Annotated in this window: 48 protein-coding genes, 2 tRNA genes and 2 pseudogenes (2 of these 52 only partly in view); 22 read left to right on the top strand and 30 right to left on the bottom strand. The window is 60.0% G+C overall.

Annotation, left to right across the window (positions count from 1 at the left end; translation table 11 throughout):
* Positions 1-318 carry the 3' end of an amidohydrolase gene (locus AC1RTQ_RS18695; RefSeq protein ID WP_492877904.1) on the top strand. Its footprint begins 1,059 nt before the window's first position, so the window shows 318 of its 1,377 coding nt (coding positions 1,060-1,377); its start codon lies off the left edge, out of view; the stop codon is at positions 316-318.
* 420 nt (positions 319-738) lie between these two features.
* Positions 739-815 (top strand) — tRNA-Gln (locus tag AC1RTQ_RS18690).
* A gap of 236 nt (positions 816-1,051) precedes the next feature.
* Here the strand turns inward: AC1RTQ_RS18690 and AC1RTQ_RS18685 are convergent.
* From AC1RTQ_RS18685 to AC1RTQ_RS18675, 3 genes and pseudogenes are all read right to left on the bottom strand, one after another.
* Positions 1,052-1,174, bottom strand: coding sequence for a hypothetical protein (locus AC1RTQ_RS18685; protein WP_492877902.1), 123 nt, complete (start codon positions 1,172-1,174; stop codon positions 1,052-1,054).
* A 20-nt stretch (positions 1,175-1,194) separates the two neighbouring features.
* Positions 1,195-1,656, bottom strand: a pseudogene (rdgC, locus tag AC1RTQ_RS18680) (recombination-associated protein RdgC); the annotation flags it as partial.
* 232 nt (positions 1,657-1,888) lie between these two features.
* A complete protein-coding gene (locus tag AC1RTQ_RS18675) occupies positions 1,889-2,071 on the bottom strand; it encodes a hypothetical protein (protein WP_291603094.1) in 183 nt (60 codons plus the stop codon).
* 389 nt (positions 2,072-2,460) lie between these two features.
* Here AC1RTQ_RS18675 and AC1RTQ_RS18670 point away from each other — a divergent pair, with 389 nt between their 5' ends.
* The 5 genes from AC1RTQ_RS18670 (at position 2,461) to AC1RTQ_RS18650 (ending at position 7,166) form a co-directional block, all read left to right on the top strand.
* The gene (locus tag AC1RTQ_RS18670; protein ID WP_080554076.1) at positions 2,461-2,679 is read left to right on the top strand and encodes a hypothetical protein; all 219 of its coding nucleotides are present in this window, start codon (positions 2,461-2,463) and stop codon (positions 2,677-2,679) included.
* A 132-nt stretch (positions 2,680-2,811) separates the two neighbouring features.
* A complete protein-coding gene (locus AC1RTQ_RS18665; protein WP_291603097.1) occupies positions 2,812-3,063 on the top strand; it encodes an RNA recognition motif domain-containing protein in 252 nt (83 codons plus the stop codon).
* A 1,774-nt stretch (positions 3,064-4,837) separates the two neighbouring features.
* A complete protein-coding gene (locus tag AC1RTQ_RS18660; RefSeq protein WP_492877899.1) occupies positions 4,838-5,446 on the top strand; it encodes a TetR/AcrR family transcriptional regulator in 609 nt (202 codons plus the stop codon).
* Positions 5,447-5,495: 49 nt separating this feature from the next.
* Positions 5,496-6,185: a type 1 glutamine amidotransferase domain-containing protein gene (locus AC1RTQ_RS18655; RefSeq protein ID WP_492877897.1), complete on the top strand. Its 690-nt coding sequence runs from the start codon at positions 5,496-5,498 to the stop codon at positions 6,183-6,185.
* Between the two features lie 3 nt (positions 6,186-6,188).
* Positions 6,189-7,166: a zinc-binding dehydrogenase gene (locus tag AC1RTQ_RS18650; protein WP_492877895.1), complete on the top strand. Its 978-nt coding sequence runs from the start codon at positions 6,189-6,191 to the stop codon at positions 7,164-7,166.
* 209 nt (positions 7,167-7,375) lie between these two features.
* Here AC1RTQ_RS18650 and AC1RTQ_RS18645 read toward each other — a convergent pair whose 3' ends face one another.
* The 6 genes from AC1RTQ_RS18645 to AC1RTQ_RS18620 form a co-directional block, all read right to left on the bottom strand.
* Positions 7,376-7,930: a VOC family protein gene (locus tag AC1RTQ_RS18645; protein WP_302089462.1), complete on the bottom strand. Its 555-nt coding sequence runs from the start codon at positions 7,928-7,930 to the stop codon at positions 7,376-7,378.
* A 19-nt stretch (positions 7,931-7,949) separates the two neighbouring features.
* On the bottom strand, positions 7,950-8,945 hold the full coding sequence (locus tag AC1RTQ_RS18640) for a zinc-dependent alcohol dehydrogenase family protein (protein ID WP_492877893.1): 996 nt from the start codon (positions 8,943-8,945) through the stop codon (positions 7,950-7,952).
* A 17-nt stretch (positions 8,946-8,962) separates the two neighbouring features.
* Positions 8,963-9,541 (bottom strand): amino acid synthesis family protein, encoded by a 579-nt coding sequence (locus tag AC1RTQ_RS18635; protein ID WP_275052802.1) that lies wholly within the window; start codon positions 9,539-9,541, stop codon positions 8,963-8,965.
* 23 nt (positions 9,542-9,564) lie between these two features.
* Positions 9,565-10,536 carry a Bug family tripartite tricarboxylate transporter substrate binding protein gene (locus tag AC1RTQ_RS18630; protein WP_492877891.1) on the bottom strand — a complete coding sequence of 324 codons (972 nt, stop codon included), beginning with the start codon at positions 10,534-10,536 and terminating at the stop codon, positions 9,565-9,567.
* Between the two features lie 75 nt (positions 10,537-10,611).
* Positions 10,612-11,472, bottom strand: coding sequence for a fumarylacetoacetate hydrolase family protein (locus tag AC1RTQ_RS18625; RefSeq protein ID WP_492877889.1), 861 nt, complete (start codon positions 11,470-11,472; stop codon positions 10,612-10,614).
* Positions 11,473-11,856: 384 nt separating this feature from the next.
* Positions 11,857-12,573, bottom strand: a complete 717-nt coding sequence (locus tag AC1RTQ_RS18620; protein WP_291603156.1) for a GntR family transcriptional regulator — start codon at positions 12,571-12,573, stop codon at positions 11,857-11,859.
* A 34-nt stretch (positions 12,574-12,607) separates the two neighbouring features.
* Between AC1RTQ_RS18620 and AC1RTQ_RS18615 the strand changes: the two genes are divergently transcribed.
* The 5 genes and pseudogenes from AC1RTQ_RS18615 to AC1RTQ_RS18595 all read left to right on the top strand — a co-directional run bounded on the left by AC1RTQ_RS18615 (position 12,608) and on the right by AC1RTQ_RS18595 (position 16,705).
* Positions 12,608-13,192, top strand: a complete 585-nt coding sequence (locus AC1RTQ_RS18615; RefSeq protein ID WP_492877887.1) for an NADPH-dependent FMN reductase — start codon at positions 12,608-12,610, stop codon at positions 13,190-13,192.
* Positions 13,193-13,685: 493 nt separating this feature from the next.
* Positions 13,686-15,122, top strand: coding sequence for an aldehyde dehydrogenase family protein (locus tag AC1RTQ_RS18610; protein ID WP_492877885.1), 1,437 nt, complete (start codon positions 13,686-13,688; stop codon positions 15,120-15,122).
* A gap of 36 nt (positions 15,123-15,158) precedes the next feature.
* The gene (locus AC1RTQ_RS18605; RefSeq protein WP_492877883.1) at positions 15,159-15,584 is read left to right on the top strand and encodes a nuclear transport factor 2 family protein; all 426 of its coding nucleotides are present in this window, start codon (positions 15,159-15,161) and stop codon (positions 15,582-15,584) included.
* Between the two features lie 61 nt (positions 15,585-15,645).
* A pseudogene (locus AC1RTQ_RS18600) lies at positions 15,646-15,926 on the top strand (transposase); the annotation flags it as partial.
* A gap of 155 nt (positions 15,927-16,081) precedes the next feature.
* On the top strand, positions 16,082-16,705 hold the full coding sequence (locus AC1RTQ_RS18595; protein WP_492877881.1) for a glutathione S-transferase family protein: 624 nt from the start codon (positions 16,082-16,084) through the stop codon (positions 16,703-16,705).
* A 72-nt stretch (positions 16,706-16,777) separates the two neighbouring features.
* On the opposite strand, the gene AC1RTQ_RS18590 is transcribed toward AC1RTQ_RS18595, so the two are convergent.
* From AC1RTQ_RS18590 to AC1RTQ_RS18555, 8 genes are all read right to left on the bottom strand, one after another.
* Positions 16,778-18,229 (bottom strand): sensor domain-containing diguanylate cyclase, encoded by a 1,452-nt coding sequence (locus AC1RTQ_RS18590; protein ID WP_492877927.1) that lies wholly within the window; start codon positions 18,227-18,229, stop codon positions 16,778-16,780.
* Between the two features lie 769 nt (positions 18,230-18,998).
* Complete coding sequence (locus AC1RTQ_RS18585; RefSeq protein ID WP_492877879.1) at positions 18,999-19,976, bottom strand: NAD(P)H-dependent flavin oxidoreductase; 978 nt, start codon at positions 19,974-19,976, stop codon at positions 18,999-19,001.
* A 9-nt stretch (positions 19,977-19,985) separates the two neighbouring features.
* A complete protein-coding gene (locus AC1RTQ_RS18580; RefSeq protein WP_492877877.1) occupies positions 19,986-21,155 on the bottom strand; it encodes a CaiB/BaiF CoA transferase family protein in 1,170 nt (389 codons plus the stop codon).
* Between the two features lie 5 nt (positions 21,156-21,160).
* Positions 21,161-21,958, bottom strand: a complete 798-nt coding sequence (locus AC1RTQ_RS18575; protein WP_304350946.1) for an enoyl-CoA hydratase/isomerase family protein — start codon at positions 21,956-21,958, stop codon at positions 21,161-21,163.
* Positions 21,955-23,067: an acyl-CoA dehydrogenase family protein gene (locus AC1RTQ_RS18570; protein WP_302091522.1), complete on the bottom strand. Its 1,113-nt coding sequence runs from the start codon at positions 23,065-23,067 to the stop codon at positions 21,955-21,957. The genes AC1RTQ_RS18575 and AC1RTQ_RS18570 overlap by 4 nt, the downstream gene beginning before the upstream one ends.
* A complete protein-coding gene (locus AC1RTQ_RS18565; RefSeq protein WP_492877875.1) occupies positions 23,064-24,251 on the bottom strand; it encodes an acyl-CoA dehydrogenase family protein in 1,188 nt (395 codons plus the stop codon). The genes AC1RTQ_RS18570 and AC1RTQ_RS18565 overlap by 4 nt, the downstream gene beginning before the upstream one ends.
* A 43-nt stretch (positions 24,252-24,294) precedes the next feature.
* Complete coding sequence (locus tag AC1RTQ_RS18560) at positions 24,295-25,464, bottom strand: acyl-CoA dehydrogenase family protein (protein ID WP_304350948.1); 1,170 nt, start codon at positions 25,462-25,464, stop codon at positions 24,295-24,297.
* Positions 25,461-26,441 (bottom strand): tripartite tricarboxylate transporter substrate binding protein, encoded by a 981-nt coding sequence (locus AC1RTQ_RS18555; protein ID WP_492877873.1) that lies wholly within the window; start codon positions 26,439-26,441, stop codon positions 25,461-25,463. Before AC1RTQ_RS18555 ends, AC1RTQ_RS18560 begins: the two co-directional genes overlap by 4 nt.
* 167 nt (positions 26,442-26,608) lie before the next feature.
* Between AC1RTQ_RS18555 and AC1RTQ_RS18550 the strand changes: the two genes are divergently transcribed.
* Positions 26,609-27,388, top strand: coding sequence for a GntR family transcriptional regulator (locus AC1RTQ_RS18550; protein WP_492877871.1), 780 nt, complete (start codon positions 26,609-26,611; stop codon positions 27,386-27,388).
* A gap of 1,046 nt (positions 27,389-28,434) precedes the next feature.
* On the opposite strand, the gene AC1RTQ_RS18545 is transcribed toward AC1RTQ_RS18550, so the two are convergent.
* The 4 genes from AC1RTQ_RS18545 to AC1RTQ_RS18530 all read right to left on the bottom strand — a co-directional run bounded on the left by AC1RTQ_RS18545 (position 28,435) and on the right by AC1RTQ_RS18530 (position 34,586).
* Positions 28,435-28,524 (bottom strand) — tRNA-Ser (locus tag AC1RTQ_RS18545).
* A 251-nt stretch (positions 28,525-28,775) separates the two neighbouring features.
* The gene (locus AC1RTQ_RS18540) at positions 28,776-31,073 is read right to left on the bottom strand and encodes an NADP-dependent malic enzyme (RefSeq protein WP_492877869.1); all 2,298 of its coding nucleotides are present in this window, start codon (positions 31,071-31,073) and stop codon (positions 28,776-28,778) included.
* 170 nt (positions 31,074-31,243) lie between these two features.
* Entirely contained in the window at positions 31,244-32,731 is a 1,488-nt protein-coding gene (locus AC1RTQ_RS18535; RefSeq protein WP_003063711.1) for a nucleobase:cation symporter-2 family protein, read from the bottom strand.
* A 670-nt stretch (positions 32,732-33,401) separates the two neighbouring features.
* Positions 33,402-34,586 (bottom strand): MFS transporter, encoded by a 1,185-nt coding sequence (locus tag AC1RTQ_RS18530; protein WP_492877866.1) that lies wholly within the window; start codon positions 34,584-34,586, stop codon positions 33,402-33,404.
* A 127-nt stretch (positions 34,587-34,713) separates the two neighbouring features.
* On the opposite strand from AC1RTQ_RS18530, the gene AC1RTQ_RS18525 reads away from it, so the two are divergent.
* On the top strand, positions 34,714-35,718 hold the full coding sequence (locus AC1RTQ_RS18525; protein WP_492877864.1) for a LysR family transcriptional regulator: 1,005 nt from the start codon (positions 34,714-34,716) through the stop codon (positions 35,716-35,718).
* Positions 35,719-35,769: 51 nt separating this feature from the next.
* Here the strand turns inward: AC1RTQ_RS18525 and AC1RTQ_RS18520 are convergent, their stop codons facing one another.
* From AC1RTQ_RS18520 to AC1RTQ_RS18505, 4 genes are read right to left on the bottom strand one after another with little or no spacing between them, the layout of a single operon-like run.
* Positions 35,770-37,056, bottom strand: coding sequence for a M20 family metallopeptidase (locus tag AC1RTQ_RS18520; RefSeq protein ID WP_492877862.1), 1,287 nt, complete (start codon positions 37,054-37,056; stop codon positions 35,770-35,772).
* The gene (gene uraD / locus AC1RTQ_RS18515; RefSeq protein ID WP_302089525.1) at positions 37,053-38,840 is read right to left on the bottom strand and encodes a 2-oxo-4-hydroxy-4-carboxy-5-ureidoimidazoline decarboxylase; all 1,788 of its coding nucleotides are present in this window, start codon (positions 38,838-38,840) and stop codon (positions 37,053-37,055) included. Before uraD ends, AC1RTQ_RS18520 begins: the two co-directional genes overlap by 4 nt.
* Positions 38,841-38,847: 7 nt before the next feature.
* Positions 38,848-39,804 (bottom strand): allantoinase PuuE, encoded by a 957-nt coding sequence (gene puuE, locus AC1RTQ_RS18510; RefSeq protein ID WP_492877860.1) that lies wholly within the window; start codon positions 39,802-39,804, stop codon positions 38,848-38,850.
* Positions 39,801-40,478, bottom strand: coding sequence for a GntR family transcriptional regulator (locus AC1RTQ_RS18505; protein ID WP_492877858.1), 678 nt, complete (start codon positions 40,476-40,478; stop codon positions 39,801-39,803). The genes puuE and AC1RTQ_RS18505 overlap by 4 nt, the downstream gene beginning before the upstream one ends.
* A gap of 212 nt (positions 40,479-40,690) precedes the next feature.
* Between AC1RTQ_RS18505 and AC1RTQ_RS18500 the strand changes: the two genes are divergently transcribed.
* On the top strand, positions 40,691-42,043 hold the full coding sequence (locus AC1RTQ_RS18500) for a glycerate kinase type-2 family protein (RefSeq protein ID WP_492877856.1): 1,353 nt from the start codon (positions 40,691-40,693) through the stop codon (positions 42,041-42,043).
* A 237-nt stretch (positions 42,044-42,280) separates the two neighbouring features.
* Here the strand turns inward: AC1RTQ_RS18500 and AC1RTQ_RS18495 are convergent, their stop codons facing one another.
* Positions 42,281-43,198 carry a LysR family transcriptional regulator gene (locus AC1RTQ_RS18495; RefSeq protein WP_003052436.1) on the bottom strand — a complete coding sequence of 306 codons (918 nt, stop codon included), beginning with the start codon at positions 43,196-43,198 and terminating at the stop codon, positions 42,281-42,283.
* A 109-nt stretch (positions 43,199-43,307) separates the two neighbouring features.
* On the opposite strand from AC1RTQ_RS18495, the gene gcl reads away from it, so the two are divergent.
* The 3 genes from gcl to glxR all read left to right on the top strand — a co-directional run bounded on the left by gcl (position 43,308) and on the right by glxR (position 47,136).
* Positions 43,308-45,098: a glyoxylate carboligase gene (gene gcl / locus AC1RTQ_RS18490; RefSeq protein WP_492877853.1), complete on the top strand. Its 1,791-nt coding sequence runs from the start codon at positions 43,308-43,310 to the stop codon at positions 45,096-45,098.
* A gap of 148 nt (positions 45,099-45,246) precedes the next feature.
* Complete coding sequence (gene hyi / locus AC1RTQ_RS18485) at positions 45,247-46,050, top strand: hydroxypyruvate isomerase (protein ID WP_492877851.1); 804 nt, start codon at positions 45,247-45,249, stop codon at positions 46,048-46,050.
* A 174-nt stretch (positions 46,051-46,224) separates the two neighbouring features.
* Complete coding sequence (glxR, locus tag AC1RTQ_RS18480; RefSeq protein ID WP_302089531.1) at positions 46,225-47,136, top strand: 2-hydroxy-3-oxopropionate reductase; 912 nt, start codon at positions 46,225-46,227, stop codon at positions 47,134-47,136.
* Between the two features lie 220 nt (positions 47,137-47,356).
* On the opposite strand, the gene ggt is transcribed toward glxR, so the two are convergent.
* Positions 47,357-49,186 carry a gamma-glutamyltransferase gene (ggt, locus tag AC1RTQ_RS18475; RefSeq protein WP_492877849.1) on the bottom strand — a complete coding sequence of 610 codons (1,830 nt, stop codon included), beginning with the start codon at positions 49,184-49,186 and terminating at the stop codon, positions 47,357-47,359.
* 325 nt (positions 49,187-49,511) lie between these two features.
* Here ggt and uraH point away from each other — a divergent pair, with 325 nt between their 5' ends.
* Positions 49,512-49,862 carry a hydroxyisourate hydrolase gene (uraH, locus tag AC1RTQ_RS18470; RefSeq protein ID WP_302089533.1) on the top strand — a complete coding sequence of 117 codons (351 nt, stop codon included), beginning with the start codon at positions 49,512-49,514 and terminating at the stop codon, positions 49,860-49,862.
* A gap of 137 nt (positions 49,863-49,999) precedes the next feature.
* On the opposite strand, the gene AC1RTQ_RS18465 is transcribed toward uraH, so the two are convergent.
* Positions 50,000-50,389: a DoxX family protein gene (locus AC1RTQ_RS18465; RefSeq protein ID WP_302089534.1), complete on the bottom strand. Its 390-nt coding sequence runs from the start codon at positions 50,387-50,389 to the stop codon at positions 50,000-50,002.
* A gap of 326 nt (positions 50,390-50,715) precedes the next feature.
* Between AC1RTQ_RS18465 and AC1RTQ_RS18460 the strand changes: the two genes are divergently transcribed.
* Positions 50,716-51,300 carry a BPSL1445 family SYLF domain-containing lipoprotein gene (locus AC1RTQ_RS18460; protein ID WP_302089535.1) on the top strand — a complete coding sequence of 195 codons (585 nt, stop codon included), beginning with the start codon at positions 50,716-50,718 and terminating at the stop codon, positions 51,298-51,300.
* A gap of 85 nt (positions 51,301-51,385) precedes the next feature.
* Here the strand turns inward: AC1RTQ_RS18460 and AC1RTQ_RS18455 are convergent, their stop codons facing one another.
* Positions 51,386-51,865 carry a hypothetical protein gene (locus AC1RTQ_RS18455; protein WP_492877846.1) on the bottom strand — a complete coding sequence of 160 codons (480 nt, stop codon included), beginning with the start codon at positions 51,863-51,865 and terminating at the stop codon, positions 51,386-51,388.
* A 196-nt stretch (positions 51,866-52,061) separates the two neighbouring features.
* On the opposite strand from AC1RTQ_RS18455, the gene xdhC reads away from it, so the two are divergent.
* Together xdhC and AC1RTQ_RS18445 are read left to right on the top strand one after the other, a co-directional pair.
* Positions 52,062-52,892 carry a xanthine dehydrogenase accessory protein XdhC gene (xdhC, locus tag AC1RTQ_RS18450; RefSeq protein WP_492877844.1) on the top strand — a complete coding sequence of 277 codons (831 nt, stop codon included), beginning with the start codon at positions 52,062-52,064 and terminating at the stop codon, positions 52,890-52,892.
* Between the two features lie 292 nt (positions 52,893-53,184).
* Positions 53,185-54,501 carry a urate hydroxylase PuuD gene (locus AC1RTQ_RS18445; RefSeq protein ID WP_492877842.1) on the top strand — a complete coding sequence of 439 codons (1,317 nt, stop codon included), beginning with the start codon at positions 53,185-53,187 and terminating at the stop codon, positions 54,499-54,501.
* Between the two features lie 740 nt (positions 54,502-55,241).
* Here AC1RTQ_RS18445 and AC1RTQ_RS18440 read toward each other — a convergent pair.
* Positions 55,242-56,733 carry the 3' portion of a methyl-accepting chemotaxis protein gene (locus AC1RTQ_RS18440; RefSeq protein WP_492877840.1) on the bottom strand. 449 nt of this gene lie beyond the right edge of the window, so 1,492 of the gene's 1,941 nt are visible here — the last part of the coding sequence; its start codon lies beyond the right edge, outside the window; it ends in the stop codon at positions 55,242-55,244.

The following is a 56,733-nucleotide window of genomic DNA, read 5'->3' as shown; positions in this document are numbered from 1 at the left end:
GTGCGCTTCGGCCCCGTGGCCTATCCGGTCACCACCAATCCGGCCGCGCTGACCGAGGCCTCGCTGCCCGCGCTCAAGCTGGCCCTGGGCGGCAAGGCCATGGTGATTCCCAAGGTCAGCGGCTCCGAGGATTTTTCGGAGTTCCAGAAAGTGGTGCCGGGATTCTTCTACTTCCTGGGTGCGCCGCCGGCAGGCCAGGACTTCACCAAGGCACCACCCAACCACTCGCCGCTGTTCGACATCGACGAGAAGCAGCTGCCCACGGGTGCACGTTCACTGGCTGCCCTGGCCGTGGACTATCTGCAGCGCAACCCCTAGCCATTGTTCCCCCCTGAGCGGCTGACGCCGCAGCCCTCTGTTCGGTGCCTTCTCTCTCGCTTTGTGGGAAGGAGGCAGCACCTTTGCTGCGGCAAGGGCTCTGCATGGGCGAGCCATTGTCAATATGCTGAGGAATGAACAAGGCCACTTCGGTGGCCTTGTTCATTGGAAGATCATCGTGTACCGCGCCCGATTCAAGAGTGCATGGAAGTCAGCAGGAAGAGACGGCAAAGAGGGGGATGAGCTGTTCCGCAGCATGGCCAGAGGCTCGGACCTCAGGCACATGACTCAGAAAACGTGGGGGCTCAGAAACAAGTCGATTCGGTGCAGTGAAAGCATGGATCCGCTGACGGTGGTTTTGTATGGCGATGGGTGTTCTTTGAAACCTGGGAAAAACCGAGCTATAATTGCTGTCTCTGTAGGGGAGTCGCCAAGCTGGTTAAGGCACTGGATTTTGATTCCAGCATGCGAAGGTTCGAATCCTTCTTCCCCTGCCAAGATATATAAAAGCCTCGACTGTTTATGCAGCCGGGGCTTTTTCTTTGTCTTCAATACTGCTCCTGGCTCCCAGGAGAGGTCGGCAGATTGGGTGTTCTGCAGCCATTGATCGACGCCTATGCAATGAGTGTGCAATGAGTGCGCCACAAAGCCCGAAAAAGCCCGCTTGTCGGCGAGCAGAGGATTCATTGATGTGGGCGCGCGGCCCGGTTCATGGAAATCTATGAATAGGCGATCAGTTGCTGGCGCTGCCAGCCAACGAGGCGCACAGGTCACCCATGCCGGTGCGACCTTCTCCGTCCAGGGCTTCGACCAGGTCGCGGATCAGGCTTGAGAGCTCACCGGTAGCAATGGTCACATTGGTGTCAAAGCCGCTGTCAGCGTCACCACCTCGTCGGCGCGGCCCTGGGCGCTGGTATCTAGCACCAGGGTGCGTGCCTGCGGATCGATCCAGACCCACATGCTGCCCTGCTTGGTGAAGGCCATGGGCAGCAGATCAAGCTTGGCCTCGTCCTTGAGTTCGCGCCTTTCCTCCTTGCCGGGCTTGCGGCCCTCGGTCTTTTCGATGTGCTCGGCCTTCTCGGCCTTCTCGTTGACCTTGCGATTGAGCACGCTGGCCGGCAGCATCTTGGCCTCGGTCATGAAGCGCATCACCCATTGACCGGGCACGGATTCAACCAGCAGACCGTGCTGCTCACTGCGCGGCGGCACCCAACCGACGGAACGCTCCTGTGTGGCGCTGCATTCGGCAAAGACTGTCTTTTGCAGGACATTCTCCAGCGCCTGCAGGTCGCTCTGCCAGCTCTTCGCAGTGCGGTAAATGATCATGTTATTGAGCATTTGGGCTCCTGAAATAGAAAAAGCTCGCTCACATTGGCGGGCTCTGATGTCAAGAATGGTGAGATCGTTAGTGGCCGCAAGGAAGCGGCTGACCTTGCTCCTCCTTAAAGTCCTCCGGCAGAGGGGCGCCGCAGCTTCCGCAACGCTTGTTGGTGGTGATATCTGTCATGTTGGTGGTACTCATAAAAAAGCCCGCACGACGGCGGGCAATGGCAAATTCTGTGGAGGCTCTCTAAATCTTGCTACGGCCTCGGTAGTCGAGGTCGGTGGCGGAGTAGTTTTCTCGTGTGCGCCAATTCATTTGAACTGGGCCGGTATGTTCTGGCGGATAGGTAATGCGCTCTTTTTCCCGGCTGAGCTCCCATCGCTTGCCCTCCACGACATGGTGAACGGTTGATTTTTTCGTTTTGATCATTGCGAGACTCTCTGTAACTATCCGGACGCCAGTTCCACAGTACATGGTTAATCCTTAATGGTCTACCACTATATTTTTTGAAGGTTTTGATGTGAGCGGCATCAAACAGGGGGTGCTGAAGATTTCCCACCAAAGGTCGTTCGGTTCACCTATACTGGTTTCACTCGCTGTTTAGGCCGTTCGCCCCAACAGTGCCTGTCTGACACCATTGCCGCCCCTTGGCCGCAGGTAGCCGCTCTTCTAGCAAAGCACGCGGTAGTCACACCCCTCTAGGCGAACTCACCAGATCCTGAACATCCTCGTGGATCTGCGTTGCCCCTGCACTTAGCACGGGCCTTCCCTATCTCATTTGACGGTCTGCGCAATCGTGCGTGCGATCGTCCGCTTTCATGCTGCACAAAAACACTACAGAGCAGATTGGCCGCTACGTGGTCACACCTCTCACCCAGACTGATGCAAGTGGTCAATTCACTGCTGCTGTCTCTATTCGTCGTGGTACTTATGACCGAATCTTTCGGTTTATCCCGCATTTTTCTGATGAGTCGCTTGCCTCTAAATATGCGTTGGCTGAAGGCCGGAGCATGGTGCTTGGTCACCAGTTGAATTGAGCTGCATCAGTTTTCATCCCTCAGTAGAAGCTTTGGCTACTGACTAATCTTCACCAAAGCACTCTGGTGGTTCTCTTGGGAATCATCTTTCGCTCCGAAAAATAGCAGCGAAATTCACTTAGAAGGTACCCTATGCAAAGCAATCTCTACGTATCTAATCTTGGCTATGGCGTCGATCGTGAAACGCTGAAATCTCATTTCTCAAGCTGCGGGGATGTCCTGTCCTCTGAAGTCATAACGGACCGTAATACAGGCCAATCGCGCGGCTTCGGCTTTGTTGAAATGGGAACGGCTGCCCAGGCAAAATCAGCGATCGAATCGCTCAATGATCAGTCATTGGGTGGCCGCGTGATTTCTGTCTCGCTAGCCAACGCACGCAAGTAATTTTTACTTCGCGTAAAAAGCCCACATCTGCATAGGTGTGGGCTTTTTGCATTTTTAATGCGTGGTCTGAAACAAGCTATTTCAATGAAATTTGCTACGCCTATTTTTCATCCTTCCACGAAAAAAGAACGAAAGACAGTCATCGAAAAAGTCATGAAATGAGCTGCCTATGGTTGCTCTTTCAGGTACTGCACGGTCTTTTCATCCAGCCATTGGACATGCATGCCCGGGCAGGCGAACTCATCGAGCAGGCTTCGGACGATGGTCTGCGGCTCATTAGCTTGTGCATCCGGCACTGCCAGCCGCTAGGCCCATGCAGATGGCGACGATCAAGATCAGGGCTTCAAGTAGCTTTGTCGTCGTTTCATTCCTTGGCGCTTATGAAGAAAGCGCGATCCGCTATCAAAATTGAATGATCAGACCGGCCAGGCTTCGGGCGTGAGCGCGATCACCACGGCCGGGCCGACCAGGCAGAAGAGGCCGCAGCCGGTGAGGCCCGTTGCGCGGCGAGCAGCAGCTTTGTCTCTGGGGTCGGGGTTGGAGTCGAATGCATGGAATCTCCTGTGGGCAAAGAAAAAGCCCGCGAGCGTTTGCTGCGGGCTTGAATAAAGAGCCGGTGACCTTTCGGGTCTGCCTGGGGAATGATTGAGAGAGGGAGGGAGGAGAGACGCCCAGGCCCGGCGAATGGGAGTATTTTTCACTGCGTCACCTTTAAATAAGCTGAAAGGTGGCGACTTCCGCCATGCGCATTGCGATGGCTGTATCGAAGTGCCATCTAGCGTGACCACTCTCGCCACGCAGCGGAGGCTGAGCCGTGCTCCTGATCGAGGGCAGCCCAGGCGAATTCCCGAGCTGCCGCACCTGCTCGTGCAGTCACGCCAGATAGCTGCCGCTTACGCCGGCAAGTCGTGATGGCTACATGGCCTCAAATATCCAACCACCTTCACGGCGGTGGGCTGGTCCGCCTAGACCTAGCGCGCAAGGCGCATCTGTGTAGTCCACGGAGTCGAGCCGTGTCCAGTCCACCTGCGTGATGGCCCCGCTATAGCCCTGCGGGGGAAGGCACATGCGAGGCCGAATCCGGTGAACGCACATTGCGCGACTCTCAGCACCTGATTTGTGTGCTGAGCTACCTTGAACTGGCTGCAGCAAAAGAAAAAGCCCGCAAGCAGTTGCTGCGGGCGCGAATATAAAGCCGGTGACCTATTTGGTCATGCCTGGGCAAGTTGAGGAAGTGAAAGGAGTCTGTGATCCCAGGCCCGGCAAAACAGGTTCGTGGCGTAAATTTAGCCCAAAGAGAGTCATGGAATCAATACCTACGCGGGTTCATAAACGGGCTCTACGTCATCTGGCGTGACCACTGTCGCTCACGACGCGAAAGCCGCGCCGAGCTCACAATTGACGGCAACCCAGGCGAATTCCTGAACGGCAGTCCCTGCTCGAGTACTCACGCCAGATGGCTCGCTATAGCTCTGTGGGGAAGTGCTGTCATCCGGCATCCGGTCTGCGTTCTTATTCGCTCCCTCAAGGAGTAAAAAAGCCACCTATGGAGGTGGCTGTTGAAAATGACATCCGCAGTACGGCAGGAAGCCCGGCACTCTTGCTACCAGATCGTGTTCAAGGCCTCCCCCTGTGGTGAGAACGTCTAAGCTCCAGTCTCAGGACCTTTCAAGCTTGGATCAGCTGCCGGCAGAGTTCTAGGCATAGCTATTTCGCCAACATGGGTTACGCTCACTAAATTAATAGACGACCGGTCTATTTTATAATAAGGCTCATGATCCTCAGCAAAAAAGCCGAAGCGACACGTCAGCACATTCTCGATACCGGGTATCAACTGGTGCTGCACAAGGGCTTTGCAGGTCTGGGCCTGCTCGAAATTCTCAAAGCCTGCAACGTGCCCAAAGGTTCGTTCTACCACTACTTCTCGTCAAAGGAAGCCTTTGGCTGCGCGCTGCTACAGCAGTATGTGGAAGGCTACGGACAAAAGCTCAATGACTTGCTCGGCGAAGCCGGCAACGGCCGTGAGCGTCTGATGCGGTACTGGGATGCCTGGATTTCAGCACCCGGCAATCCCACGCTTGGATGGGCCGAGGAATGTCTTGTGGTGAAGCTCGCTGCCGAAGTGGCCGACCTCTCCGAAGACATGCGTCTGGTGCTCGACGCCGGCGTGCAGCGTCTGCTGGCGAGAATCGCCTCGCTGATCGACGAAGCCCGTGAAGATGGGTCCCTGCCCGCCGGCAAGCCGTCACCTGCGCTTGCCCGCGCGCTGTATCAAATGTGGTTGGGGGCAGCGCTTCTAGCCAAGTTGAGTCAAGACAAATTGCCGTTGCTGGAGGCACGCGACACCACCGAGCGCTTGCTCACTTGCACTTCTGCATCCTGAATCATGGAAGCAAAGAGCCACTGTATTTCCGACACCTGAGGAGTCATTGATGAAAGTTCTGTTTGTACTCACGTCCCACGACAAGCTGGGCAGCACCGGTCACAAGACGGGGTTCTGGTTGGAGGAATTCGCGGCCCCCTACTACGCATTGAAAGATGCGGGAGCCATGATTACGCTGGCTTCGCCTGCCGGAGGTCAACCGCCTTTAGACCCGAAAAGCGATGAGCCTGCAGCCCAGACTTCCGCGACCGAGCGGTTTCGCCAGGACACCGAAGCACAGGCCGCTCTGGCTTCGACAGTACCGCTGAATCAGGTCAGCGCCACCGATTTCGATGCCGTGTTCTACCCAGGCGGCCATGGTCCCTTGTGGGACTTGGCCAACGATCCCAACTCCATTGCACTGCTCGAAGCTTTCGAGCGTTCGAACAAGCCACTCGCCCTTGTCTGCCATGCGCCAGGTGCTCTGATCAATGTCCGGGCCGCTGATGGACAACCATTGGTTGCCGGTCGCCATGTCACAGGCTTCACCAACAGCGAAGAAGCGGCGGTCGGCCTAACCACCGTCGTACCCTTTCTGATCGAAGACGAGTTCTTGCGCTTGGGTGCTCACTATGAAAAAGCTCCGGACTGGCAGGTGCATGTCGTCACGGATGGCCGGTTGATCACAGGACAGAATCCGGCCAGCTCGGAGGGCGTGGCCCATGCCTTGTTGTCCATGCTTGCTCATCAGGAGAAATAAGTCATGCGCAGTGCTATCCACACCACTTTTGGCGAACCTTCCGAGGTTCTCGAGCTGATAGATCGGCCCATCCCGCAACCAGGTGCTGGTGAGGTGCGCATCAAGACCTTGCTGGCGCCAATCCACAACCATGACCTCTGGACGATCCGTGGCAGCTATGGTTACAAGCCTGAACTTCCCGCGATTGGCGGCAGCGAGGCCGTTGGCATCGTCGATGCGCTGGGTGAAGGCGTCTCAGGCCCGGCAGTGGGACAGCGGGTTGCCGTCGCGGGAGTCCACAACACCTGGGCGGAGTACTTTCTTGCGCCTGCCAATGTGCTGGTGCCGATGCCGCCAGCTATTCCTGATGAAGCCGCAGCGCAAATCATTGCGATGCCACTGAGCGCATTGATGTTGCTGGAGTTTCTCAATGTCGAGCCGGGACAATGGATCGTGCAGAACACGGCGAATGGCGCGGTCGGAAAGACTGTGGCAATGCTGGCGAAAGCACGCGGCGTGCATGTCTTGAACCTGGTCCGGCGCGATGCAGGTGTACAGGAGCTTGCCGCCCTGGGCATCGGCAATGCCTTGTCCACGGCACAACCAGACTGGCAGGAACGCGCCCGCGCTATTCTTGGCGGCCCGTTGGCTCGTGCGGCCGTGGATTCCATCGGAGGCTCAGCCAGTGCATCCTTGCTCGGTCTATTGGGTGAGGAGGGCACCTTGGTTTCCTTTGGCACCATGGCCGGAGAGCCCATGCAGATCGACTCCGGATCTCTGATCTTCAAGCAAGCGACGGTAAAGGGTTTCTGGGGCAGCAAGGTCAGTCAAGCCATGACGCCTGACAACAAGCGGCGCTTGATTGGCGAACTGCTGCAGCGGGTGTTGTCGGGTGAGCTCAAACTGACGGCTGAGGCCATTTTTGATCTCAATGATGCTGCTCAGGCCGCAGCCGCAAGCTTGCAGCCGGGCCGCAAAGGGAAGGTCTTGCTAAGAGCCTAAGTGATTGTGCTGCTGGCTCTCGACGCCTGACGCCAAGGAGCAAGCAAAACATGCAACTGCTTGTCGACTGCAGCGGCACAACTTCCCGCCATTGGAAGGGGAAAGCCATCGGCATTGAGGACATTGCTCAATGCCGATGGCTTGCCGCGTCTCCAAGTGCCGGCCGACCTGAGCTTTGGGGGACGCAACTCGTATGGGAGCCTGGTTTGCTAGGCGTTCCTGGCGGCCTGACGACGCAGCTCAAACTGGGCTGCCCACTCTGTAACAGGCATAAAGCTCGGGTCTGTGCGCACGACCTGTTCAGTCTGCGCCCAAATGGCTTCATCGCTCTGCTCCAGATCTAACGGGTCTCCATGGGGCTGACTCACATACCAAGGCGTATCCAGGTAGACCTCCACGGTGTTGTCCTCAGGGTCCATGCAGTAGATCGAAAGCGCATTGCCATGGTTGAGACCGCGCATCTTCGTTGCCCCCAAAGCCAGTGCCCGACGCCGCGCTTCGCGCAGCTGGTCGATGGACTGGACCTTGAAAGACAGTTGCATCACGGTGCTTGGTGAATCGGCACCGCGTCCTCCGGCCAACACCAATTGATGGTGTTGATCATTTCGTCCGCTCAGAAACACGATCTCGAAGCGAAAGGTCACGCCCACACCACGGTCGGTTTCCTGCATATCGAATACGCCCGTGTAGAAGGACTTCATCACTTCCAGATCGCGGCAAAAGATACCGAAGTGGGACAGGTTGGCGGTATAGGGTTGGTTCATGCTAGCGAGCTCCACGGAATCAGGGAATGAGGACGAGCTTGCCCAGAGTGCCACCGCTATCGAGCAGCTCGTGAGCCTGTCGAGCTTGTGCCAGCTGCATACGCATGGCACGTGGTGCACGCACAGAGCCGCGCGCCATGAGCCTGATGGCTTCCTCCATCAATCCTCGGCGTTGCGTGATGTCTGCATCCACCGCATGGATAGAGAAAGTGCGAATGGCCAAGCTCCTGGCTAGCAATTTGCGCAGCTCATCGAACACATCAGCAGACGGGGGGCCTGCCAGAATGTTGTACGACACCGCCATACCTGACGGAGCCAGAGAGCGCAGACAGGCGATAAAGAGATCGGCACCCACATGGTCAAAGGCCAAATCAACGCCTCGTCCACCAGTGAGTTCCATCACCTGCTGAGGCAGCGTCTTCACATCGCCGCTCACCAAATCTGTGACACCGTTTTCTATCGCAAATGCCTGTTTTTCAGCGGTGGAGGCTGTGCCAATGACACGTAAGCCACGAGATCTGGCCACCTGTGCCAGAGCCGTCGCCACGCCACCTGCTGCGCCTGGCACCAGAATGGATTGCGCCGGCAAATTGCCATTGCTGGCCAGCAAAGCCAATGCGAGCTGGAAATTGCCAAGGCTCACTGCATCATCGAAGGCAATGGTGTCTGGAAGTACGAACGGAACCGACTCCGCAACGCAGATGGCCTGCGCATAGCAGCCCCCGCGCTGAGGCAGCTCCCGCGCACTGACCAGTACCCGATCACCGATAGAGAGGCGACTCACGCCCGGACCCACTGCATCCACAATACCTGCCAGTTCGTTGCCGGGAATAGCGGGCAACGGCGGCATCCACTTATAGGTGCCATTGCGAATCAACACATCGGGGCCGCCTGCTCCGATGGCATGAGCCTTCACGCGCACCTGACCAGCGCTTGGCTGGGGCACAGGCAAGTCGACCAGAGACAACACTTCGGGGCCGCCAGTGGTCTGCAGCTGCACGGCTTTCATCGTCATAGTGCTTGCCTCCATGATCAGCGCTGTCCGTCATGCACCGAGACTTGCTCGCGAGTCAGTCCACCCAGGCGCGAATGAATGCGGCCACCGTCGGCCATCACCAGAGCAAAGAGGATTTCGTCAGGGCGCGGAGCGTCTTGAATTCCGACTTCCGCGCTGTTGAAGTGGCTGCGCACGTAAGCGGCATGGATGTAGTGCAGAGGAACCATCAGTCGGTAGCCCGTGGCTGCCACCGCTTTTGCCGATGGAACGATGGCTTTGGGCTCACCCAGTACATGGCGCATCGCCCAACCACCGGCCTCATGCCAAACTGCACCGTGCTCCAGCTCTCCGTTAACGCCCACAATGGCTGCCTTGCTGTAGGCTTGGACATTTTCTTTGCCCAAAGTGTCCACCAGTTCCTCTGCGAGCAAGGTGCCCAGGCTGCGCAGCTCTGCCATGAAAGGCAACAGGTCAGGTTCGTAGCGGCCTGCATAGGGGTTGCGAACCACAGCACAGGCCGATGCTACGCGCAAAGGTTGCTCTGCCGGTGGGCCGCCTTCATGGTAGATGGTCTCGATATTGAGGCTGCGTTTGCGAATTGCTATCAAAGTCATGACTGAACTTTCAGTGAGTGCATTTATTGTTTAGGAATCTTGGCGTCGGCGACAACCTGGCGCCATTTCTCTAGCTCATGGCCAACCATGGCTTTCATCTCTTCAGGCGTGCTGCCTCGCGCCTCACCGCCGATGTCTTCCAGACGTTTGCGCACAGAGGCCAGTTCAAGTGCCCGCTGCGTCTCGGTATTCAGGCGCTCGATCACCGCGCGCGCAGTGCCGGCAGGCGCCATCAGCCCTGCCCATGAGCGCACGTCATACCCAGCCACACCTTGCTCAGACACTGTGGGGATATTGGGCAAACCTGGCCAGCGCTGTGCACCGCTGGTTGCAATCGCACGCAGCTTGCCAGCCTGGATGTTGGAAAGAACGGCTGTCGGCGGAGCGATGATGAAGGGCACTTCATCCCCCAGCAGGGCGGTGACGGATGCGGCGTCGCCACGGTAAGGCACATGCATCAAGCTCACGCGTCCCATCTTGGCCAGCAGCTCTCCAGCTAAATGATGGGTGGAGCCCACTCCAGCTGTGCCATATGCCACGGTACCCGGTTCAGCCTGGGCCTTGGCAAGCACTTCGCGCAAGCTTTGAAACTTGGACTTTGTATTGACCACCAACAGGAACGGAAAGAAAGTGACCGTTGAGATCATCTCAAAATCACTTACCGAGTTGTAAGGGAGCTTGTTGTACAACGCACCGGCCACCGCATGACCGCCAGTCGCCATCAACAAGGTGTAGCCATCGGGCTTGGCACGAGCCACCGTGGTTGCCGCAATGGTTCCACCGGCCCCGGTCTGGGCCTCCACTATCACGGGTTGTCCCAGGGCCTTTCCAATCTCCGTACCCACGGCGCGGGCGATGGAATCAGCATTTCCGCCAGCTGCAAAGCCTTGATACAGCTTGATCGCCCGATCCGGATAGGTCTGAGCCATAACCGGAAGTGTTGACCAGGACAAGGCCGTCGCACTGCTGGCGGCGAGGAAGTGTCTTCTATGCATGTTTGTCTCCATGGGCGGCGGCCTCTTTGGGCCTGGCTCTACCCGTGTGAAGTGGATGAAGTCTGAGGGGATGGATTAGGACTGCGCTATCACTGGGTTGCGCAGCAGACCAATGGCTTCGATCTCCACTTCCACGACGTCGCCTGCTTTCATGAACTGCTGAGGCTTTTTGCTCCAGCCCACGCCAGCCGGAGTGCCTGTGATGATTACATCGCCCGGGACCAGCGTGAAGATGGTGGAGGCATAGGCGATCAAGCGTGGGATCGAGAAGATCATGTGTCCTGTGTGGCTAGACTGCACCACGGCACCATTCAGGCGTGTCTCGAGCTTCAATTCACGGCCTGGCGAGATTTCATCGGCTGTCACCATCCAGGGGCCAAAGGCTCCGGTGGACTCGAAATTTTTGCCCGATGCGATCTGCTTGGCATGGAACTGCCATTCCCGCACGCTCGCATCGTTGTAGCAGCTGTAGCCGGCAATGTGCTCCCAGGCATCCGCCTCGGCGATGTCGCGGCCGCCCTGGCCAATGATGACGGCGAGTTCACCTTCCCAGTCCAACGAGTCGGAAACATGGGGGCGCACGATCGGGCCTTGGTGTGCAGTCTGAGAACGCCACACACGTAGAAAAATCGGGGGCTCCTCGGAGAGTTCTCGCTGCATTCCTGCGGCCAGCACTTCCTGGTGGTGATCCATGTAGTTGCGCACTGCGCAAACGATCTTCTCCGGACGAGGAATGACCGGCAGGAACGTCACGTCGGCCAACTTTGCATCTGCAACCAGACCCTCTGTCAATGCATCGCGGCGCGCGAAGTCGGGGCTGGCGATGAAGTCGGCAAGCGTGGCATAGCCCGTACGAGCAGCCAGCTCAGCGACACCATCGGCAATCACGACGCCCCAGGTATCACGGCCGGCGAGCGAATAAGACATCAGTTTCATGGGGTTCCTTCAAGCGATAAGGAGAGGTGAAAAGGATGTGGCTTGCGTGCAATTTTGCGTTAAAGCCACTTTGTGCATGAACTTATTTTTGTGCATAAAAATAGTTTTGATGCATAGGGTTTGCCCCATGTGCCCAAAAATGCGTAAAAAAAATGCTCACGACCCGTGAGCGTGAGCATTGATTCGAGGAGAAATTTTTAAGATGCAGCCGCTAGCAGCCAGGTCTCCGCATTGGGAGAACAGCATGGAGCTGCCTGAGGGTCTGACATGCCGTCATGGTCAGCATGAGGATGCATTCAACAGCCCTCGCCTGGCGCTGGCTGGCAAAGAGAGCGGTCTATACGCCAGGTGATAACTTGGCGGGCATTTCGCTGAAGTATGGAATCAGCTTGGCTGCTTCTCCACCTTTTCCAGAACCTCCAACACATTCCGTTGCGTACTGAGAATATGTTCCTCCAGTAGCGCGCACGCTGTGTCTGCGTCCCTTCGCAGCGTGGCATCCATCAGCTTGCGGTGCTCATTTGATTTGTGCTTGAAGGTCTTGCGAAAGCGAGCTGAATAGCGGCGATATCGTTCAGCCTGATCGAACAGGCTGGCACTCAATGTGCGCAGCCGCTCGGAAGGAGTGGCCGAAAGCAGCGCCATGTGGAACGCCGTGTGCATGTCGGTCCATCCCTGGTCCAGCACCACGGGGCCGTCGCTAAGCCGGCTTTCCACTTTTTCCAAGCGGTGAAAAGCACCTACAACCGACGCCTCCCATGCGTCATCGCCATAGGCAATTGATTCACGAAGCGCTTGCGAATCCAACATGATGCGCATGCGCGTGATATCGGCCAGATCGTCGGCAGAAATGGCGGTAACTCGAAAGCCTCGGCGCTCATCGGCGCGTATCAATCCCTCTTGAGCCAAACGGCTCAGAGCCTCGCGCAGCGGACTGCTTGAAAAGCCGTAGGCTGTCTGCAGCTCATCGAGCTTGAGCTTCACGCCGGCACCGTATGTGCCGTTGAGCACATCCTGACGCAGTTGCGCAAATGCCTGATCAATCAATGTCGGGGCTTTGGTGGGGGCGTCTTTTTTATACATGTTTTTAATTTTATGCATAAACTTGGGAGATTGAAAGAAGGAGTAAACCTCAGTGAAAGTAGACATCAACACCCCCGTTCGCCTCGTTGCGATTTCAGGCAGTATTCGCAGGGCATCCCACTGCACCGCAGTACTTCGCAGCCTCACCCCACTGCTTCCACCAACGGTCACCATGGAGTTGTTGCCCCTGGATGACGTCCCGCTATACAACGGTGACCTCGACGGGGAGACGCCACCGCCAGCAGTGAAACGGCTCAAGACTGCGATTGCAGAAGCGGATGGCCTGGTGATCTGCTCGCCCGAGTACAACTACGGCATCCCTGGTGTGCTCAAGAATGCAATCGATTGGGCCTCGCGCCCTGGGTTTGCATCGCCGCTCAAGGATAAGCTGGCACTCATCATGACCGCATCACCTGGTACGGCTGGAGGCGTTCGAGCCCAGGCCCAGATCCGAGACGCTCTATCCGCGACGCTTGCTCGTCCATTGGTGCGCCAGCACATCGCCATTGCCAGTGTCGCAACCCGTATTCAGGATGGAAAGCTGGTGGACGAGCCGACCCTGAACTTCATCAAGGCAGGCCTGGACGATCTGATCAATGAGATCCGCTGGCAAGCTGCACGGACAAAGCAGGACTGATCCAGCCTCGGCTACGAGGGCTCTATTGAAAGCTGTTTCGCATTGATCAAAGGGCAGCCCCCTCGTATCCATGCATCGCCGGTGCTAGGCACTCCTGGCGCACGGCGTTGCAGAACACCCAGGCATCGGATTCTCGCCATCTTCGCGGTGAAAGTCTGTCGCAGCCAAGAGGCTTGATGCGCCCAAGCCCGTGACGCCCGCAGAGGTCAGATCGCTCGACCTACCAGCTCACCGCTGATTCTCTCCTCCCGAAGCCAGAAGACGCCATGCAGGTTTGCCAACCTGGAAAGAGCTTTTGCTGAAAATTATTTTGTGCATAAAATGCTATTTACGCACAAAATATTGAGTCCGCACGCCAACCTCTTGATCCCTGAGAAGGGTGGCCGCGTGTGACGCAATGGCTTGTTTTCCGCCCTGTCTCGGCAGTCGAGCAGTGGCATTCAGACTTCGCGCATCGGCGTCTTGGTCTTTCACAACCCGAACGGAGCTATTTGTGAATCAGCACGATTTATTGATCAACGGCGAATGGACAAGAGGGGCGAGCTATTCACTGGACATCAACCCCTCCAACCTGGAGGACGCCATCGCTGAATATGCGCAAGGTGGTGCAGCGGATGTCGACGCCGCCGTCGCTGCTGCTATGCAAGCCTTTCCAGCCTGGGCAGCCAGCAACATCCAAGTGCGCTCGGATGCACTGGACAAGATCGGCAATGAACTTCTTGCACGCAAGGAGGAGCTTGGAACGCTGCTTTCACGTGAAGAAGGCAAAACCAAGGCCGAAGGCGTGAGTGAAGTGACCCGGGCCGGCCAGATCTTCAAGTTCTTTGCTGGAGAGTGCCTTCGGCTTTCTGGGGAGTTGCTGCCTTCGGTGCGTCCGGGTGTCGGGATAGAGATCACACGCGAACCGGTGGGCGTGGTCGGCCTCATCACCCCCTGGAACTTTCCGATGGCGATTCCTGCATGGAAGATTGCACCTGCATTGGCCTTCGGGAACTGTGTGGTTCTCAAGCCAGCCGAACTGGTACCTGCCAGCGCCTGGGCTTTGGCGGACATCATCCATCGCTCTGGTGTACCGGCGGGCGTGTTCAATCTTGTCATGGGCCGCGGCAGCGTGATTGGCAGCGCATTGGTTGAGCACTCAGGCATTCATGCCATCAGCTTCACGGGCTCGGCGGGTGTCGGCCGTCATATTGCGGCTCGATGCGTTGCAACTCACAAGAAAGTGCAGTTGGAGCTGGGAGGCAAGAATCCGCAAGTTGTGCTCGACGATGCCGACCTCAGCCAGGCCGTTGAACTATGCGTACAAAGTTCCTTTTACTCGACCGGCCAGCGCTGTACCGCTTCGAGCCGTTTGATCGTGACGGATGGTATCTACCCACGGTTCATCGAGGCGATGAAGGCCCGCATGGCGCATATCAGGATTGGTGATGCACTTGACCCAGGTACTGACATCGGACCAGTTTCCTCTCTGTCGCAGTTGGAGCAGAACCTCGCTTATGTCGAGATCGGCAAGAGCGAAGGCGCCACTCTGGCAACAGGCGGCGAGCGATTGAAGCTCGGCAACGATGGCTACTACATGTCGCCAGCCTTGTTCAGCGAGTCATCCTCCGAAATGCGCATCAACAACGAGGAAATTTTTGGCCCGGTGGCCAGCGTGATCCGCGTGAATAACTATGAGGAGGCACTGGCCACCGCCAACGATACGGTTTTTGGTCTGTCAGCGGGAATCGCCACAACTTCCTTGAAGTACGCGACACATTTCAAGCGCCATAGCCAGGCCGGGATGGTGATGGTCAATCTGCCCACCGCAGGAGTTGACTACCACGTTCCTTTCGGGGGACGCAAGGGTTCGAGCTACGGACCGCGCGAACAAGGTCGCTACTCCCAGGAGTTTTTCACTGTTGTCAAAACCTCCTACACCTGTGCCTGAACAGGCAACTCGACTGCCGTCGAGTCTGAGACTCCCATGTACCCAATCCAAGATATGACTGATACCCAAGCCGAATTACCCCAAGTCGAAGCCCAGATTCTGGAGCGCGAAAAGCAACGATGCGATGCCATGACAAGGGGCGATTTCGACCGGCTCAAAGAGCTGTTGCACCCAGCTCTCACACATGTCCACGCAAAAGGGCAAGTGGATAGCTACGAAAGCTATTTCCGCTCTGGCGGGACGCATGTCAACTACGAGCAGATCGATCGTTCCAATCTTCGCGTCCAGGTGCTGGGAGAAACTGCCGTGATGACTGGCCGACAGTTGCTGGTCGCAGTCAGAAAAGATGGAAGCGGCACCGTTCGGATTGACTCTCAAGTTCTTCAAGTCTGGACCCAACACGAGGGCCAGTGGCGTCAGATTGCCTTTCAGACCACGCCCACTGAAATGAGCATTTCTTGAGCAATTCGTCTCAACTGTAGGGCTGTAAGTTAACTGGACGCCGCCAGAAGGGGGTTGTTCAGTCCCCGACTGTCGCCGCCAGCGCAGTCTGGATGTCCAAGTGGCATACCGCACCACCTCGGATGGCCTACATCTGCGGGTTGCCTCCACGGGCATCAAGTTCCTGCGCGAAGGCGAGTGGAAATGCATAAAGCATGGGGCGGAGCGCCGGCGCCAATGGTGCTGCATATCGGCATTGATGCACAAACGCTGCCGCTACGAGCTATTTGTGTCACATCCAACAATGTCAGTGATGCTGCCGTGATGCCTGAGTTGCTCGCACAGGTTTCCGCCCAAGAACCGCGGCTGACTGCCATCGTCCAGATTTCACCCAAAGTCCAAGTGCTGCTTAAATGCGGGGAGAAGTGGATGGGTTTCTAACAGGCCAGCTCGCTTTGCACGATCAATGTCCGCATAGACTCACCTGAAAGCGTCCCTCCGCAGAAGAAAGGCATGAAATGTTGCGCGTCTTGGGCAAGGCATCGTCAATCAATGTACGCAAGGTACTCTGGGCCTGTGCCGAAATGGAAATACCTTTTGAGCGAGAGGATTGGGGGTCAGGCTTCAAGTCGACCCATACGGTTGAATTCATGGCGCTGAATCCCAATGCCATGGTGCCGGTCATCCAGGATGGCGATTTTGTTTTGTGGGAGTCGAACACCATCATTCGCTATCTGGCCAACCGCTATAGCGGCGCTGAGATTTACCCGCTCGAGGCGCTGGCGAGGGCGCGGGTTGACCAATGGATGGACTGGCAGGCGACGGATCTCAACAAGTCCTGGAGCTATGCCTTCATGTCATTGGTTAGACACTCTCCCGAGTACCAGGACAGCCATGCGCTGGCAACCGGCTGCCGGGAATGGTCGAAGCATATGGAGATCCTGGATCGGCAACTGGATTCGACCGGTGCCTATGTCTGCGGTGAGGAGTTCTCTCTTGCGGACATACCTGTTGGCCTGTCAGTAAACCGGTGGTTTGAAACACCGCTGGCACACCCGGACTATCCGGCGGTACGGGACTATTACGAGCGCTTGAGCCGTAGGCCGGGTTATCGTCTGTATGGAAGAAATGGAATGCCCTGAAAGGGCGGCTAACGGCCATGAGCAGCCCTTGATGAACGATCCGGCATCCGAAAGTAGAAAAATCAAACTCAGCTAGCTCGTATGCACCGGCGACAACTCCACCTTGTTACGCCCCGTAGCCTTGGCGGCGTACAGAGCTTCATCCGCCACGCGGATGACCGCTGACACTTCACTGTCTTCCTCCGGGGTCCAGGTTGCGGCTCCGATGCTGGCCGTGACATGACCAAACTCACTACCTGAATGCTCGATCCCCAGGTCAGAAATCGCCGAACGAATACTTTCTGCAACCGAGGCCGCCCCTTCTGGCGTAGTGTCCGGGAGGACCACAATGAACTCCTCCCCCCCGTAGCGCGCTGCATGATCTAGAGGGCGGCGGATATTGTCACCAATGCACTTCGCAACAGCCGTGAGCGCATCATCACCCGCCTGATGCCCGTAGGTGTCGTTGTAAGCTTTGAACCGATCGATATCGACAAACAGCAGCGAAAACATGCTGCTGTTTCGCCTGGCCCGTCTCCATTCCTGGTCCAGGATTTCACCAAGCGTGCGGCGGTTATTCAGGCCCGTCAGACCATCGGTTCGTGCCAACATGGCCAGCTCCGATTCCGCACGCATACGGTGCCTCAATTGGACCCCGAAAGCAAAGGACAAGCCAATAAAAGCGGCAGCGAGCATCCCGATGACAGCGGCGATGGTCAGGGCGCGATGCCACCATGTCGCATAGATATCGGAATAGGCTTCTGCCACGATGATGGTGAGCGGCAGGTTCGGCAGGTTCTTGAAGTAGTACAGCCGCTGCACTCCATCGACCACCGAAACGTCTGTAAAGCTACCTTCCGTCTTTAGGCGATGCTTCTTGAAGGTGCTGGCGTTGCTGACGTTCCGCCCGATGACTTTTTCGTCATAAGGCTGGCGCATGATCAAGGTGCCGTCATGCTGCATCAGCACCATCGCACCATGGTTGCCTAAGGAAAGTGTCGAAAACAGTTTCCGGAAATAGTCCAGTTGAACGGCAAGCAGCACCACGCCGGCAAAAGAGCCGTCGGCACGCGAAATACGGCGGGTCAGCGGAATGCTGAGAGAACCATCGCGCAGTCGCGACGTATAAGGATGGCCGACATACAAGCCGACATTCGGGCTTGCCTGGTGCACCTTGAAATATTCGCGATCTGCAAAATTACCGACCCTGGGCACCTCGCCCGCGGCATCAAGGACGATATCCCCCTCAGCATTCAACACCAGCATGGAGCCAAGATAGGAGGCAGTCGCGGCTCGGTCGAACAGGGCAATGTTGCGGAGTCGGTCTGATGCCGTCATCACTTCACGGTCACTGATCCCGTCAACCACGGCTTGCAAGGACAGAGCGTAAAGCTCGAAATTGCGTTCAATGTCGTGCTCTGCCATTGTGGCGACATTGCGTAAGCCGTCGGTCGCCCTACCCGTTGCATCCAGCCGGCCCTGGTACAAGATCACAACGCAGATAACTACCATGGACAGTGCGATCACTACACCGGCAATGGCCATGACATAGGGTGCAGCGGACCCAGTGAGCCCCTGCTTGAAAGAAAACCAGCGAAGCCAATTTTTATCATTGTGGTCTTCCACTGCTCCCCCCAGTTACATGTCTTCGTTCAAGAAGTCAGAGGCGTAGCTAGGCTGCATGTATTAATTCGGCTATCCCAGCTGCTTGCAAATTCGTCTTATGCGTTCTCTTTATGGCCTGACGTGCCAGCATACACATGATCCATAGTTGCTGGCTACCGTGCATGCTCCTAAATGGAAGATCCGAGAAGCTTTTACACAGCCCCAGGTATCACTGGCCAAACGGCCTGATAGGTTCTCGCATCAAGCGCGTGTGGTAACAACTGGACGGGATACCGATGGCACGGCGTGAACAAACGCTGTGCGAGGCTTTGTTTGCTGACCGCTAACGGCCAGAAGCTGTCGTCCGGTAGGTAACCGTGAACGGCAAGTCTAGGCTGGTTGCAGTCGTTCACTTCAGAGATGCTAATGACGGCTGTTGCTCAAAGCAGTCGTTGCGCCAAAATTTTCGAGAAAGTCTGCCCTACATCTCAAGATGTCGTTGGAGTCTGCTGATCGAACGCCAAGTGCCTGCTTTTGCGTGATCTGAAATGGTGTTATTGCTGCATGAGCCCAAGAATCTCGCTTTGTAGCAGGGTTGAGTTGTTTTATGAGCGTCGCCACTTCTAACCTAATGCCGTAAACACTCCAACTCCATCAGCTTGCTGATTCTGCTCGCGCTATCGAGGAAAAGCTGTTCGATTCACAACCATTAGATCCCGAAGCGCTTGAGCAATCGCTCATTCACGATTTCATGCGCCTCGCGCATGATGCGGTCCAGCAGCTCCTGCACGCTTGGAATGTCATGAATCAGCCCTGCCACCTGACTGCAAGACCAGGCGCCGCAATCGACATCGCCTTGCTTCATCACGCGCGGATAAACACCCGCGACCTCGGTGGCGATGTCTGCGAACTTGATCTTTTCGCCCAGTTCACGCTCCTTGGCAATCAGGCGCTCGACTGCGGGGTTGTTCAGCACGCGTTCGGTGTTGCGCAGCGGGCGCATCACAAGACGCGTATCGAGTTCGGTAGCCCGCACAATTGCCTGCTTGACGTTGTCGTGAACCGGTGCCTCCTTCGTGGCGACAAAACGTGTGCCCATGTTGATGCCGTCAGCGCCCAGCGCCAGCGCTGCGACCAGTGAGCGGCCATCGGCCATGCCGCCAGAGGCCACAAAAGGCACCTTCAATTCTTCCGCCGCGCGCGGCAGCAGGATGAAGTTGGGGATGTCGTCTTCGCCTGGGTGGCCAGCGCATTCAAAACCGTCTACGCTCACCGCATCGCAGCCAATGCTTTGTGCCTTGAGCGCGTGGCGCACCGAGGTGCATTTGTGGATGACTTTGATGCCAGCCTCATGCAGTGCCGGTAGCCATTGCTGTGGATTGTTGCCAGCGGTCTCCACAATCTTCACGCCGCCTTCGATGATGGCGCGCACATAGCCGGGATAGTCTGGGGCATTGACCGCAGGCAGAAAGGTGAGATTCACTCCAAAAGGCTTGTCCGTCATCTCGCGGCAGCGCGCAATTTCCCTGGACAGGGCCTCAGCCGATGGCTGGGTGAGTGCGGTGATGACGCCAAGGCCGCCGGCATTGGAGACCGCAGCCGCCAGCTCGGCCAAGCCAACGTGGTGCATGCCGCCTTGAATGATGGGGCATTCGATGTTGAAGAGTTCTGTGATTCGGGTTTTCATGTCTCTTGATCAGTTGGCTTGGTTCAGTTCGGAAAGCACTTGGCGAGTGTGCTCGCCGAGCGATGGCACGCGGCCAGGGCGGTGTTTGTAGTCGTCGATTAAGACGACTCCTGGAATATCTGCGGGCGCGCGTTCACCGGCCTGGGTTCCAACGAACAAGTCCTTGGAAACACCTTCCTGCCCGGCGCGAATCTGGTCCATGGTGCGGATGGCTCCGACTACAACGCCAGCGTTGCTCAGCAGCTCGCAAACCGCATGGGTACTATGGTGGTTGAAGGCAGTGTTGAGCGCCGCAAGCAATGCCGCGCGGTTTTCCACGCGTGCGCGATTGGTCTCAAAACGTGCGTCTTGAGCGAGTTCCGGGCTGCCGATGGCGTTGCACAGACGCGGGAAATGCTCCTCGGTATAGGCAGAAACCACCACCATGCCGTCGCTCGTCGCCACCACCTCGGCCGCGGGTGCCACTGTTGGCTGGCCGTTACCGCAGCGCAGGGGCACTTTGTTGAACATGCGGTACTCTGCCCAAGCGTTCGCGAGCGACGCCACGGCAATATCGATCAACGAGAGATTAATGAGCGCACCGCGCCCGTTCACGCTGCGGCGAAACAGCGCTGCCAGCACGCCACTGGTGAGCGATTGCGCGGTGAGTATGTCGACAGCGGTGAAGCCAACACGAACGGGATCGCGCCCGGCCTCGCCGTTCAGGCTCATCATGCCGCTTTCGGCCTGGGCAGCGATGTCAAGGCCTGCCCGCGAGCTGGCAGGACCGCGTTGGCCAAAGCCGCTGACTTGTCCATAGATCAGGCGTGGGAACTGCGACATCAGTTGTTCGGCGCTCAGGCCCAGCTTGTGCATGGCACCGGGGCGCATGTTTTGCAAGACGATGTCGGCACTGGCAACCAGCTTGAGCGCAGCGGCGGACCCCGCATCGCTGCGCAAGTCGAGCACCACTGAGCGTTTGCCGCGGTTGTAGGCGGTGAACATGGGGCCACAGTCGTCATCGGTCCAGCCGAGCTGACGGGCTGCATCACCTGCTGAAGGTTCGATCTTGATGACCTCCGCGCCCAAGTCCGCGAGCGATTGGCCAGCGGCGGGCACGGCAATGTATTGGCCGAATTCGATCACGCGCACGCCTGCCAGCGGCGCATCGTTTGGTACAGAGTTGATGGCTGATGTCATGGCGCTTACTGATCCTGCTGTCCAAAAACGGGCCGGCGCTTTTCAAAGAAAGCATTCGCACCTTCCTTGAAATCCGCTCCCGCAAAGAGTCCGGGCGCATTGTCGAGCTGGAACGCGAGCGCATCTTCCAGCGATATTGGCGCGCGGCGCAAGCCGGCCTTGATGCGGCCAAACGGGCGCTGCGGCCCACGTGCAATCTTATGCGCCAACTCAAGCGCTGTGGGCAGCGCACTGCCATCCGCCACATGCTCATCGGCAAGGCCGGTTTGCAAGGCGCGCTCGGCGTTCACTTCGGTGGCCATCAGCATCATGCGGCGGGCTTGCGTAGTACCGACGCGTGACGGCAGCGACCAAAACAGCGCGGCATCCGGCATCGCACCGACGCGGGTGAAGGCGCTGCAAAACATTGCGTCTTTTCCCGCCACCACCAAATCGCAGGCCAGCGCCAGACCCAGTCCCGCACCATAGGCTGGGCCATCGACCGCAGCGATGATGAGCTTGTCGCTGAGCGCAAGGCGTCGATACAGCCAAGCATTCCTCGTCATATTGCGACGCACTTCGGCTTCGCTTTTTTCTGAGAGCTGGCGCAGATCGCCGCCCGAACAGAATGCGCCACCCGCGCCCGTCAGTACGGCAGCGCGCAGCGTGGGGTCTTGCTCCAGCTCTTCGAGTGCGTTTAGCAAACCGTCCAGCACACCGGGTGCTTGCAAAGAATTACGCACTTGCGGCGCATTGATGATCATGCACAGCACGCCCGTTTCGCGTGTGGTGATGAGCGATGGATGCTCTTGCGTATTTGTCATGCGTAGCCTGCCTTAAAAGAAAGCGCGGCAAGGCGCTCGTGATGCACGGCTGCGCCGCCATACAGCGATGTAGCCAGCGCCAGGCGGCGCAGGTATTCGCCGAGTTCGTACTCCTCAGTCATGCCGATCGCGCCGTGCAATTGCAGGGTTTCTTCCCACACGTGACGGGCCACGTCAATGCAGCGAATGGCAAGCGCCGACACATTGCCTGGCGATGGCTCGTTGGCGACGTAGCGCCACAAGGCTTTGAGCTCTTGCACTTCTACATAAAGATCAACCAGCCGGTGCTGCACCACTTGGTTGCTGCTAATGCTGCGTCCAAACTGCTTGCGGGTCTTCACATACTCAATGGTGGTGGCGAGCGCCACGCTGGCCGCGCCAGCCGTTTCTGCACAATGCGCGATGATGCCGCGATCAATAGCCGATTGCACCAACACATGCATTTGCGCCCAAGGGGCCTTGCGCAGCAGCTTTGCCGGTGATTTCTCTAGCTGTAAAGAGGCAGCGTGGCGACCGTCGTACAGGCGTTGGTTGCCGAGCGTGAGGCCAGCCGCATCGGCGTTGACGAAAAATAGGCCGAAGTCGTCGTCGGCAATGCGAGCAACCAGCAGCAATGCATCTGCACCTGAAAGTCCGGGCGAAAGTCCTTTGGCGCCGCTGATTGCAAAACCGTCAGGCGTCTGTTGAGCCGTGGCGTTTGCAGGCATCACGAGGCCCTCGCATTGCGGCTCCCACATCGCAAAGGCCATACGTTTTTGACCACTTGCAAGATCACCAAGCCATTGACTGCGCAGCGCACCTTCGGCGGTCTGCACCATCAAATGACTGGCGACGATGGCGTTGGCGACAAAGGGCTCGATCAGTAGCGCACGGCCCAACTCTTCGGCGAGCACGCACAGGTCTTCCAGACTACCGCCAAGACCCTCGTCTTCGGCGGGAATGGGGAAGGCCAGCCATCCCATTTCGGCGATTTCGCCCCAGCGCTCTGGCGGGCAGCCGTCGTTGTGTGCGGCCGAGGCTTCGCGTTGTGCAGGCGAGCTTGTTTGCGTGGCCCAACGCCGAACACTGTCGGCAATCATTTGCTGCTCTTGTTGCAGGGAGTCGCTCATAGTCCGAGTACCTGTTTGGCGAGAATATTGTGTTGAATTTCACTGGAGCCACCGGCGATGGTGTAGCCCCGCGCAAGAAATCGGCGAGAGGATGCGGTGCCCGCAATGCCCCCCATCTGCGGGGCATCGCTTTTGCCTGCAAGCCAGGCGGGGCTGAGTGCAAACGCATCGGCGCCGAGGCCGTCGACGATGAGTTCTTCCCACAGCTGAATCAAGCGGCTGCCACGCATCTTGAGCATGGAGACTTCCGCGCCAAGCAACTCGCCCGCTTGCTGGCGTTGGATGAAGCGGCCCGCGTTGGCTTCGAGCGCCAGCAAGCGCGATTGCAGATCGGCAAAGCGTTCCCGAAACCAGTGCTGCTCGCCAACGGGTTTGCCCAGATGCATGTGCGTAAGCCCAATCTCACGCGCACGTGTCATGCGGCGCTTGTTTTCACCGATGCGCGCGAGTTTCAGCCGCTCAAATTCCAGCAGCGACTTGGCCACCGTCCAGCCCTTGTTTTCCTCGCCTACGATTTGATCCACGGGCACGTGCACGTTGTCGAGGAACACTTCGTTGAAGACCACCCAACCGTGAATGCCGACGATGGGACGCACAGTGATGCCGGGCGATTTCATATCGATCAGCAAAAAGGAAATGCCCTCTTGCGGCTTGCCACCTTGGGCTGTGCGAACGAGGCAGAACATCCAGTCGGAGTACTGTGCATACGAAGTCCAGATCTTCGAACCGTTGACCACGTAGTGATCGCCATCACGCTTGGCCTGGGTGGCGAGCGATGCGAGATCCGAGCCCGCGTTGGGCTCCGAGTAGCCCTGGCACCACCATTGATCGCCAGCGGCAATCGCGGGCAAAAATCGCTCTTTTTGCGCCTCACTGCCGTAGTGCATGATCACCGGGCCGAGCATGTCGAATGTCACGCTGTTGAGCTCCGGCGCGTGGCCTTGCGCCATTTCTTCGTCAAACACCATTTGCTGTTCGACGCTCCATTCCTGACCGCCCCAGCGCTTGAACCAATGCGGCACGAGAAGGCCATCGGCGGTAAGGATTTTGTGCCAACGCACCATTTGCTCACGCGTGTGCTGCTGGCCGCGCTGCGTGGTTTCGCGAACGTCCTGGGGAAGGCGTTCGCCGACAAATTGGCGTATCTTTTTGCGGAATGCCGCAAGTTCGGTGGTCTCTTGCATGGGTGGAAAACCTAGAGTGAAATTCAAGCGGGATCAGCCTGCATCAGGCGCAAATGCGATGGCGCAGCGCACGTTTGGCAATCGCCGATCGGTGGACTTCGGACGCGCCGTCATAAATACGGAAAGGCCGCATCTGGCGATAAATCATTGACACCGGCGTGTCCTCGGAGATACCAAGTGCGCCGCAAATTTGCACCGCTGAGTCCGCCACTTTGCAGACCACTTCGGAGACGAACACTTTGGCCATCGAGGAGTGATGGCGAATCGATTCGCCCGCATCCAGCATTCGCGCTACATCGCGCGTCATCAGGCGTGCGGCGTATAGCTCGATATGCGCATCGGCAATCATGGACTGCACCATCTGGTGCTCGCCCAGCTTCGCACCATAAGATTCGCGGTGTGATGCGTACTCTTGCGCAATATCCATCGCACGAGACGCCATGCCGATAAAACGCATGCAGTGAAACAGGCGTGCGCCTTCAAGGCGTAGCTGTGCGTATTCGAGGCCACGGCCTTCTTCGCCGATCAATGCGCTCGCAGGCACGCGGCAATTGGTGAGCGTGATCTCGCCGTGGCCACCGGCATCAAACGGCTCCATCGTCGGCACGTCGCGCACCAGGCGATAACCCGGGGTGTCTGTGTCCACCAGAAACCAGGAGACACCGGCTTCGGTGCGTGCCACAACAATCGCTACGTCGGCCCGCACGGCGCCGGTGATAAACCATTTGTGGGCATTGATTTCCCAGCCCCCTTCAGGCAGACGCTTGGCTGTGGCGCTGAGCATGCGCGGGTCAGAGCCTACGCCAGGCGCGGGTTCGGTCATTGCAAAGCAGGAGTGCAGATCGCCCGTGCGCAGCGGCTCCAGATAGCGCTGTTGCTGCTCGGGCGAGCCCAACTTTTCCAGCGCGTATATGTCTGGCTGAGTTGGCGGAGCGCATTGCAAAACCGCAGGGCCCAAAAAGCTGCGGCCCGCTTCTTCCAGATAGCTACAGCATTCCACCCAGCTCAGCGCGAGGCCGCCATACTCACGCGCTGTGCGTGCTGCGCCAAAGCCGCGCGCAACGGCCTTGCGTTGCAACACGCGCGTGGTTTCTTGCAAGGCTTTGGCGTCACCAGCTTGAAGCAAATGCTCTTGCGGAACGACTTCGCTGGCGATGAATTCGCGCAGCTCGCCGATCAGGATTTGAAACTCGTGTTCGGGGCGCGTTCTCATCGCTGAATCGCCTTCATCATTTTTGTCCAACGCTGGACATCTGTTTCGATGAATGTGGTGAATTCTTTGGTGCCCATGAAGGCTTCTTCGCCAGCGGCGGCAATGAGGCGCTTCTTCACTTCTTCTGTGGCAGTGGCCTCGCGCATTGCGGCTTCGAGCTTTTGAATGATGACTTGCGGCGTGCCTGTGGGCGCGTGTAAGCCGTACCAAGATACAGCAGTTGCTTCAGGAAAACCGGCTTCTGCGAACGTTGGCACGCCCGGCAACTCATTGGAGCGCGTGTCACTAATGTTGGCCAGCACACGCAGCTTCTTGCCGTTGATCTGCGGAATTGCCACGGCAGACGGAAGGATCGACATCGACACGCGGTTATTGATGAGATCAGGAATCGCGGGCGGCGCACCCTTGTACATCACCATCTCCAGCGGAATGCCCGCAGCCGTGCGGAACATCATCGTGGACATAGACTGCGGCGTGCCGATGCCACCATCAGCGTATTGCAGCGGCGGTGAAGCCTTCTTTGCCATGTCGACGAATTCGCGCACAGTCTTGGCGGGCGATGTCATCGGCACGGTGAAGTAGCTGGTAGACAGCGAGAAGCGGCCAATTGGCGTGAAATCCTGCATTTTCCAACGCAGATTGCTTTCGATGAGCGGCGTGTTGATCAGAAACGAGGCCGACACAAGCAAGGTATAGCCGTCTGGCGCTGCACGTGCCACCGTTTCAGCGGCAATGCTGCCGCTCGCGCCGGGCTTGGCTTCCACCACGATAGGTTGTTTGAGGATGCCTTGCAGCGTTTGAGTGAGCGCCCGAGTCTGCACATCAACCACGCCACCGGCAGCATAGGGCACGATGACGTGGATAGGGCGTTTGGGATAGTCGCTATCCGGCGCGGCCAGCGCATTACACGTAAAGGTGCTGGCACCCAAGGCAGCCGCGCCGCTTAGCAGCGTGCTCATGATTTTTCTGCGTTGCATGTCTTGTCTCCATTTTTATGTGCAATGGAAAAACTCCATTGCACATACCTGTCATAATAGGTTGCGTGCGAAGATCTAGCAATACCTGTTATGACAGCGCATGGTTGCAAGGGTGATCAAGTTCTGCCTGCCAACCCAATATCTAACGGATATAGTGCACGTCAGACATGCCTAAAACCAAGACCGAAAAATCTGTCGCCAGCGCATCAGCGGCGCAGCAAGAACAAAAAATTCAAACCGATCTGCCACTGTTTGCACAGGTGCAGCAAAGCCTGCGCCAAAGCATTTTGGAAAAGCAGCTCGCGCCAGGGCAAAAGCTTCCTTCCGAATCCAAGCTGCAAGCGCAGTTTGGTGTTAGCCGAATCACGGTGCGGCAGGCGTTATCAGCGCTTCAGGCGGAAGGTTTGGTGGAAACCTTTAATGGCAAGGGGAGTTTTGTCACCCGTCCCTCGAATGCGCCGCAGCTTGGAATGCTCACCGGCTTTTATGAGCACATGCGCTCCAAGGGCTATCACGCGCAGGGCAAAACGCTTTCGGTGCGCACGGTGAAAGCGTCGATACGTGTCGCACATAGTCTGAAGCTGGCGGTAGGCGCACCGCTGACCTGCATTTCTCATGTGCGCCTTGTTGACGGCGAGGCGATCGTCTGCGGCAAGCTATTTGCACCTCCCTCCATGGCAGAGGCACTGCTGGCTCACGACTTGGAGACAGCGGACACCATGAGTGTGCTGGAAGCCAATTTGGGGTATCGGCTGGAAAGCACGCACATCGAAGCCCGCGCTGTGGCCGCTGGCGTGGAGCGCGGTAAAATTTTGAACGTGGCACCTGATACGCCGCTCTTGTATGTGAGCTTTGTGCCGCACGACATCGAAAACCAGCCGTTGATATATGCGCAGATGTATTTTCGACCCGACAAGTTCACTTACCGGGCAGTGATTCGTCGCTGAGCCGGCGACGGATAGATTTCAATTAGTTGAGATCACGAGCGCTTTGACAATCAAACGAGTACGACTGCTTTGTGCCGGTAAGCGTAAGTCGCTAACGTGGCGGTCGTCGGCAGCTATCGCTGCATCGCCGACATAGACCCAAGAGGCTCGAACGGCAGGAGTGGGTCGATTGCTGGCCGACGCGAACGACCGCTGACGGGGAGCTCGGCCTTGTCGCGCTGAAGCACCGAATCTGGCGCCAGATAACGACCGCTCTTTTTGGCAGCAGACATTGGCCACCGAGGCACGCACGACAGCAACGGGTCGTTTGCGGACCTGCGCTAGGAACTTAAAAAGGTGCAGGGGAGCGCGCCACGCTTGCCCGGGCTGGCCCGAAGAAAACAAGCCCACCTTCAGCGGTTACCACAAGCAGCCATCCGGATTCGACTTCTTCTGTGACGTAGTCGCTGGCGCTGCCAGGCAGGACGCGCTCATTGGGAAATCCATATCGCCCGGGTGTGCGCAGCAAGGTCGAGTGACTAGGGTTGAGCATCGTCTTTGCTGGTCGGCGCTGGCGCTGGTACGCACCACCAGCTTTGTCTTATGTGTAGATGGTGGACACTCCACTCTTGCCCGCTCAGACGGATGCCGCCGCCCTTGATCAGCTTGAGGTGGCAGTGCGCAAGCAGCTCGATCAGTTCTTGCAGAGTGGGTGCATCTGGCTGGGGCTGCAGATGGGCCCTGCATAGTGGCATGCCAGCTTTGGGCAGCTTTGAGTGCATGTACGGCCAGCCACAGATGCCATTGGCTTTTGCGAACTCTGGCGGCAGCCTCGTGCCGTTTATCTACAGTTGATAGATAGTTCACTAAATACTGTGAATTTATACAAAACTTCTATTTTTCAGCTTGTCAGCGAGCGCTTGCGAACAAGGTTGAAGCTTCTTGTAGTGCGGGCGGTAATGCAAAAAAGCCCCGACATCTTGCGATGTTGGGGCTTTTTCTAATGTGGGCAGGTCTGTGGGCAGGCCATCAAACCAAGGTGCAATTAGTTGAATTTATTGATCAACTGGCGGAGGCTGTGAGATTCGAACTCACGGAAGGATCACTCCTTCGGCAGTTTTCAAGACTGCTGGTTTAAACCACTCACCCAAACCTCCGGATGCGAGGATTCTACACAAGGATTGTGCGCTATCCGGCATTGCGCGTATTTTGTCTTGTTCATGAAAACCATAGCGTGTTGCGCTTGCTGGATAAGGAGTGCTAGTTGGTTTTCATCTTGCTGTTGCGCTAGGGTCAGCGACGCTGGCAATGGTCACGGCTGGCGAACCCGATGCTCCGGGAACAAAAAACGCCCCGAAGGGCGTTTTTGTGATTGCCTCGGGCGGGGCGCCCGAGAGATTTCGCCGGATCAGCTGCGCAGTGCGATGGCCTGAGCTGCTGCCAGAGCGGTCATGTTGACCACGCGGCGCACGGTGGAGGAGGGGGTCAGCACATGGGCGGACGCCGAGCAGCCCATCAGGATGGGGCCGATGGTGGTGCCATGGCCGCCTGTGGTCTTGAGCACGTTGAACAGAATGTTCGCGGCGTCGAGGTTGGGGCAGATCAGCACGTTGGCTGCGCCGGTCAGCGAGGACTCCAGCAGGGAGTGGCTGCGTACGCTGGCGTCCAGGGCCGCGTCGCCGTGCATTTCGCCATCGCATTCGATGCCGGGGTTGGCGGCGGCGAACAGGTCGCGTGCAGCGCGCATCTTGCGGGCCGAGCCGCGTGTGGACGAACCGTAGTTGCTGTGCGAGAGGAAGGCCACCTTGGGAGGCAGGCCGAAGCGGGCCACTTCGTCGGCAGCCATCTTGGCGATCTCGGCCAGTTCTTCGGCGCTGGGTGCGTCGTTGATGTAGGTATCGGCCACAAACAGCGTGCCGGATTCCAGCATGACGGCGTTCACGGTGGCGAACTCGTTGGCGCCCTTCTTCAGGCCCAGCACATCTTCCAGATGGGCCAGGTGGCTGTCGAAGCGACCGACCAGGCCGCACAGCATGGCGTCGGCATCACCCAGGTGCACCATCAGGGCGGCGATCAGGGTGTTGGAGCGGCGCACCGCTGCCTTGGCGGCTTCGGGAGTGACGCCGTTGCGGCCCATCAGCTTGTGATAGGTCTCCCAGTACTGGCGGAAGCGGGGGTCGTCTTCGGGATTGCAGATTTCCACATCCTTGCCCAGCTGGATGCGCAGGCCGGCCTTGGCAATGCGGGCTTCGATCACAGCAGGGCGACCGATCAGGATGGGCTTGGCCAGGCCGTCGTCTACGGCAACCTGCACGGCACGCAGCACGCGCTCGTCTTCACCTTCGGCATAGGCCACGCGTTGCAGATTGGCCTTGGCGGCTGCAAACACGGGGCGCATGAACATGCTGGTCTGGTAGACGAAGCGCGTCAGGCTTTCGCGGTAGGCGGCGATGTCCTCGATGGGGCGGGTGGCGACACCGGATTCGGCGGCAGCCTGGGCCACGGCGGGAGCGATGCGCAGGATCAGGCGCGTATCGAAGGGCGTGGGGATCAGGTAGTCGGGGCCGAAGGTCAGCTCCTTGCCCTGGTAGGCGGCGGCGACTTCGTCGCTGACGTCCTGCTTGGCCAGAGAGGCGATTTCACGCACGCAGGCCAGCTTCATGGCTTCGGTGATCTTGGTGGCGCCGCAGTCCAGCGCGCCACGGAAGATGTAGGGGAAGCACAGGACGTTGTTGACCTGATTGGGATAGTCGGAGCGGCCGGTGGCCACGATGCAATCCGGGCGGATGGCCTTGGCCAGTTCGGGGCGGATTTCGGGCTCGGGGTTGGCCAGGGCCAGGATGATGGGCTTGTCGGCCATGGTCTTGACCATGTCGGCAGTCAGCACGCCGGGAGCGGAGCAGCCCAGGAACACGTCGGCGCCGTCGACCACGTCGGCCAGGGTGCGGGCTTCGGTGCTCTGTGCGTAGCGCTGCTTGGATGCGTCCAGACCGCCGGGGCGGCCTTCATAGATCACGCCCTTGGAGTCCACCATGTAGACGTTGGAGCGCTTGATGCCCAGGCCCACCATCACGTCCACGCAGGCAATGGCTGCCGCGCCGGCGCCGGAGACGGCGACCTTGACGGCGCCGATGTCCTTGCCAACCAGTTCCAGACCATTGAGCAAAGCGGCGCTGGAGATGATGGCCGTGCCGTGCTGGTCGTCATGGAACACCGGAATGTTCATGCGCTTGGACAGCTCTTGCTCGATGTAGAAGCACTCGGGAGCCTTGATGTCTTCCAGGTTGATGCCGCCCAGGGTGGGCTCCATCGACGCAATGATGTCGATCAGCTTGTCGGGATCGCGCTCGGCCAGTTCGATGTCGAACACGTCCACGCCGGCAAACTTCTTGAACAGGCAACCCTTGCCTTCCATCACTGGCTTGGAAGCCAGAGGGCCGATATCGCCCAGACCCAGCACCGCAGTGCCGTTGGTGATCACGCCGACCAGATTGCCGCGCGAGGTGTATTCGGCCGCAGTGGACGGGTCCGCCTCGATGTCCAGGCAGGGATAGGCCACGCCCGGCGAATAGGCCAGGGACAGGTCACGCTGGTTGGACAGGGGCTTGGTAGGCGTGACGGAAATCTTGCCTTTGACGGGGCTGCGGTGGTATTCGCGGGCCGCATCGCGCAGGGCTTGTTCGGCGGAGGACAGGTTTTGTGTCATACGAAATATTTATCAGCAAGTTGCTTCTCGGAGCTTACCGGATGGCAAGAAGCATTTTGAGTCAGGTCTGTTTTGCTTCAACTGTATCGACAACAAACCCCCTGGCGCACTGTGGGGCGGCAGGGGGCTTGGGCTGGCTGGTAAGCCAGCGTTTGCTTCAGGACTGGCGTTTAGTGAGCGTCAGCCTCACGTGCTGCGTTGATGGCAGCACTGTTGTCTTTGGCGGCTCCGTTAAAGAAAAGATTCAATGCCACGGCGGTAATCGAGGACAGCAGGATACCGGATTCAATTAGCGGATGGATGGAATGGGGCATCCACTGACGGAAATTAGGGGCAACCAGAGGAATCATGCCCACGCCGATGGACACTGCCACGATCATGGCGTTGTTCTTGTTGTTGCGGAAATCCACATTGGCCAGGATGCGAATGCCGGTGGAGGCCACCATGCCGAACATCACCAGACCTGCACCGCCCAGAACCACGGTAGGCAGGGATTCGATCAAGGCCCCCATCTTGGGCAGCACGCCCAGGACGATCAGGATCACGCCACCGGCCACGCAGACCCAGCGGCTGAGCACGCCGGTCACTGCCACCAGGCCCACGTTCTGGGAGAAGCTGGTGTAGGGGAAGGTGTTGAAGATGCCGCCGATCAGCGTGCCCAGACCGTCGGTGCGCAGACCGCGGGTCAGCTCGTCCTGGGTGATGTCGCGCTTGGCCATGTCGCCCAGGGCCAGGAACATGCCGGTGGATTCGATCATCACCACCACCATCACCAGGCTCATGGTCAGGATCAGGATGGGGTCGAAGACGGGCATGGCGATCTGGAAGGGCAGTACCAAGGTGAACCACTCGGCCTTGGCGACCTTCTCGAAGTTCATCAGACCCATGGCCACGGAGATCACGCCGCCGATCAAGATGCCCATCAGCACCGAGATATTGGCCAGGAAACCCTTGGCAAAGCGAGCGATCAGCAAGATGGACAGCAGCACGATGCCCGAGACCGCAGCGCCTTGCAGATCGGCGTACTTGGGGTTGGGCATGGTGGGCAGCACCGAGAAGCCCTTGGGGATGGCGGGCAGCGAGGAGCCGGGGGCGCCGGCCATGGCCTGGGCTTCTGCCAGCCACTTCAGGTGCTCGGGGTTGGGTACGGAAGGGGCGGTCGGGCCTACGGGGTTGCCGAAGATCCAGTTGATGCCCACACGCATCAGGCTGATGCCGATGACGGCGATGATGGTGCCCGTCACGACCGGTGGGAAGAAGCGCAGCATGCGGCTGATGAGGGGCGCAATGAGGATGGAGATCACCCCCGCGCCTATCACCGAGCCGAAGATCAGGCCTGCGCCGGCATTGCCGCCGGTGCTCTGTGCCATGGACACCATGGGGGCCACGCTGGCAAAGGTCACGCCCATCATCACGGGCAGCTTGATGCCGAACCACTGGGTTGCGCCCATGGCCTGGATCAGGGTGACCAGGCCGCAGACGAACAGGTCGGCAGAGATCAGGTGCGCGACCTGCTCAGGGGGCAGGTTCAGGGCACGGCCCACGATCAGCGGCACGGCGACGGCGCCGGCATACATGACCAGAACGTGCTGCAGACCTAAGGCGGTGAGCTTGCCAAATGGCAGAACCTCATCCACGGGATGCACTTGGGATGTCATAGAAACATGTCTCCTCACTCTATATTGGCTTCAGGTTTGCATGCGATTCGCGAACGGCATGCAATCCATACAAAAAGTGTATACAGCTCATAACGCGCGACATCTAGCGGTAAACCCTGCTCAAAATCCAGTTTCTGGATGGGATGTCAATGATTATGTTTTTCGCGCATAACCATCTAAGGTAATTACTGATCGCTACTAAATATGTAGCAATAGATCCTTTGTTTTTCTAATTTTTATAATAAAACATATTGAAACCTTTTTGTATCAAGCGAAGGATGCTTTGTTTTTCATAGCAAAAATTGCGCGATATGCAATCGGAAGGGATCTGGCTCCGGTTATGCGTGCGCAGGTTTCGGGTCTTGAAACATCTAGTGAAAGAAAGTGCGTTGCCACCTTGAGGCCGGTTGCATGCATTAGCGTTGAAGAAGGTGCAAAAAAGGGCATCAAGGTCGGAATTGGTGCACCGCTGTGCAAAAACGTGCATGGAGGCCTGCAAAGAGCTCATGCCTTCTCATGGGACCTAAATTGGTGCAAAAACCATGCCGAGCTGCTGCACATGCAAAAAGGCGACCTTGCGGTCGCCTTGGAAGTGGAATTGGTCTGCGCTGCTAGAGGGCAGGCTGCCGCCTTGTGTTGCCTTGTGCCGCTTTGGAGCGGCGTCTGGGCTTCAGTGCATACCCGCCGCCATGGCCGAAGTCTGAACTGGACTGGTCTGACGTGGCGCGAAGCTGGCCATGAGCAGCGCCGCTGCTGCCGGCATGGCGGCAGCCCAGGCAAGCCAAGTCAGGCCCAGGCCCTGTGCAATCACGGCTCCGCCCAGCCAGGCACCCAGGGCATTGCCCAGATTGAAGGCCGCGATGTTGAGGCTGGATGCCAGAGTCATGCCTGCTTCGCCCGCAGATTGCAGTACACCCATCTGCAGCGGCGCGACGGTGGCAAAGGCGGCAATGCCCAGCAGCAGCACAAAGGCAATGGCCAGAGGCGTGCTGGCAAACATCCAGCGGCCCGCGATCAGCACCAGCATCAGGGCCGCCAGCGACACCCACAGTGCGCGCTGCACGCCAAAGCGGTCGGCCAGCTTGCCGCCCGCATGGTTGCCCAGGGCCAGGCCCGCCCCGAACAGCAGCAGGGTGAACGCAATCATGCGGTTGTCCATGCCCGTGATCTGGGTCAGCAGCGGCTCTATATAGGTATAGAGGGTGAAGACGCCGGCAAAGCCGATCACAGTCAACAGCAGGCCACGCCACATGGTGCCATTGCGCAGCACGGCCAGCTCCTGTGTCAGGTCCTGAGGGCTGGGCATGCTCAGCTCGCGTGGCACATGGCGCAGCAGGATCAGCAGTGCGATCACGCCGATGCCGCTGACGCTGGCAAATGCCATGCGCCAGCCCCAGTGCTGGCCGATCCAGGTGCCAAAGGGCACGCCCAGCAGCGTGGCCAGGGTCAGACCGGAAAACATCAGCGCAATGGCCGAGGCCTTCTTCTCGGGCGCCACCAGTTGCGTGGCGACGACTGCGCCCACGCCGAAGAAGGTGCCGTGGGTCAGCGAAGTCAGCACGCGTGCCGCTAGCAGCCAGCCATAGCTGGGGGCCAGCGCGGCGGCGGCATTGCCGGCGATGAACAGCAGCATCAGGCTCAGCAGCAGCAACTTGCGCGGCCAGCGGCGCGAGGCCAGCGTGAGAACCGGAGCGCCCACGGCGACGCCCACGGCATAGCCCGAGATCAGCGTGCCCGCCGTTGGGATGGAGATATGAAGATCCTGGCTGACCTGGGTCAGCAAGCCCATGATGATGAATTCCGTGGTGCCGATGCCGAAGGCACCGGCGGCCAGAGCAAGCAATGCTGCAGGCATGAAAACGTCCTTGTGAAAATTGCGCGAAGGGCTGAACTGTGAACCTGCGGCCGAAGGCGCACTAGCCCTTGAAGCGGACATGCATCTGTTCCTGTGGGGAATAAATCGCATCTTTATGATGTGATTCATGAACAAATCCATGGCTATGCCGTTGCTGCCAGAGCACAGTGCGGACCGCTTTGTGGAGCTGCAGACCTTTGTGCAGGTGGCCCAGCAGGGCAGCTTCTCGGCGGCGGCGCGTCTGCGCGAGGTCTCGCCCTCGGCGGTCAGCAAGATCGTGGCCCGGCTCGAAACCCGGCTGGGCGTACAACTGCTGCGCCGCAGCACCCGGCGTCTGGAGTTGACGGCCGAGGGAGAGCAGTTGCTGGAGCAGGGCCGGCAACTGCTGGCGGACTGGCTGGCGCTGGAATCCTCGGTCACCCGGCAGGGCCAGCCCACCGGCGTGGTGCGCATCAATGCCAGCTCGTCCACGGGCAATCGCCTGCTGGTGCCGCTGGTCGGCCCGCTCATGCAGACCTGGCCGGGCCTGCAGCTGGACCTCAGCTTTACCGATCATGTCGTGGACCTGATAGCGGCTCGCGCCGATATCGCCCTGCGCTGGGGGGAGCTGCCGTCTTCGGACATGGTGGCGCGAAAGCTGGGACATACGCGCCAGGTGATCGTGGCCTCGCCGGACTATCTGCAGCGCTTTGGCAGGCCGCAGCATCCCGATGAGCTGGCAGGGCATGTGCGCATTGGCTGGAACTACCCGCGGGCCATACCGCACTGGCCGTTTGTGGTGGCTGGCAAGGCGGTGACGGTGAGCATGGGCGAGGTGCTGCGCGTCAACGATGGTGAAGCCATGGCCAATCTGGCCAAGGCCGGGGCGGGCCTGGCGCGGCTGTCGCTCTATCACGCCTGGGACGATTTGCATGCGGGCAGGCTGCAGGCGCTGCTGGAGGACTTCAATCCCGGAGATCTGCAGCCCATCCATGCCGTGTATGTGGGCAAGCCCGGCCAGTTGCCGGTGAGAACGCGGGCGGTGCTGGATTTTCTGGCCAGCCATGTGGACCTGAGCCATGCCGAGCAAATGCCCGCCGGCCTGCTGCCTGGGGCACATAAAAAAGAGCCTGGACGAATCCAGGCTCTTTGAAAACCTTCATCCAGTCTGGAGAAGGCTAGGCGTTCAAACGGTGTTTGGTGCTCAGGCCGTCAGGTCCACCAGCGAGCGGGCCACCACCTTGGTGGCGCGGCGCAGGTCTTCCAGCACCAGACGCTCGTCGGAGCGCTTGGCGTGCGATTCCAGCACGGTGCGGGGGCCGGCGCCATAGATCACGCCGGGGATGCCGCGCTCTACGTACAGGCGCACGTCGGTGTACAGAGGCGTGCCCACTGCGGGAGGCTTCTCGCCGAAGACAGCTTCGCCGTGGGCCTGGATGGCGTCGACCAGGGGCTTGTTGCCGTCCAGGGGCGTCATGGCATTGGCCAGCAGCAGGCGCTTGATGTCCACGCGCACGGCGTCTTCACCGCTGTAGCCGCCCTGGGTGTTGAAGTCGGCGATGGCGTTGGCGATCACGGCACGGATGCTGGCTTCGACTTCCACGGGATTCTCTTCAGGAATCATGCGGCGGTCGATCTTGAGCATGACCTTGCCGGGCACCACATTGGTGTTGGTGCCGCCGTCGATGCGGCCGATGTTCAGGTAGGGGTGCTTGATGCCGGGCACCTTGGACGTGATTTGCTTGTACTTCACGTTTTCGGCGTACAGCGCATTCATCAGCACCACTGCGGCTTGCAGCGCGTCCACACCGGTGTGGGGCACGGCGGCGTGAGCCATCTTGCCCTGCACGGTGATTTCCATCTGCAGGCAGCCGTTGTGAGCGGTAACTACTTCGTAGCTGAAGCCCGCTGCGATCATCAGGTCGGGCTTGGTCAGGCCCTTTTCCAGCAGCCAGCCGGGGCCCATGATGCCGCCGAACTCTTCGTCGTAGGTGTAGTGCAGCTCCACCGCGCCCTTGGAGGGCTTGGCCACGGCTTCCAGAGCACGCACGGCGAAGGTGAAGGAGGCGAAGTCGCTCTTGCTCACGGCAGCGGCACGGCCATACAGCTTGCCGTCTTCGATCTCGGCGCCGTAGGGGTCCTTGCTCCAGCCTTCGCCCGGAGGCACCACGTCGCCGTGGGCGTTCAGGGCGATGGTTTTGCCACCGTCACCCTGAGTGCCGTATTGGCGGCGCACGATCAGGTTGGTGATGGATTCCATGCCGTAGGCCTTGACGTCGGCTTCTGGCACGACGTGATTCTCGGCATCGAAGCCAAAGCCCTTGATCAGCTCGGCAGTGCGTTCGGCGTGGGGCGCGTTGTTGCCGGGAGGCGTGTCCGTGGGCACTTGCACCATGGCCTGCAGAAACTTCACTTCTTCGTCGAAGTGCTCGTCAATCCAGGCATCGATGGCGGCGTAGGTGGCTTGCTTGTCTTGATTCATATTGGTCATTGCTGTTCTTGAGCCAGTTGGTGGAGGAGGTGGGTGAAGGCATCCACGGACAGTTGCATGTCGTCGGAGGTGGAGGCTTCCAGCGGGTTGTGGCTGATGCCGGCGTTCATGCCGCGCACGAACAACATGGCCTGGGGCATGATTTCGTGCAGTTTCATGGCGTCGTGACCGGCACCGCTGGGCATGCGGAACAGGGGCACGCCCAGTGCATCGACAGCGTTTTCCCAGCGTTTCTGCCATTCGGGAGCGCTGGGTGCCGCCGCTGCCTTCATGGACAGATCGGTGGTGTAGCGCAGGCCGCGGCGTTCGGCGATCGCAGCCATCTCGGCCATGATGTCGTTGATCATGGCGTCGCGCTGCTCGTTGGTGGGGGCGCGCAGATCCAGCGAGAACTGGCAGCGGCCGGGCACCACGTTAACCGAGCCCGAGGGCACGTTCAACTGGCCGATGGTGGCCACGCTGTCGCCATCCTGGCCGGCGCGCTTTTCGATGTACAGCGACAGCTCGGCCACGCCGGCTGCCGCGTCACGGCGGCGGTTCATGGGCGTGGTGCCGGCGTGGCTGGCCATGCCGATGAATTCGCAGACATAGCGGGCGCTGCCGTTGATGGAGGTGACGATGCCCAGGGGGATGTCCAGCTCGTTGAGCACGGGGCCCTGCTCGATGTGCACTTCCACAAAGCCCAGGTACTTGGCGGGGTCGCGCTCCAGCTTGGGGATGTCGTCGATGCACAGGCCGGCATGCAGCATGGCCTCGCGCAGCGTGATGCCGTCGGCGTCCTTTTGCTCCAGCCATTCCTGCTTGAAGTCGCCCACGAGGGCGCCAGAGCCCAGGAAGGTGGCCTTGTAGCGCTGGCCTTCCTCTTCCGAGAAGCCCACCACTTCGATGTTGAAGGGCAGGCGCTTGCCTTGCTGGACCAGTTGCTTGACGCAGGCCATGGGCACAAAGATGCCCAGGCGGCCGTCGTACTTGCCGCCGTTGCGCACGGTGTCGTAGTGGCTGCCGGTCAGCAGGGTCTTGGCGCCCTTGTCCGCAAATTCTGGGGCGGCCTTGTAGCGGCCCACCACATTGCCCACGGCATCGATCTCGACTTCGTCGAAGCCGATTTCGCGCATCCAGTGGCTGATGCGCTGGGCGCAGGCGCGGTGGGCGTCGGTCAGGTAAGTCACCGTCAGTTGGCCTTTTTCGGCGTAGCCGGGGTCGCTGTTGGTGGACAGGCGTTCCTGCCAGTCCCAGACTTCGTTGCCTTCGACGGGCTCGTAGCCGAACTTGTCGTTCAGGCGGATCTCGGCGATGCGGTGGATGTTGCGCAGTGCCTCGGCCTGCTCGTAGGCAGGGTGGTTGAACATGCGACGCTCGAAGGTCGCAATGATCTCGGCCTTGCTCAGACCCAGACCGCGCGCGCCGCGCACGGCCAGGATGAAGGGGAAGCCGAAGCGCTTGCCGTATTCGGCGTTGAGCTTGCGGATGTGCTCCAGCTCTTCGGGCGTGCAGTTGGTCAGGCCTGCCTTCTTTTGCTCATTCGTCGATTCGGCGGTGAGCGTGTTGGTCTCCATCTGCTTGCCGGCCAGCTCCGGGTGAGCGCGGATCAGATCGAGCTGGGCCTGCTCGCTGGACTCGGCCAGCACCTTGGCCATGGCGTGCTTGATATGCGCCATGGACTTGAAGGGACGCTGCTCCAGTGCCTTGGCGGCAATCCAGGGCGAGTGCTCGTACAGGCCATCGAGCAGGTCGGTGGCGGTTGCCGCATCGGCGGCATTCAGTTGTTCCAGGGTCAAAGCCATGTCGCAATCAATCCTTGCAGGGGAAACGCTCGGCCCAGTGACGAGCCAAATCAATACGGCGGCACACCCACACGTTGTCGTGCTTCTGGATGTGGTCGAGGAAGCGCTGCAGCGCTGTAATCCGGCCGGGGCGGCCCAGCAGTCGGCAGTGCATGCCGATGCTCATCATCTTGGGGGCGTTGTCGCCGCTGGCATTGCCCTCGGCGTACAGGACATCGAAGGTGTCCTTCATGTACTGGAAGAACGGATCGGCATGCGAGTAACCCTGGGGCAGGGCAAAGCGCATGTCGTTCACGTCCAGCGTGTAGGGAACGATGAGCTGGTTGTGCGTCGTGCCGTCGCTCTTGGCAACCTTCATCCAGAAGGGCAGGTCGTCGCCGTAGTAATCGCTGTCGTAGCTGAAGCGGCCGGTATCGGCCACCAGGCGGTGGCTGTTGGGGCTGTCGCGGCCGGTGTACCAGCCCAGGCCGTGGTCGCCGCCCGTGCCGTACAGCTCTTCAAAGATGTCCACGCATTGCTGCATGTGCGCGCGCTCGATTTCCTCGGGCACGTTCTGGTAGTGAATCCACTTCAGGCCGTGGCAGGCCACTTCGTGACCGAGCTCGTCAAAGGCCTGGGCCAGCTCGCGATGCTTTTGCAGCGCCGTGGCCACGCCGAACACGGTCAGCGGCAGAGCGCGTTTCTCGAACTCCTTGAGAATGCGCCACACGCCGGCGCGCGAGCCGTATTCATAGATGCCGTCCATGCTCATGTGACGGTCCGGGTAGCTGGCGGGATTGAACATCTCCGACAGGAATTGCTCGCTGCCCGGGTCGCCATGCAGGATATGGTTCTCACCGCCTTCTTCGTAGTTCAGCACGAACTGAACGGCCACGCGGGCTTTGCCGGGCCATTCGGGATGGGGCGTGTTGCGGCCGTAGCCAATCAGGTCGCGTGGATAGGAGGCGGTGGAATCGTAAGTCATAGGGATACGGATGAAAGTGCCATCGACAAGTCGTTCGTTGGCAAATCGCGGTCGAAGGTCAGGCCTGCTTCCACGTGGTCCAGGTGCAGCTGCATCAGCTGCACCGCATGTTCGGCATCGCCCGCAGCCAGTGCGTTCACGATGTCGGCATGTTCTTCGTGCGAATGCTCGGCCGCCGATGCAGACTGGTACATCAGCGTGATCAATGCGCAGCGGGAAATCAGCTCGCCCAGCAGCTGCGCCAGCACCTCGTTGCCCATGAGCTCGGCCATGCGCACGTGGAAGTCGCCCAGCAGCTCGGTGCGCTGGCCCACGTCATTGGCTTCCATGGCCTTTTTCTCGGCAGCCACATGCTGCTTGAGGGCGCGAATCTTGGCGGCGCTGCTTTGCTTGACAAAGCTGCGCACCATCTCGGCTTCGAGCATGCGGCGCACGGCAAACACCTGGCGCGCCTCGTCCACCGAAGGCGTGGCCACAAAGGCGCCGCGAGCGGGCTCTAGCCGGATGAGACGGTTCTGCGAAAGCTGGAACAGGGCCTGGCGCACTAGGGTGCGGGAAACTCCAAAGTGGTCGGCCAGCTTTTGCTCGGCCAGCTTGGTGCCGGGCATCAGGCGATGCTCGACGATGGCCTTGGTCAGGCTTTCGACAATGAAACTGGTGGTGGAAGTTTCCATAAATCCATCATAGCGGTTGAAGACAAGTTTTGTATACAGTTTCTGTTCACCAAACATGGTGTTTGTATCGATGTTCAGGTGCAGAAAGCTGTGCGCAAGCGCGCAAACCCAATGGGAGCAAGGGCTTGCAACATTGGTATTGCAAAGATCAGCAGTGTTGTGACTGGGGGCCCTCTGTGAGGGAAAAAAGCCCGAATGCACAATGCGCAGCTATGCAAGCACAGAATACATCCTCGCGCGCGCAGGCTGCGGCAACGCCTGTTCCCCAGCAAGACCCGGCTGGCTTTCTGCGTCATCTGTATGACGTGGCGGTGCGCAACGCCCTGCCCATCGAGGGTCTGGCGCGTCATCTGCCCAAGCCGCCCAAGGGCCGCACGCTGGTGCTTGGCGCCGGCAAGGCCGGCGGCTCCATGGCGCAGGCGCTGGAGGCTCTGTGGCCGCAGGATGCCCCGCTGTCGGGCCTGGTGGTGACGCGCTACGCGCACATTCCCCCACGCCCCGAAGGGCTGGCCCAGCGCCTGGAAGTGGTGGAAGCCGCCCACCCCGTGCCGGACGCGGCGGGTCTGGCTGCGGCCGAGCGCATTCTGGCGCTGACCGAGGGGCTGACGGCCGACGATCTGGTGATCTGCCTGATCTCCGGCGGCGGCTCTTCCCTGCTGACGCTGCCCGCCGAAGGCATCGACCTGGCCGAGAAGCAGCGCATCAACAAGGCGCTGCTGGAGAGCGGCACGGCGATTGGCGAGATGAACTGCGTGCGCAAGCATCTCTCGCGCATCAAGGGCGGGCGTCTGGCCGCTGCCTGCCATCCCGCCAAGGTGGTGACGCTGACCATCAGCGATGTGCCCGGCGACGATCCTTCGGTGATCGCCAGCGGACCGACGGTGCCGGACGCGTCGACCTGTGCCGACGCACTGGCCATCCTGGACCGCTACCAGATCGGCATTCCCGAGTCCGTGCGCGCTGCGCTGCAAGCCGGCGAGCTGGAGACGCCCAAGCCCGGCGATGCCCGCTTTGAAGGCCATGAGGTGCATCTGATCGCCACGCCCCAGCAGTCGCTGGAAGCGGCGGCGGCCGCCGCCCGCGCGGCCGGCATTGCCGTGCATGTGCTGTCCGACGAGATGGAGGGCGAATCGCGCGAGGTGGGCAAGGTCCATGCAGCGCTGGCGCGCGCTGTGGCCCGGCATGAGCAGCCTTTTGCCAGGCCCTGCGTGATTCTCTCGGGTGGCGAGACCACGGTGACCATCCGCCCGCGCCAACCCGGTGCCGCCAAGGGGCGCGGCGGCCGTGCCGGCGAGTTCTGCCTGGGTCTGGCCCAGGCCCTGCAGGGGCAGGAAAAGGTCTGGGCGCTGGCCGCAGACACCGACGGTATCGACGGTGTCGAGGACAACGCGGGAGCGCGTGTCTCGCCCTGCACGCTCAAGCGTGCGGCAGAGCTGAGTCTGCGCATCAGCGATCACCTGGATCGCAACGATGCCTATGGCTATTTTTCGGCGCTGGGCGATCTGGTGGTCACCGGGCCTACGCATACCAATGTCAACGACTTCCGCGCAATTCTGGTTCTTTGAAGCCATCAAATTGAATAGCTGCTTGCGCAGGCTATTCAACGGTTTCAAATAGAAAAATATCTGCATCTATCGCTCATCAAGCGGTAGATGCTATTTTTTATATAGCTGCAGTGTCAAACTGGCGCTACCCATCCCAGTGCTCCGAGCAAGTGCCGCCTCGCGGCGAAGGAGCAGTTCCCCTCCGTTAGCGCGCAGCGCGTACAGAGAGGGGGAAGGCGCGAAGCGCCTCAGGGGGAGCTAGCCCCCTCTTGGCAGATCCTCCCACCAGGCATCATCGAACTTGCCCTGCAAAAAGGCGATGAAGGACTGCACCTTCTGCGGCACCAGGCGCGGCGAGGGGTAGACGGCGTGGATTTCCTGCTCGGGCAGGCGGCAGGTCTTGAGCACTTCCACCACGCGGCCGTCCTTGAGCGAGTCCTGGGCCACATAGCGCGGCAGGGCCGCAATGCCCATGTGCGAGCGGGCCGCGGCCAGCAGGGCCGAGAGATTGTTGGAGCGCAGCCGCCCGGTGACGGGAATCGACACCGGCTCGCCGCTGGCATTGCGCAGTCGCCAGATATCGTTGCCCTGAACGCTGCTGTAGATCAGCGTGGAATGCTCCTTGAGATCCGAGGGCCGGCGCGGCGTGCCGTGCTTGCGCAGATAGGTGTTGGAGGCCACCAGCACCCAGGGGTTGACGCCCAGCATGCGTGCGCCCAGCGAGGAGTCGGCCAGCTTGCCCAGGCGCAGCGCCACGTCGATGCCGTTGGCCACCAGATCGGTGTAGCGGTCCTCGAAGCTCAGATCGACCTGCACCTGCGGGTTGTGCTTCATGAAATCCATGGCCAGCGGAATGAGTACCCGGCGCCCGAAGGCCACCGAGCTGCCGATGCGCAGCTGACCCTGGACCTGGGTCTGGCGCACCTTGACCACGTTCTCCGCCTCGGCCACATCGCTGACGATGATCTTGCACTTTTCGTAGTACAGCGCGCCGGCTTCGGTCAGGCTCACGCCGCGCGTGTTGCGGTTGAGCAGACGCACCTTGAGGCGCGCCTCCATGGCCGCGACCTGCTTGGTCACGGTGGGCTGGGTGGTGGCGAATTCCTGCGCGACCTTGGTGAAACTGCCGGTCTCCACCACGCGCACAAACATGTGCATCGCGTCGAGTCTGTCCATGGATTTGTCTCCTATTTATTCTTGGGTGGAATAAATTTTATGGTCTGAGAGCGGCTTCCAGCAAGCAAAGGTCTTGACTAAAGTTCAACCAAGTTTTTAGGAGACCCTCATGGCCAAAATGAAAGCAATCGACGCCGCAGTCCTGGTGCTCGAAAAAGAAGGTGTAACCGTGACGTTTGGTGTGCCCGGCGCGGCCATCAACCCGCTGTACGCTGCAATGAAGAACCACGGCGGCATCGGTCACATTCTGGCCCGTCACGTCGAAGGCGCCAGCCACATGGCTGAAGGCTACACCCGTGCTGTGGCCGGCAATATCGGCGTGTGCATCGGCACCAGTGGCCCTGCCGGCACCGACATGATCACCGGTCTGTACTCGGCCAGCGCCGACTCCATCCCCATCCTGTGCATTACCGGCCAGGCTCCCCGCTCGCGTCTGCACAAGGAAGACTTCCAAGCCGTGGACATCGCCTCCATCGCCAAGCCCGTGACCAAGTGGGCCACCACCGTGCTGGAGCCCGCCCAGGTGCCACGCGCCTTCCAGCAGGCCTTCCACCTGATGCGCTCCGGCCGCCCCGGCCCCGTGCTGATCGACCTGCCCATCGACGTGCAACTGGCCGAGATCGAATTCGATATCGACACCTACGAGCCCCTGGCCGCCTACAAGCCCACCGCTTCGCGCAAGCAGGCCGAGAAGGCCATCGAGATGCTCAACGAATCCGAGCGTCCCTTGCTGGTCTCCGGCGGCGGTGTGATCAACGCCGATGCTTCCGATCTGATGGTCGAGCTGGCCGAGATCCTGAACGTGCCCGTGATCCCCACCCTGATGGGCTGGGGCACCATCCCTGACGATCACCCCCTGATGGTCGGCATGTGCGGTCTGCAGACCAGCCACCGCTACGGCAACGCCAATATGCTGGCTTCGGACTTCGTGTTCGGCATCGGCAACCGCTGGGCCAACCGCCACACCGGCTCGGTCGAGGTCTACACCAAGGGCCGCAAGTTCATCCACGTGGACATCGAGCCCACGCAGATCGGCCGCGTGTTCGCGCCCGACTACGGCATCGTCTCCGACGCCAAGGCGGCTCTGGAGCAATTCGTTGCCGTCGCCAAGGAGTGGAAGGCTGCCGGCAAGCTCAAGTGCCGCAAGGCCTGGGTGGCCGAGTGCCAGGGTCGCAAGAACAGCGTCGAGTACCTGCGCAAGACCAACTTCGACAGCGTGCCGATGAAGCCCCAGCGCGTCTACCAGTGCATGAACCGCTCCCTGGACCGCGACACCACCTATGTGTCCACCATCGGTCTGTCGCAGATCGCCGGTGCCCAGTTCCTGCACGTGTACAAGCCCCGCAACTGGATCAACTGCGGCCAGGCCGGTCCTCTGGGCTGGACCACTCCAGCCGCCCTGGGCGTGCGCGTGGCCGACCCCCAGCGCAAGATCGTGGCGCTGTCCGGCGACTACGACTTCCAGTTCATGATCGAAGAGCTGGCCGTGGGCGCGCAGTTCAAGCTGCCCTATGTTCATGTGCTGGTCAACAACAGCTACCTGGGTCTGATCCGTCAGGCACAGCGCGCTTTCTCGATCGACTATTGCGTGCAATTGGCGTTCGACAATATCAACATGGATGAGGGTGATGCCACCCGCGGCTACGGTGTTGACCATGTTAAGGTCGTTGAGGGTCTGGGTTGCAAGGCGATTCGCGTTCATCGCGCCGAAGACTTTGCCCCCGCCATGCAGCAGGCCGAAGCCTGGATGGCCGAGCACCAGACTCCTGTGGTGATCGAGTGCATCCTGGAGCATGTGACCAACATCTCCATGGGCGCCGAAATCGACAACGTGGTCGAGTTCGAAGACCTGGCGACCGAAAAGGCCGACGCGCCCAGCGCACTGGCCCTGCTGGACTGATAGGAAAACTCCCCCTGAGCGGCTGCGCCGCTCCCCCCTGTCTTTGCAGGAGGAGGACGACGCTTTCGCTGCGGGGCGGCGCGGCCGGCTCAGGCCCTTGCCTGGCGTCCGCCAGCCCCACCATTAACGATTACCGGAGACTTTTATCATGCCCCGTTTTGCAGCCAACCTGAGCATGTTGTTCACCGAGGTGCCTTTCCTCGAGCGTTTTGAGCGTGCCGCAAACGCAGGCTTTGAAGCCGTGGAGTTCCTCTTCCCCTACGCTCATACCGTGGAAGAGATCAAGGAGCGCCTGGACGCCACCGGCCTGCAGATTGTTCTGCACAACCTGCCCGCAGGCGACTGGGATGCAGGCGAGCGAGGCATTGCCTGCGACCCCAAGCGCGTGGACGAGTTCCGCGCCGGCGTGGCCAAGGCCGTGACCTATGCCCACGCCCTGGGTGTACCCCAGCTCAACTGCCTGGCCGGCAAGGTTCCTGCCGGTGTCGACGCTGCCGTGGTGCGCCGCACTTTCGTGGAAAACCTGCGCTTTGCTGCCGCCGCCCTGAGCGCCGCCAACATCCGCCTGCTGATCGAGCCGATCAACCCCTTCGACATTCCCGGCTTCTACCTGAACCGCACTGACGATGCGCTGTCCATCCTGGACGAAGTGGGTGCGCCCAACGCCTTTGTGCAGTACGACATCTACCACGCCCAGCGCGTGGAGGGCGAGCTGGCCGCCACCATGCAAAAGCAGCTGGGCCGTATCGGCCATATCCAGCTGGCTGACAACCCCGGTCGCAACGAACCGGGCACGGGCGAGATCAACTACCCCTTCCTGTTCGCACACCTGGATCGCATCGGCTACGACGGCTGGATCGGCTGTGAATACAAGCCCGCCAACGGCACCGAGTCCGGCCTGGGCTGGCTGCAGAAGATCGGCGGCTGGAGCAAGGCGGCAGTGGCTGCCTGAATGGATGACAAGGCCTGTGGCGCCTGCTCGCAAAGCGCCATCGGCCATCGAATTTGAGTAGGACTTACGCAAACAGGAATGCAGCAACGGCGAGCCTGCCTGAGGCAGTCGCCTTGCCCGAACCGGTTCTTGCGTGAGTCGTGTTGAGTTTCAAGAAAACTGAGGAGTACAACCATGAACGCATCGTCTCTCAAGCTGGGCTTTATCGGTCTGGGCATCATGGGCGCGCCCATGTGCGGCCACCTGATTGCGGCCGGCCACCAGCTGTTCGTCAACACCGTGGGCAAGGTGCCTGCCAACATCGCCGATACCAGCGCCACCCAGTGCACCACCGCTCGCGGTGTGGCCGAGCGTGCCGACATCATCTTCATCATGGTGCCCGACACTCCCGACGTGGAGAAGGTGCTGTTCGGTGAAGACGGCGTGGCCGCCGGCCTCAAGGGAAGCTCCGGCAAGATCGTGGTCGACATGTCCTCCATCTCGCCCGTGGCCACCAAGGACTTTGCCAAGCGCATCGAAGCCGCTGGTGCTCAGTACCTGGATGCCCCCGTCTCCGGTGGTGAAGTCGGTGCCAAGAACGGTACCCTGTCCATCATGGTCGGCGGCCCTGACGCAGCCTTCGAGCGCGTCAAGCCCCTGTTCGACAAGATGGGCAAGAACATCACCCTGGTGGGCGGCAATGGCGACGGCCAGACAGCCAAGGTGGCCAACCAGATCATCGTGGCGCTGAACATCGAAGCTGTGGCCGAAGCCCTGCTGTTCGCATCGCGCGCCGGTGCCGACCCGGCCCGCGTGCGTGAAGCCCTGCTGGGCGGCTTTGCCTCTTCCAAGATCCTGGAAGTGCATGCCGAACGCATGATCAAGCGCACCTTCGATCCCGGCTTCCGCATCGCCTTGCACCAGAAGGACCTGAACCTGGCCCTGTCCAGCGCGCGTCAGCTGGGCGTGTCGCTGCCCAACACCGCTCAGGCCCAGGAACTGTTCAACAGCTGCGTGGCCCACGGCGGCGCGGGCTGGGACCATTCCGGCATGGTGCGCGCCCTGGAAATCCAGGCCAACTTCGAAATCGGTCAGAAGGCTGAATAAGAGCGGCGAACACGACCCGGCAAACCCAAGGTTTGCGGTTGAGACGAGGCGCGAAGCCGCAGGCAGTACAGAGAAGTACGGCAAGGCTTCGCCACCACGAATCAAGGGTTGTGTGGGCGGCTCTGGGAACGAAGGTGGGGAGGGCGGCCACTGGCCACGCGTACGGCCAGCAGCCGCCTCAAGTGAAAGCCGCGCTCGGGGGAGCGCGGCTTTTTTTGCGTCAGTACCCCATGGTTTTTCCATCGGGGTTGCGCGGGTCCGAAGCGCCGCGCAGCAAGCCGTCGCGGATCTCGATGGTCTGCGTGCGGCCCATGGATGCCTTCAGTGCCACCTTGTGGCCCCATTGCCTGAGCAGGGCCAGCGTATCGGGGCTGAAGCCCTTTTCAACGCGCAACTCGTCAGGCGTCCACTGGTGGTGAAAGCGCGGCGTGGCCGCAGCCTCGGCCGGGTTCATGCCGAAGTCGATGTGATTGACGATTTGCTGGAGCACCGTGGTGATGATGCGCGCTCCGCCCGGGCTGCCGGTGACCAGAACCGGCTTGCCGTCCTTGAGCACCAGGGTCGGTGTCATGGACGACAGCGGCCGCTTGCCAGCCTGCACGGCATTCGCATCGCCGCCCACCAGACCATAGGCATTGGCCACACCGGGCTTGGCCGAGAAGTCGTCCATCTCGTTGTTGAGCAAAATCCCCGTGCCCTTGGCGACGATGCCGCTGCCGAAATTGGTGTTCAGCGTGTAGGTTACGGCCACCGCGTTGCCGGCCTTGTCCACCACGGAGTAATGGGTGGTCTGGTCGCTTTCATACGGTTGGGGCCTGCCGGGCCGGATGTCCTTGCCGGACCTGGCCTGCTGGGGCTTGATGCTTGCGGCCAGCTCGCTGGCATAGCTCTTGGAGATCAGCCCCTTGAGCGGAATTTTCACGAAGTCCGGGTCGCCCAGGTACTCCGAGCGGTCGGCATAGGCGAGCTTCATGGCCTCGGTCATGTAGTGCACGCTTTGCGCGCTGTCGGCACCCCATTGATTCATGGGCCAGCGCTCCATCATGTTCAGGATCTGAATCAGGTGCGCGCCGCCCGAAGAGGGCGGGGGCATGGTCACGATCTGGTAGCCGCGATAGCTGCCGCGCACGGGCTCTCGCTCGGCCACCTTGTAGTCGCGCAGGTCCTGCAGGCTGAGGGCATGGGCGTGAGGCGCCATCTCGGCCACGATCTTCTGCGCGATCGCGCCCTCGTAGAAGGCCTTGGCACCTTGCTGGCTGATCAGGCGCAGGGACTGCGCCAGGTCCTTTTGCACCAGCCTCTCGCCGGTTTGCAGCGGAGCGCCGTTTCTCCAGAAAACGGCCTGGGTGGCAGGCCAGCGGCCCATGTTCTTTTTTTCCTGATCCAGAGTCTTGGCCAGTGTGACGCTGACAGGGTAGCCCTTGTCCGCCAGCGCAATCGCCGGAGCCATGACCCTGGCCAGCGGCATGCTGCCCCAGCGCGAGAGCGCGTGCGTCATGCCTGCCACGGTGCCGGGCACACCCACGGCGTAGTGGGTGTAGAGCGATTTTCCGTCGATGACCTTGCCGCCGGCATCCAGATACATATTGCGTGACGCGCCCCGGGGGGCCACTTCGCGGAAGTCCAGTGCAATGTCCTTGCCGCTCCTGGCGTCGTGCACCATCATGAAGCCGCCGCCGCCGATATTGCCGGCGTTGGGCAAGGCCACTGCCAGTGCAAAGCCCATGGCCACGGCGGCATCGACGGCATTGCCGCCCGCCTTGAGAATATCCACGCCGATCTGCGTGGCCAGCTCCTGCTCCGAGGCCACCATGCCGTTCTTGGCGATGACGGGGTGAAAGACATCCAGCTCGAAGTCATAGGCGGCAGCGGCTGCCTGGGCGGCGGCGCTCTGGGTGACGGCAGGCGCTGGCGCCTGAGCATTGGCATCGCTACGGCTGGCCGCGCGTTCGTTGCTGGCGGGCTCCAGCGTGGCCGTGCCGCTGCAGGCGCTCAGGCCGGCCAGAGCGATGAGCAGGCTGGCTGCCAGGGCGGTGGTGCGCAATTGCATGCGTTGTCTCCTGTTCGCTTGATGGGTCGGGCCAGTGTATAGAGGCCGGTAAAGAGTCCAACCGGGCAGCGCTGGCTATGTGCCTGAAAGTCAAGGCAGAAAAGCCTTTGATGGAGTACAGAAACTGTATACACTTTGGTGATCAAAGCGCTGCGCTCACGCGCGGGCAGGCTTTGTGATGGCTTAGATGTTTTAGGATTTACGCAAACAGGAATGCAACAACGGCCTGCCTTCGGAGGCAGCCGCCCGGCCTGAGCCCGTTTTGCGTAAGTCGTGTGTTTGGTACAACCAAGGGCAGTGGCAAACTGCCTGTGAGGAGATTTCCATGGGCCTGAGCACCCACGTTCTCGACACCATGAATGGCTGCCCCGCCGCAGGCATGGCCGTCGAGCTGTTTTCCACCGAAGGCGACAAGGCCACGCTGATCAAGAGCCTGGTGCTCAATCATGACGGCCGCACCGATGCGCCGCTGTTCGACAACAACACGCTCAAGGTCGGCACTTACCGCCTTACCTTTGATGTTGCTGCCTACTTCAAGGCCCGTGACGTGCAACTGCCCGAGCCCAGCTTTCTGAACAAGGTGAGCCTGGACTTCGGCGTGGCCAATGTGGAGCAGCACTACCATGTGCCTCTGCTGGTCAGCCCCTGGAGCTACTCCACCTATCGCGGCTCCTGACCGGGTCGCGGGTCTCTCTATCAGGGAGACATGGCAAAAATAGGAGCGGCTTGCGCAAGTCCCTTCAAGGTTTCAGCATTAAAAGGCATTGAAACCTAGAGGTGACAGGCGCAAGCTGCTCCTGTTTTTATGAGCTTTTATTTCCCCTTGGAATAGGCCATGGCCACCACCAGGGCGCTCACCAAATAAAAGGCCTGCAGCTCCAGCGCCCAGCCGCCGGTGTTGTTGAGCATCAGAATCTGCCGGGTGTGCATCAGCGCAAATGCCACCACCATATTGATGGCAATCACCAGTGCGGCCGGCACCACCCACAGGCCCACCAGCAACAGCAAGGGCGCGATCACTTCGCCCAGATAGACCGCATAGGCCAGAAATCCCGGCGCGCCCAGGCTCTCGATCTTGGCCTCGATGCTGCCTATGCCATAGCGAATCTTGGCCCAGCCGTGCAGCAGCATGAGCAAAGCCAGGGTGACACGCAGCACGACCAGAGCTGCCTTGGGGTGGTGAAAGTAATTCCAGAATTTCATGAACATCCTGTCGTCAGCGCTACGCTTATACCAATAATGCTAGCGCCTGTTTCAGACAATTCGCCTGCTTGCCCATGGATGGGGCCAAGTCTTGTTTTATGTTCATCTTGTAGGTCTTTTTCGACAACTGCTCTTGCCTTCTGTAGGCCAATGGCGCAAGCTGTAACCGCTGAGTTTTATCGGCAACGCTGCGCACTAGCATCGTGCCAACCCTGTTTCTGACAGCTTTGCATCGGGGGGATGTGCAAAAGCGACTCCATGTCGGACTTCAGGACCTTCTACCTCTGAAATGTGTCTACACATTCATCCCATGAAAGGATATAGGTATGCGTCAAATTTCTCTGCGTTCTGTTGCGATGGCTGCCGCACTGGCTGCCGGTGCCTTGACCATGACGGCCTGCACGACGACCAAGCCTGATACGGCATCGGCTCCCCGTTCCGATTCCACAACGGTCAACACCCGTGCCAATGCCGCTCTGGAGCGCCTGTACCAGACCGCACCAGGATCCAAGGAGATGGTGCAACGTGCCAAGGGGGTGCTGATCTTCCCGTCGGTGATTGGCGGCAGCTTTGTGGTCGGGGTCGAGCATGGTCGTGGCGTGCTGCGCGTGGGCGGCTCCAACCGTGGCTTCTACAGCACGACAGCGGCCTCTATCGGATGGCAAGCTGGTGGCCAGTCCAAGGCTGTGATCTATGTGTTCAACACGCAGGAAGCGCTGGACAAGTTCCTCAAGAGCGACGGCTGGTCCGTGGGGGCTGATGCCACCGTGGCTGCCGGTCGGATCGGTGCCAACGGCAGCGTGGACACCACGACTGCCCAGGCTCCCGTCACCAGCTATGTGCTGACCAATGCGGGCCTGGAAGCGGGCGTGTCGCTGCAGGGCACGAAGATCACCAAAGTGGTCGAATAAGCCTCGCCTGGCTTGTCGCAACAAAAAACCGGCCTTGGCCGGTTTTTTTGTTGTCCGATGCAGCGGGCTGCATCGCTGTGCACTTTCACTGGCCCAGCTGACCTTCGGTCAAGGTGTCGAGCTGGAAGCGTCCCGACTTGTCCCACAGCCAGGTGTCGGTATAGGTCACGCTGCGACCCGGGGCTGGGAAGGGGGCAGCGGAGCGCACGGCTCGCTCGATCTCGGCCACCACTTCGGGGGCATGGCTTGGCTTGCGCATCCAGTGCAGGTTTTTCACGCGGCCCTGGCCGTCAAGTTGAACTTGGAGCACGCCGATCGCATACAGCATAGGCGGCAGCATGCCCTGGTAGATGCGGCCGGAGTTGCGTTCATACAGGTGCTGGGCAGCCTGCTTGCGATAGCTGGGGCTGGCCTTGTCGGCAGGCGTCGTGCCGATGGATGGGCTTTGGGGCGCGATCTGACAGGCGGTCAGCACCGCTGCAACGGCAGCCATCATCCCGGTCCGCAACCACTTCAGGGGGCGGCGGGCTGGTGTGGCGCGGGTGGGGTCGTGGGTTTCAGGCATGCCGCCAAGCGTAGCCGCAAATGGATGGAGGCAGCTGCCTGGGGGGGCAATTCTCACGCCTCCTCGTGAAAAATCTGCAACGACTCGTCAAATCCGGTTCGGATATGCATCCGATTAATGTGCTCATACGCTTGTCTGTCTATTGCGGCTCGCAAAATGCATGAACATCGGTCATCAAAGCAATCGGCGTTCAGTCATGTGGAGTGAAACACAGCAAGGAATCTTGAATCGTCTGGCGCAGCAGCCGCTGTGCTGGGTGCAGGTACAGGCCACTCGTGGCTCCGTGCCCCGTGAGGAGGGGGCCTGGATGGCTGTGTTTGCCGATGAGGTGATGGGGACGATCGGCGGTGGTCATCTGGAGTGGCAGGCCATTGCCCAGGCGCGCCAGTTGCTGGCGCAGTGGGACGCAGACCCCGCAGCCTTGCGCGAGCATATCCAGCGGTATGCGCTTGGCCCCAGTCTGGGCCAATGTTGCGGCGGTGCGCTGGAGTTGCACTTTGCATGGTTTGACGCCAGCGAGGCCCAACGTCTGCGGGCCTTGATGCCCGAGCCGTCGCAATGTGTGGCCCTGTTCGGGGCGGGGCATGTGGGGCATGCGCTGGTGCGCATTTTGCGCAGCTTGCCGTACCGCGTGATCTGGGTGGACAGCCGTGATGCAGTCTTTCCCGTGGAGGAGCAGATAGGGGTGCAGTGCGAGCATTCCGATCCGGTGCAGGCTGCGGTGGCACAGCTGCCGCCGCAGTCGCAGGTGCTCATCATGAGCTTCAGCCATGCCGAAGACCTGGAGGTGGTGGCGCAATGCCTGCTGCGTCAGCGCGAGCGCGGAGATCTGCCTTTTGTGGGGTTGATTGGCAGCAAGACCAAATGGGCCAGCTTCAGCAGCCGCTTGCGCAGTCGAGGGTTCAGCGATGCAGAGTTGGCCCACATCACCTGCCCGATCGGCGTGCCGGGCATTACCGGCAAGGAGCCCGAGGTGATCGCTGTGGCGGTGGCAGCACAGCTTCTGCAGCGCTTGTCTGCAAGCTGATGGTGCAACGAATGGACCTGATCTGGTGCATGTTGCCGCAAACATGCTGTCACTCGCCCTGAAAATCAGGCCCGATCCTTGCATATCGATCTTGTATTAGGGAAATCTCTAGGGTGGTTTATCCCTGATTCGAGAGTTTCGGCAGCAAAAATTGCATACACTTTCGGTCGACAGAATGGTCGCAGCGGTGCCCCGTGTGTAACGTCCGGGAGCGCGGCCTTTTCTTCTGCTCAGAGCGCCCGCAGTGGTGAGCAGGTTGTTCGGCAGCCTCACGCTGCCAAGGTTGAGAGCTATGGAAAGCTACATTCTCGACTGGGCCGGCCTGCTGTTGCGGTGGCTCCACGTCATTACCGCGATCGCCTGGGTCGGTTCCTCCTTCTACTTTGTGTTCCTGGACAGCAGCTTGACGCCGCCCGTGGATGACGACCTGAAGAAGCAGGGCGTTAACGGCGAACTCTGGGCTGTGCACGGTGGCGGTTTCTACCACCCCGTCAAGTTCAATGTGTCTCCTCCCAAGATGCCGGATCACCTGCACTGGTTCTACTGGGAAAGCTACACCACGTGGCTGTCCGGCTTTGCCTTGCTGACGGTCTCCTACCTCTGGAACGCCAATATCTATCTGGTCACTCCCGGCGACCCCAATGCCATGAGCACCGGCGCTGCCGTGGCTTCGGCTCTGGGTTTCCTGGTGGTTTTCTGGCTGCTGTATGACTTCATCTGCCGAACCTTCGGCCAGAAGAAGAATGGCGACGCCACCGTCGGTGCCATGGTTCTGGTTCTGGTGTGTATCGCAGCCTACCTGGCCTGCCACATCTTCCCCGGTCAGGCGGCCTTCCTGCTGATGGGCGCGATGATCGCGACGTCCATGAGCGCCAACGTGTTCTTCTGGATCATCCCTGGCCAGCGCAAGGTGGTGGCTTCGCTCAAGGCTGGTGAGCCTGTGGACCCACGTCACGGTCAACGTGCCAAGCAGCGCAGCGTGCACAACACCTATTTCACGCTGCCCGTGCTGTTCGCCATGCTGTCCAATCACTATGGCTGGTTGTACAGCCACAAGATGAACTGGCTGGTGCTGATCGGCATGATGTTTGCCGGTGCTGCCATTCGCCAGTTCTTCGTGATGCGCCACGGCTACAAGCTGGGTCGCAACAGCCACCCCTGGCCTTACGCTGCTGTCGGCGTAGCTGCTCTGCTGGCCGTGTTCGTCTGGCTCAAGCCCGCTCCTGTGGCTGTAACTGCCCCAGTGGCGGCCGCTCCAGCGGCACCCGCAGCCGGGCAGGCTGCAACTCCCGCAGCCCCTGCAGCTGAAGTGGCAACTCCTGCCGTCGAAGGCGCATCACCTGCTGCTGCTCCCGCAGCCGCTGGCGGCGAAGGCTTTGCCAAGGTCAATGCCATCTTCCAGCAGCATTGTGTGGTGTGCCACGGCACGGCCATTCAGCAAAAGGCGGTTCGTCTGGACTCCCCCGATGCGGTGAAGTCGCACGCCCAGCAGATCTACCAGCAGGTGGTTCAGCTGAAGAAGATGCCTTTCGGCAACCCTGCGGCTCTGTCGGATGAGGAACGTAACCTGATCAAGACCTGGTACGAGTCCGGCGCTGCCGTGAACTGATCATCAGCGGTTGTTCTGGGTAGTCAAAGTCGTTAACTGGAAATTGAAGCCGTCAACAGCGGCCTGACATCCATGCGGCTTTCAGGGGAGGGAGGTTGCGGCATCAAAGTCGTGAACTCCCTTTCCCTAATCGAAAAAGCGCTCGTTGTGAGCGCTTTTTCTATTGAAAATTCAACGGACTGGACTCGTGAGCGCAGCGCAAGCGTGGGAGCCTCCGTCAATAGAGCTGAGAGCGCCCCTAGGGCTGTCTGCAGTCGCTCAACTCAAAGAGGCCTATGACTGCCAGTGCCCAAGCAGTTATTTAAGCGTGACTGCCACGCAGGTCTGCTTTGACGCTCAAGGCGGTCCCCGGACTGTCACGAATTCCAGGTGCCCGTTTTTGCATGCACCGAACTGGTGCTTTCGACCTGTTGCCGTCATCCGAGCTTTGACGACCGATGCCTGGTATGCAGCGATTGCTGCGGCTCATGGCTGCATCGTGACCTATCGGTTAGCCATCGGCAGTAAAGGCCATGAGCGTGACGAAGCCACGCCCGTCATGGGCTAGGCCATAAAAAAGCGATGCCCCCGAGGGTGCATCGCTTCTTTTTTTGCTTATTTGGGCAGGGATGGCCTTGGGATCGAGTTTACTGAGAGGATCGTAACGACGGCTCACGCGCCGAACTGATCAAGCGTTCTCCAGGACGCTTCCAGGCGTCCATGAGATGCACCCGAGAGGCGGATGGCGGTCGTATCAGCACTCAAGTTTGAGAGAGGATCTCCTCATCCTTCTTGAGGCCTTGGGAAGCAAGCGTGTTTCTAATTTGACCTGTCGAGGTTTTGCGGGGTGAAGAGGTGCGAGCCAACCGCAGATCGGCCAGCCGCTCGGTGCCGTCGCTCGCATCGTGGGCCTGTAGCTTGAAGCCGGCTACCACTTCGGCTAACTGGTGCGCCTGCTGCTGCAGCGACTGCGCCGCTGCCGTGGCCTGTTCCACCAGTGCGGCGTTCTGCTGCGTGCTCTGGTCCATCTGGGTAACGGCGCTGCCGACCTCGGCAATGCCCCGGCTTTGTTCCTGGCTGGCATTGCTGATCTCGGCCACGATGGCCGTGACGCGGTTGACACTGTCCACCACGTCCTGCATGGTGGTGCCCGCCTTATGCACCAGGCGGCTGCCCGTGCTGACTTGGCTCACCGAATCGTCGATCAACACCTTGATTTCCTTGGCAGCCTCGGCCGAACGCTGAGCCAGCTGGCGCACCTCGGACGCCACCACGGCAAAGCCGCGGCCCTGCTCGCCGGCGCGCGCGGCCTCCACGGCCGCATTCAGCGCCAGGATGTTGGTCTGGAAGGCAATGGAGTCGATGACCTGGATGATGTCCACGATACGGCGCGCCGAGGACTCGATGCCGCCCATGGTCTGCACCACCTGGCCCACCACGGCACCGCCTTGTGTGGCCACTTCGGAGGCATTGCTCGCCAGCTCGCTGGCTTGGCGCGCGCTGGCCGCGTTCTGCTGAACAGTGGCAGTGAGCTGCTCCATAGCGGCAGCGGTCTCTTCAAGCGAGCTGGCCTGCTGCTCGGTGCGCGAGGACAGGTCTTGGTTGCCGCTGGCGATCTCGCTGGTGGCAATGCGCACCGACTCCGAGGACTGGCGGATGCGCAGCAACACGGCAGCGATCTTGTCGGTGAAACGGTTGAAGGCCGTGGCGATCTGGGCCAGTTCGTCCCTGCCCGCGGTATCCAGGCGCCGCGTCAGATCGCCCTCACCCGAGGCGATATCCTCCAACGCATCGCGCACGACGAAGAGGCGGCGCAGTAGACGGTTCACGCTGACCGACAGCAGCGCCACGGCCACCGCCACGCACAGCGCCGCGATCAGCATCTCCATCTGCAGCAGCTGGCGTGCGGCTGTCGTAGCCTCGGCTTTGTCCACGGCCACGCCCAGCAGCCAGGGCGTGCCGTCTACCCGGGACGCATAGACCAGCTGCGTTGCGCCATTCACGTCCACTTCGGCGCTGCCGCCGTCCTGCGCCAGTTTCTGCAGCAGCCCGGCATCAAGCTGCGGCGCGATGCCGGAGGAGGGCTTCATGACCAGTTCCGCCTTGGCATAGGCCAGGATGTTGGACTGTCCATCCAGCAGGAAGGCAAAGCTCTTGTTCGTGGCGTGGATGGAATTCACCTTGCGCGTCACGGTATCCAGATGCATGTCCGTGCCAACCACGGCCGTGTACTGGCCGGCCGGCCCCACGGGC

Source organism: Comamonas sp. GW821-FHT11H03, from assembly GCF_058807955.1.
This window is presented reverse-complemented; position numbering and strand designations above follow the sequence as displayed.

Coding starts and splice junctions, on each gene's coding strand:
- AC1RTQ_RS18675 (WP_291603094.1), bottom strand. CDS start 2,071: ATGATCAAAACGAAAAAATCAACCGTTCACCATGTCGTGGAGGGCAAG.
- AC1RTQ_RS18670 (WP_080554076.1), top strand. CDS start 2,461: ATGCTGCACAAAAACACTACAGAGCAGATTGGCCGCTACGTGGTCACA.
- AC1RTQ_RS18665 (WP_291603097.1), top strand. CDS start 2,812: ATGCAAAGCAATCTCTACGTATCTAATCTTGGCTATGGCGTCGATCGT.
- AC1RTQ_RS18660 (WP_492877899.1), top strand. CDS start 4,838: ATGATCCTCAGCAAAAAAGCCGAAGCGACACGTCAGCACATTCTCGAT.
- AC1RTQ_RS18655 (WP_492877897.1), top strand. CDS start 5,496: ATGAAAGTTCTGTTTGTACTCACGTCCCACGACAAGCTGGGCAGCACC.
- AC1RTQ_RS18650 (WP_492877895.1), top strand. CDS start 6,189: ATGCGCAGTGCTATCCACACCACTTTTGGCGAACCTTCCGAGGTTCTC.
- AC1RTQ_RS18645 (WP_302089462.1), bottom strand. CDS start 7,930: ATGAACCAACCCTATACCGCCAACCTGTCCCACTTCGGTATCTTTTGC.
- AC1RTQ_RS18640 (WP_492877893.1), bottom strand. CDS start 8,945: ATGACGATGAAAGCCGTGCAGCTGCAGACCACTGGCGGCCCCGAAGTG.
- AC1RTQ_RS18635 (WP_275052802.1), bottom strand. CDS start 9,541: ATGACTTTGATAGCAATTCGCAAACGCAGCCTCAATATCGAGACCATC.
- AC1RTQ_RS18630 (WP_492877891.1), bottom strand. CDS start 10,536: ATGCATAGAAGACACTTCCTCGCCGCCAGCAGTGCGACGGCCTTGTCC.
- AC1RTQ_RS18625 (WP_492877889.1), bottom strand. CDS start 11,472: ATGAAACTGATGTCTTATTCGCTCGCCGGCCGTGATACCTGGGGCGTC.
- AC1RTQ_RS18620 (WP_291603156.1), bottom strand. CDS start 12,573: ATGCATAAAATTAAAAACATGTATAAAAAAGACGCCCCCACCAAAGCC.
- AC1RTQ_RS18605 (WP_492877883.1), top strand. CDS start 15,159: ATGTACCCAATCCAAGATATGACTGATACCCAAGCCGAATTACCCCAA.
- AC1RTQ_RS18595 (WP_492877881.1), top strand. CDS start 16,082: ATGTTGCGCGTCTTGGGCAAGGCATCGTCAATCAATGTACGCAAGGTA.
- AC1RTQ_RS18590 (WP_492877927.1), bottom strand. CDS start 18,229: ATGGCCATTGCCGGTGTAGTGATCGCACTGTCCATGGTAGTTATCTGC.
- AC1RTQ_RS18585 (WP_492877879.1), bottom strand. CDS start 19,976: ATGAAAACCCGAATCACAGAACTCTTCAACATCGAATGCCCCATCATT.
- AC1RTQ_RS18580 (WP_492877877.1), bottom strand. CDS start 21,155: ATGACATCAGCCATCAACTCTGTACCAAACGATGCGCCGCTGGCAGGC.
- AC1RTQ_RS18575 (WP_304350946.1), bottom strand. CDS start 21,958: ATGACAAATACGCAAGAGCATCCATCGCTCATCACCACACGCGAAACG.
- AC1RTQ_RS18570 (WP_302091522.1), bottom strand. CDS start 23,067: ATGAGCGACTCCCTGCAACAAGAGCAGCAAATGATTGCCGACAGTGTT.
- AC1RTQ_RS18565 (WP_492877875.1), bottom strand. CDS start 24,251: ATGCAAGAGACCACCGAACTTGCGGCATTCCGCAAAAAGATACGCCAA.
- AC1RTQ_RS18560 (WP_304350948.1), bottom strand. CDS start 25,464: ATGAGAACGCGCCCCGAACACGAGTTTCAAATCCTGATCGGCGAGCTG.
- AC1RTQ_RS18555 (WP_492877873.1), bottom strand. CDS start 26,441: ATGCAACGCAGAAAAATCATGAGCACGCTGCTAAGCGGCGCGGCTGCC.
- AC1RTQ_RS18550 (WP_492877871.1), top strand. CDS start 26,609: ATGCCTAAAACCAAGACCGAAAAATCTGTCGCCAGCGCATCAGCGGCG.
- AC1RTQ_RS18540 (WP_492877869.1), bottom strand. CDS start 31,073: ATGACACAAAACCTGTCCTCCGCCGAACAAGCCCTGCGCGATGCGGCC.
- AC1RTQ_RS18535 (WP_003063711.1), bottom strand. CDS start 32,731: ATGACATCCCAAGTGCATCCCGTGGATGAGGTTCTGCCATTTGGCAAG.
- AC1RTQ_RS18530 (WP_492877866.1), bottom strand. CDS start 34,586: ATGCCTGCAGCATTGCTTGCTCTGGCCGCCGGTGCCTTCGGCATCGGC.
- AC1RTQ_RS18525 (WP_492877864.1), top strand. CDS start 34,714: ATGAACAAATCCATGGCTATGCCGTTGCTGCCAGAGCACAGTGCGGAC.
- AC1RTQ_RS18520 (WP_492877862.1), bottom strand. CDS start 37,056: ATGACCAATATGAATCAAGACAAGCAAGCCACCTACGCCGCCATCGAT.
- uraD (WP_302089525.1), bottom strand. CDS start 38,840: ATGGCTTTGACCCTGGAACAACTGAATGCCGCCGATGCGGCAACCGCC.
- puuE (WP_492877860.1), bottom strand. CDS start 39,804: ATGACTTACGATTCCACCGCCTCCTATCCACGCGACCTGATTGGCTAC.
- AC1RTQ_RS18505 (WP_492877858.1), bottom strand. CDS start 40,478: ATGGAAACTTCCACCACCAGTTTCATTGTCGAAAGCCTGACCAAGGCC.
- AC1RTQ_RS18500 (WP_492877856.1), top strand. CDS start 40,691: ATGCAAGCACAGAATACATCCTCGCGCGCGCAGGCTGCGGCAACGCCT.
- AC1RTQ_RS18495 (WP_003052436.1), bottom strand. CDS start 43,198: ATGGACAGACTCGACGCGATGCACATGTTTGTGCGCGTGGTGGAGACC.
- gcl (WP_492877853.1), top strand. CDS start 43,308: ATGGCCAAAATGAAAGCAATCGACGCCGCAGTCCTGGTGCTCGAAAAA.
- hyi (WP_492877851.1), top strand. CDS start 45,247: ATGCCCCGTTTTGCAGCCAACCTGAGCATGTTGTTCACCGAGGTGCCT.
- glxR (WP_302089531.1), top strand. CDS start 46,225: ATGAACGCATCGTCTCTCAAGCTGGGCTTTATCGGTCTGGGCATCATG.
- ggt (WP_492877849.1), bottom strand. CDS start 49,186: ATGCAATTGCGCACCACCGCCCTGGCAGCCAGCCTGCTCATCGCTCTG.
- uraH (WP_302089533.1), top strand. CDS start 49,512: ATGGGCCTGAGCACCCACGTTCTCGACACCATGAATGGCTGCCCCGCC.
- AC1RTQ_RS18465 (WP_302089534.1), bottom strand. CDS start 50,389: ATGAAATTCTGGAATTACTTTCACCACCCCAAGGCAGCTCTGGTCGTG.
- AC1RTQ_RS18460 (WP_302089535.1), top strand. CDS start 50,716: ATGCGTCAAATTTCTCTGCGTTCTGTTGCGATGGCTGCCGCACTGGCT.
- AC1RTQ_RS18455 (WP_492877846.1), bottom strand. CDS start 51,865: ATGCCTGAAACCCACGACCCCACCCGCGCCACACCAGCCCGCCGCCCC.
- xdhC (WP_492877844.1), top strand. CDS start 52,062: ATGTGGAGTGAAACACAGCAAGGAATCTTGAATCGTCTGGCGCAGCAG.
- AC1RTQ_RS18445 (WP_492877842.1), top strand. CDS start 53,185: ATGGAAAGCTACATTCTCGACTGGGCCGGCCTGCTGTTGCGGTGGCTC.